The organism is Streptomyces sp. NPDC031225 (assembly GCF_055570355.1).
The window spans coordinates 382961-440631 of the sequence record NZ_JBVIHJ010000002.1 but is presented as its reverse complement, the minus strand read 5'-3'; the positions used below and the strand labels follow the sequence as shown (position 1 = coordinate 440631).

The window sequence follows — 57671 nt, the reverse complement described above, 5'->3', positions numbered from 1 at the left end:
CGTCGACAACTCCGGGCGCCGCTCAAGGACGCTGCGCCGGATCGGCCTTCTCCTCGGCGTCCTGTCCCTCGGTTACGCCGTCGTGCTGGGCCTGGCCTTCATGGGCATCGGCGTGTCCACCACGACGCTGGTGCCCTTCGGCAACGGCGGGCCCGGCGGGCCCCGCGGGTCCTCGAACTCCGGCCCCGGCGGCATCGGGCCGCAGGGCGGGATCGGCACCCCGCCGGCCCGGCCCACCGGTACTCCGCCCACCGGCGCCGCTCCGACCGCGACCGCTTCCCCGACCGCCTCCGCGGCCTCCAACTGACCGAAGGCCACCTCATGTCCACGACGACGTCCTCACGCGGCCGCCGGCGCGCCCCCACTCGCATGGAGCGGGCCGCGGGCAAGGCCGCCGCGCTGCAGAAACCGCGGGTCATCCTCGCCCTGCTGCTCCTGCTCGGGCTGACCAGCGTCATGCTGCTCGACGGCTATCTGCGTGCCGAGGTCGGCGGCGACCAGCGCGTGCGCGACGGGGCCAGCGGCAGCAAGGTCCCCGACACGATCCTCAACGGCGGGCCGATCATCAGCTTCCGGAACGGCCGGGCGACCACGACCTCCGTCCCGGCCAAGACGATCGCGCTCACCTTCGACGACGGCCCCAACCCGACGTACACCCCCCAGGTCCTGAAGATCCTGGAGAAGTACGACGTCCCGGCCACCTTCTTCGTGGTGGGCTCGATGGTCTCCCGCTACCCGTCGATCGTCGCGGACATGGTCGACCAGGGAAACGAGGTGGGCATCCACACCTTCACCCACGTCGACCTCTCCTACCAGAGCGACGCCCGCATCCGGCGGGAGATGACCCAGACGCAGCTCGCCCTCGCGGGCGCGGCCGGCATCACCACCACGCTGTTCCGGGCGCCGTACTCCTCAAAGACGGACGCCATCGACAACTACAGCTGGCCCGTCTACGAGAAGCTCGGCGAGGAGGGCTACACCAGCGTCTTCGTCGACACCGACAGCGACGACTGGAAGAAGCCGGGCGTCTCGAAGATCGTCAAGTGGGCCACACCGTCCGGGACTTCGGGTGCCGCCGTGCTGATGCACGACGCCGGCGGAAACCGCGACCAGACGATGAAGGCGCTGCCCGAGTACATCGAGAAGATGAAGGCGAAGGGCTACACCTTCACCACCGTCAGCGGCGTCCTGGAGGCGCAGAACGCCGGTGGCCCCGGCACCCGGCTCCCGAGGACGGGGACCGGGACGGGAACAGGGCCGGGGAACGGCCGGGACAGCGCCGCCGCCGAGCGCCTCCAGGCCGCGCACCAGGAGGCCACCGGCACGACCCTCTACGAGGGCAAGGCACTCGTCACCGCCGTCGCCGTGGCCGAGTACACCGTGCCCGCGCTTTCGGTCGGGCTCATCATCGTGGGCGTGGCCGTCATGGGGCGGTTCGGGATGATGCTGATCCTCGCCCGCCGCCACTACAGCCAGCGCAACAAACGCCGCTTCAGCTGGGGGCCCACGGTCACCCGGCCGGTGACGGTGATCGTCCCGGCGTACAACGAGAAGGAGTGCATCGCCAACACCCTGGAGTCGCTGGCGAAGAGCACCCACCCGATCGAGATCATCGTTGTCGACGACGGCTCCTCGGACGGCACCTCCGAGATCTCCCGCGAGGCGGCCCGGGCCCTCGGCATGACCAACGTGCGGGTCATCCGGCAGGAGAACGCGGGCAAGCCGGCCGCCCTCAACAACGGTGTGCGCAGCGCGAGTTACGACATCGTCGTGATGATGGACGGCGACACCGTCTTCGAGCCGGACACCGTACGCCAGCTGGTGCAGCCCTTCGCCGACCCCGAGGTGGGCGCCGTCGCGGGCAACGCCAAGGTCGGCAACCGCGACACGGTCATCGGTGCCTGGCAGCACATCGAGTACGTGATGGGCTTCAACCTCGACCGCCGGATGTACGACCTGCTGCGCTGCATGCCCACCATCCCGGGCGCGATCGGCGCGTTCCGCCGTGAGGCGGTCCTCCAGGTCGGCGGCATGAGCGAGGACACCCTCGCCGAGGACACCGACATCACCATCGCGATGCACCGCCAGGGCTGGCGGGTCGTCTACCAGGAGCACGCACGCGCGTGGACCGAGGCGCCGGGCTCCCTCAAGCAGCTGTGGTCGCAGCGCTACCGGTGGTCGTACGGCACCATGCAGGCGCTGTGGAAGCACCGCAAGTCCCTCACCGACAAGGGACCTTCGGGCCGCTTCGGCCGGGTCGGCATGCCCCTGGTGGTGATCTTCCAGATCGTCACACCGGTCTTCGCCCCGCTGATCGACGTGTTCACCGCCTACTCGATGATCTTCGTCGACTTCCGGGCGGCGCTGTACGCGTGGCTCGCGGTCCTCGGTATCCAACTCGTGTGCGCCGCGTACGCCTTCAAGCTGGACAAGGAGAAGTACCGCTATCTGCTGATGATGCCGCTCCAGCAGCTGGCCTACCGCCAGATGATGTACCTCGTCCTCATCCACTCCTGCATCACCGCCCTCACCGGCGGCCGACTGCGCTGGCAGAAACTTAAGCGGACCGGCGAGGTCGGCACCCCGGCGGGGGTGGGCCGATGAGCTGGGACCAGCAGGGGTACGGCCAGGAGTACGGGTACTCGGGGTACGCAGAGCAGCCGTATCCGCAGCAGCGGTATCCGCAGACGTACATCGACCCGACGTCCCCCTTGCCGGTGGTGGAGCCGGAGCCGGAGCCACCGGTTCTCGTTGCCCCCGCTGACGCCGGGACGGAGGAGGAGAAGCCTCCGTCCCGGCCCCCGGGACGTGACCGCTACTTCGACACCCTCAGGGCCGTCGCCCTGATCCGGGTCGTCATCTATCACACCTTCGGGTGGGCCTGGGCCGGCATGGTGTTCCCCTCCATGGGGATCATGTTCGGCCTGGCCGGCTCGCTGATGGCGAAGTCCCTGGAGCGGCCGGCGCTCACGGTGGTCAGGAGCCGGATGCGCAGGCTGCTGCCGCCGTTCTGGTTCTGGGGCGTCTTCGTGGTCCTCGCGATGCTGGTCCACGACTGGATGCCGGGCTGGCAGATCGTCTTCTGGGTCGTGCCGCTCGGCGACCCGCCGGGCAACCAGTGGGGCATGCAGGCCTGGGAGATCCTCTGGTACCTGCGCACCTACCTCTGGTTCGTGCTGCTTTCCCCGCTCCTGCTGAAGGTGTTCCGGTCGGCCCCGGTGCCGGTCCTGCTGCTGTCCCTGGCCCCGATCGTGGTCCTCCAGTTCCTGTGGGAGCCGCCGGAGGGCCGCCTCGGCAGCGCGCTGACCGACCTCGCCACCTTCCTGTTCTGCTGGCTCCTCGGCTTCGCCCACCGCGACGGGGTCCTGGAGCGGCTGAAGCCGGCGGCGGTCGTCGTGCTCTCGCTCGCCGCGATCGGGTACGGCGGCTGGTACGCCTTCACCCACCAGGCCGAGACCGGGTCGTACGACCTCGACGACATCCCCCTCGCGCAGGCCTTCTGGTCGGCCGGGTACGTGATGCTCCTGATGTGGGCCAAGTCGTACTTCGCGATCGACTTCGCGTGGCTGACCCGCTTCCGGCGGACCGACCGTCTCGTCACGGTCTTCAACTCCCGCGCGGTGACGATCTACCTGTGGCACGAGATCGCGCTGATCCTCGCCGTGCCGCTGATCGACCAGTTCTGGAACGTGCCCGCGTTCGAGAAGTGGCTGCCGCTGGAGAGCCAGTGGTTCATGTTCGGCATCGGCTGGATCCTGATCGCCGGGTTCGTACTGGCGTGCGGGTGGGTGGAGGACGTGGCCGGGAAGAAGAAGCCGCAGCTGCTGCCGGGAGGGCGTCGGGCCTCTTCGTGAGGGCGGCTGCAAGAATGGGCCCGTGACCCGCGCCTCCCTGAACAAGCAGCCGCACGAAGTCGCCTCGATGTTCGACGACGTGGCGGAACGGTACGACCTGACGAACGACGTGCTCTCGCTCGGCCAGGACCGGGTGTGGCGCAAGGAGGTCGCCCGGGCCGTCGACGCCCGCCCCGCGCAGAAGATCCTGGACCTGGCGGCGGGCACGGCCACCTCGTCGCTGCCCTTCGCCCGCACCGGCGCCTACGTCGTGCCCTGCGACTTCTCCCTCGGCATGCTCCAGGTCGGCAAGCGGAAGCACACCTGGCTGCCGTTCACCGCGGGCGACGCGACACGGCTGCCCTTCCAGGACGACGTCTTCGACGCGGTCACGATCTCCTTCGGGCTGCGCAACGTCCAGGACACCGACGCCGCGCTGCGCGAGATGTACCGGGTGACCAAGCCCGGCGGCCGGGTCGTGATCTGCGAGTTCTCACACCCGACCTGGGCGCCCTTCAGGACCGTCTACACCGAGTACCTGATGCGCGCCCTGCCGCCGGTCGCCCGGAGCCTGTCCTCCAACCCCGACGCGTACGTCTACCTCGCCGAGTCCATCCGCGCCTGGCCGAACCAGCCGGCCCTGGCGGAGCGCCTGCAGAAGGCGGGCTGGTCGAAGGTGGCGTGGCGGAACCTGACCGGCGGGATCGTGGCGCTGCACCGGGGCGTCAAGGAGAGCTGAGCCCCCGCCGCGGTCCGGTCGGCGTCAGCCGCCCACGTCAGCCGTCCGCGTCAGCCGAAGCCCGTCGTGCAGCGGACCGCGTACGGGTCGCCCGGCTCGTCCAGTTCGCGCTGGAAGCCGCCGCTCGGGGGCCTCGGAACGCGCGGCTCGCGGATACCTCCGCCGCCCTCACCGGGACCGAGCTCGAACCAGACGTACACCACCGAGTCCCGCGGCACCTCCGCACCGGCCTGCGGGTACTGGCGTACGACATAGTCGACGACGGCCAGATGGAAGTCCTTGCGATCCGGCGCGCTGACGAACAGACCCTGCGCCTGGGCCGACTCGCGCGCGTCCATGGCCATCAGACCGACCAGACGAGGTACGCGCACCTCGGGCTTCTTGGGTGTTATGCGCACAGATGTCACCCCCAGCGGTACTGGCAGGGTAACTCCGGCTCCGCACCGGCCGGAAGCGCCGGGTGCTCTTCTGTAGCAGTTGGCTACCGTGCGTGACGTTCCCGGAGATCGAGTCGGTAGCAGTGGCCGTCCGTGCCGCCGGGCGTCGTGAACACCTCCGCGAGCCGCATCCCCAGCCGCTCGGTCACCGCGATCGACCGCGCGTTGCCGGCCAGGACCATCGCCACCACGTCCGGCACCCCGGCCGACCTCACCCGTTCCAGCGTCATCTGCGCGGCCGCGGTGGCGTACCCCTTGCCCCAGTACTCCCGCCCGAGCCGCCAGCCGATCTCGATCTCACCCGTGGGCCCCCAGTCCCGCGGCCACGGCTGGGCACCGGTGAAACCGATGACCCGTCCCTGTTCGTCGACCATGCTCCACAGGCAGAAGCCCCGCTCGGCGTCGTGCCGGCGCTGCCGGGCGGTGAGCTCTTCGTAGACGGACAGCTCCGCGGACCGGCCGCCGTGGAACTCCATGACGTCCGGGTCGTCGAAGAGCCGGTGCCAGGCGACGGCGTCCTCGTCGGTGGGGACGCGCAGCCGTACCACGGGCAGAGCTCGGTTCACTGGGGCAGCCCTTCAGCCGGGTGATCAATTCTGCTGAATAGACTGCCTGTGTCCAGTGCCGGTCGGCACGCGGATTCCGGACTTGATTCCGGTCTTGATTCCGAACTTGATTCCGAGCTTGGGGAGATCCCGTCGTGACCGAGCCCCTGTCCGAGAACACCGCCGATGTCATCGTCGTCGGCGCGGGGCCGGCCGGCTCCACGACCGCCTACTACCTCGCCAAGGCCGGACTCGACGTACTCCTGCTGGAGAAGACCGAGTTCCCGCGCGAGAAGGTCTGCGGCGACGGCCTCACCCCCCGCGCCACCAAACAGCTCGTGGCCATGGGCATCGACATCTCGGAAGAGGCCGGCTGGCTCCGGAACAAGGGCCTGCGCATCATCGGCGGAGGGGTGCGCCTCCAGCTCGACTGGCCGGATCTCGCCTCCTTCCCCGACTACGGCCTCGTCCGCAAGCGCGACGACTTCGACGAGCAGCTCGCCCGCCAGGCCCAGAAGGCGGGAGCCCGGCTGTTCGAGCGCTGCAACGTCGGCGCCCCGATCATCGACGACCGCACCGGCCGCATCACGGGGGTCCACGCGAAACTGGGCGAGGACAAGCGTGAAGTCACCTTCACCGCGCCCCTCGTGGTCGCCGCCGACGGCAACTCGACCCGGCTCTCCCTCGCGATGGGCCTGCACCGGCGTGAGGACCGCCCGATGGGGGTGGCCGTACGGACGTACTTCGAGAGCCCCCGCCACGAGGACGACTACCTGGAGTCCTGGCTGGAGCTGTGGGACCGCCGCGGCCCGGGCGAGGACCGCCTCCTGCCCGGCTACGGCTGGATCTTCGGCATGGGCGACGGTACGTCCAACGTCGGCCTCGGCGTGCTGAACACCTCCGACTCCTTCAAGGAGCTCGACTGGCGCGAGGTGCTGAAGGCCTGGTGCGCGTCCATGCCGGAGGACTGGGGCTACACCCCCGAGAACATGACAGGACCGATCCGCGGTGCCGCCCTGCCGATGGCCTTCAACCGCCAGCCGCACTACACGAAGGGGTTGTTGTTGGTCGGTGACGCCGGCGGCCTGGTGAACCCCTTCAACGGCGAGGGCATCGCCTACGCCATGGAGTCCGGGCAGATCGCCGCCGACGTCATCGTCCAGGCCCACGCGCGGTCCACTCCCGCGGGGCGTGAGCTGGCCCTCCAGCGCTACCCGCGCGTGCTGAAGGACACCTACGGCGGTTATTACACGCTGGGCCGCGCCTTCGTGAAGCTCATCGGCAACCCGAAGGTCATGAAGATCGCGGCCCAGCGCGGTCTGACCCACCCGCTGCTCATGAAGTTCACCCTGAAGATGCTCGCCAACCTCACCGACCCCACGGGCGGCGACGCGATGGACCGGATCATCAACGGGCTGAGCAAGGTGGCGCCGAAGGCGTGACGGGAGCCCCTGCGCGGGGGCACCCTGGAGAGATGGACGCAGGGGTCGCGTTACCCGTCTTCGTCATCCTCATCGCGGTGTCGGTGTGGGCACTGGTCCGCTCCCTCAGGCGCTGACGGTGCCCTGAGAGTCCTGACTGCCGTTCAGCGCCTCGACGTTGGCCGCCCGGCGGGCGAACACCTCGTCCCGCCGGTCCGCCACCTGCCGCAGCGCCTCCTTGCGCTCGCGCTTGGACAGCCGGTCCAGATACACGTGCCCGTTCACATGGTCGGTCTCGTGCGCCAGGCAGCGCGCGAAGTACCCGGTCCCCTCGATCACGAGCGGCTCGCCGTCCCTGTCGACCCCGCGCACCACGGCCCGGTCCGGACGCGGTACGTCCATCACGGCGCCCGGCACCGACAGGCACCCCTCGCTCTCGTCGAGCAGCCTGCGCCCGGCCGGAGCGAGTTGCTCCAGTACCGGGTTCACGACATGCCCGACATGCCGGATCCCGTCGTCGTCCGGGCAGTCGTAGACGAACAGCCGCAGCCCGACGTCGACCTGGTTGGCCGCGAGGCCCGCTCCTTCCGCGATGTACATCGTCAGGAACATGTCGTCGATCAGCGCGGCGAGATCGGGCCCGAACTCGGTCACGTCCCGGCACGGCTTGTGCAGGATCTCCTCGCCGACCTCGGTGATACGCCGGACCCGCCCGTGCCGGGCCTCGGGAGCGAGCCGCGGATACGAGTCGGTGGGCCTGCCCTGGACGAACACGCTGGGCATGGTGACTTCTCCTGTCTGCCGGGGAACGTGAGGATGCCGTGGGCGCGGGAAGCGGGGCGCCGGGCCCGTGACGCTTCCGGCCACCGGGCCTCCTCCCCGCTCTCCGTCGCCCATGGCAACAGAACACATCAAACAACCCCGGCAGCGGACCGGCCACACCCGCGGAGGGCGCGGGCCGGCGGGCCGAGGGCGCGTCGTACAGGGGCAGTTCCGAAAGGCGCGGGGGACTTCACGCGCGACCACGGCGACGGGCACGCCCGGCGCTGCCTCTCCGTGGCCCTCTCCGATGGGGGCAAGTCCGGCATTCGGTACGGCGAGAGGCCTCTGCCGGACGGGAAACCGCCCCGGCCGTCTCGTGGTCCCGGCGACGACGGGCCTGGACGGCCCCGCCCCGCGCGTCCGGGGCCTCCTGCCTCATCCACCCCACGCGTCGCTCCACAGCCGCTCCACAGCGCGCACAGCGATTCCGGCGTGACACGGGCCGGCTCCGCTCAACACGGCCGACCCGGGGTGGGTTTCGGCCCGGTATATGCCGGAAGGGCCGCTGCCCCCGAGCGGCTGCGGCCCTTACCAAGCTGGAGTACCGGTGTCAGAGCACCCGCACCGCGCCGGTCGGCGGGTCGTAGGACAGCGGCTTCTCGGCGACGCCCGTCGAGGGGTTCTGCGCGCCGACGAACATGCCGTCACCCACGTACACCGCCACGTGGTACGCGCTGCCCGCGCCACCCCAGTACAGGATGTCGCCCGGCTGCAGGTTGCTCAGCGAGACCTGGGTGCCCGCGGTCGACTGGTCCTGCGAGACGCGCGGCAGGTCGACGCCGATCTGGGCGAACGCGGCCTGGACGAGCCCGGAGCAGTCCCACGAGTTGGGGCCCGTGCCGCCGGAGACGTAGGCGTCACCGACCTGTGCCTTCACGAAGGCGATGACGGCCGCGGCCGAACCGGTGGCCGTGGACGAGCTGGTGGAGACACCGGTGCTCGCCGAGGCGGACAGGGTGGTCCGGGCGGAGCTGCGCGAGGCGGCTTCCTCGGCGGCGGCCCTGCGCGCAGCCTCGGCCTTCTTCTTGGCCTCAGCCTTCTTCTTGGCCTGAGCGAGGTCCGCCTTGGCCTGCTTCGCGGCATTCGCAGCAGCCGTGTCGCGCTCGGCCTGCAGCTGGTAGTTGGCGGCTGCCTGCTGCATCGCGTCGGCGGACTCGGCGACCTGGCTGCCCAGGTCGGCCGACAGGGCGGGCAGTTCGAGGGTCTGCGTCGTCGACTCGGCGGCGAACGCCGAAGCCGACGCGCCCGCCGCTGCCATGCTGAGTACGCCACCGGCGACGCCGGCGCGCACGGCGATGGAAGTCGTCGCGCTGCGGCGGGGTTTCCGGTGGCTGCGTATGTGAGCGGTGTGGGACATGAGAACAAGCGGTATCAGGGGCTCCTCCATACCTTCAAGAAACGTGTGCTGCGCCACAATTGTTCAACGGGTGGCTCCAATCCCCGGTGTGTGTCTCTTTATTGACGCCGTAACGGACATTGCGGACGCGGGTGATCAAGCCCGTGATCATGCTCTTTCGCTGTTACGCCCGAATTGCCCCGCACCTACCATCGGTTGAGGCGGATGGCCAAGCCCCGCTCTTAGGGGGCCCTCACGCATGTGGCGGAGGTCACGCAACGGTTACGGCGGCGGCTGCGTCCGGCGCGACCGGAGCTCGTGAATGTGTGCACGCGTCCACATCCGTCCTCGCATCTCGCCCTGATGTGTGAACGCGGTCCACTACCAAGCACCCGCGTCCAGCACCAATTTGCATGCAGAGGAAGCCTCTTGATATTGAGACGCCTCTCTTACCTGCGCCGACTGGCGAAAATGTCACCTCTGGTGATCACTCGGACGCTTCTCGTATGAAGATCACGGCTGTTCCGGCTTCATGATCCTTCGTCGGGTGGTGGAGATCACAAAGCTTGTGCAATACCCCGTGTCGCAGATCACAGACCGGCAGGCATAGGATGCGGGTCAGTTGGGCTTGTGACCTGCTTCACATGTTCGCGATCTTCGTCAGGACGGACGGAGGTCAGAAGGGCGTGAGAGTCAGGTGAGAGTCCGATGCCATCGCCAGCAGTCAGTGCCGACTGAGAGGAGCGAGGAGCGGTGAACGCCTATGCGCCCATCCTCGTACTGGGAGCCCTCGGGGCAGGCTTTGCGATCTTCTCCGTGGTCATGGCCACGCTGATCGGTCCGAAGCGCTACAACCGGGCCAAGCTCGAGGCCTACGAGTGCGGGATCGAGCCGACCCCCACGCCGGCCGGCGGCGGACGATTCCCCATCAAGTACTACCTGACGGCGATGCTCTTCATCGTCTTCGACATCGAGATCGTCTTCCTCTACCCCTGGGCCGTCACCTTCGACGCCCTGGGTGTTTTCGGGCTCGTGGAGATGCTGCTCTTCGTGCTCACCGTCTTCGTCGCCTACGCGTACGTATGGCGGCGGGGCGGCCTGGAATGGGACTGAGGGGCCTTTAACTCATGGGACTCGAAGAAAAGCTGCCGAGCGGTTTCCTGCTGACCACCGTCGAGCAGGCCGCGGGGTGGGTGCGCAAGGCGTCCGTCTTCCCGGCCACCTTCGGCCTTGCCTGCTGTGCCATCGAGATGATGACCACGGGTGCCGGACGCTACGACCTGGCCCGCTTCGGCATGGAGGTCTTCCGCGGCTCACCCCGCCAGGCGGACCTCATGATCGTCGCCGGCCGGGTCAGCCAGAAGATGGCGCCGGTGCTCAGGCAGGTCTACGACCAGATGCCGAACCCCAAGTGGGTCATCTCCATGGGGGTCTGCGCCTCCTCGGGCGGCATGTTCAACAACTACGCGATCGTGCAGGGCGTCGACCACATCGTGCCGGTCGACATCTATCTGCCCGGCTGCCCGCCGCGGCCCGAGATGCTGATCGACGCCATTCTCAAGCTCCACCAGAAGATCCAGACCTCCAAGCTCGGCGTGAACGCCGAGGAAGCGGCCCGTGAGGCGGAGGAAGCGGCGCTCAAGGCCCTGCCCACGATCGAGATGAAGGGGCTGCTGCGGTGAGCGACGCGAACGGCACGAGCAACGGCGCGGGCGGGGCGTCGAACGGGGTGAACCCCGAGAAGGACCTCGGCACCTCCAACCTCCCCGGCCAGCGCGGCGAGGGCGGCGAGGAGATCCGCGTCCAGCGCGGCATGTTCGGCGCCGACAACGGCGGCGACACCTCCGGCTACGGCGGCCTGGTCCGCTCGATCCGGCTCCCTGGACCAATGGGCCGCCCCTACGGCGGCTGGTTCGACGAGGTCGCCGACGAACTCGAAGGCGCCCTGGAGGAACAGGGTCTCCTGCCCGACAACGCGATCGAGAAGACGGTCGTCGACCGCGGCGAGATCACCTTCCACATCGAGCGCGAGCACCTGCTGCGCGTCGCACAGACCCTGCGCGACGACCCGGCCCTGCGCTTCGAGCTCTGCACCGGCGTCAGCGGAGTCCACTACCTCCACGACAAGGGCCGCGAGCTGCACGCCGTCTACCACCTGCGCTCGATCACCCACAACCGGCTGATCCGCCTGGAGGTCAGCGCCCCCGACGCCGACCCGCACATCCCGTCCCTGGTCTCCGTCTATCCGACCAACGACTGGCACGAGCGCGAGACCTACGACTTCTTCGGGATCGTCTTCGACGGTCACCCGGCCCTGACGCGGATCATGATGCCGGACGACTGGCAGGGCCACCCGCAGCGCAAGGACTACTCCCTCGGCGGCATCCCCGTCGAGTACAAGGGCGCCCAGATCCCGGCTCCGGACCAGCGGAGGTCGTACTCGTGAGCACTTCGCATGCCTCCCCTCGGGAGACCACAGAGGGCACCGTCTACACGGTCACCGGCGGCGACTGGGACGAGATCGTCCAGGCCGCGGCCCGCGCCGACGACGAGCGCATCGTCCTCAACATGGGCCCGCAGCACCCCTCCACCCACGGAGTGCTCCGCCTGATCCTGGAGATCGACGGCGAGACGGTCACCGAGGCCCGCTGCGGCATCGGCTACCTGCACACCGGCATCGAGAAGAACCTCGAGTTCCGCACGTGGACACAGGGCACCACGTTCGTGACGCGCATGGACTACCTGACGTCCTTCTTCAACGAGACCGCCTACTGCCTCGCTGTCGAGAAACTCCTCGGCATCGAGGACCAGATCCCCGACCGGGCCGAGATCATCCGGGTGCTCCTGATGGAGCTGAACCGGCTCTCCTCGCACCTGGTGTGCATCGCCACCGGCGGCATGGAACTCGGCGCCACCACGATCATGATCTACGGATTCCGTGATCGTGAAATGATTCTCGACATCTACGAGCTCATCACGGGCCTGCGGATGAACCACGCGTACATCCGCCCCGGCGGACTCGCGCAGGACCTGCCGCCCGGCGCGGTGGACCACATCCGCGAGTTCGTGAAGAAGATGAAGAAGAACCTCCCGGAGTACGACAAGCTCGCCACCGGGAACCCCATCTTCAAGGCCCGTATGCAGGACGTCGGCTACCTCGACCTGGCCGGCTGCATGGCGCTCGGCGCCACCGGCCCGATCCTGCGCTCCACCGGCCTGCCGCACGACCTGCGCAAGTCGCAGCCCTACAGCGGCTACGAGACGTACGACTTCGACGTCCCGACCGCCGACACCTGCGACTCCTACGGCCGCTTCCTGATCCGCCTGGAGGAGATGCGCCAGTCGCTCAGGATCGTCGAGCAGTGCCTGGACCGGCTCCAGCCCGGCCCGGTCATGGTCACCGACAAGAAGATCGCCTGGCCCGCCCAGCTCGCCCTGGGACCCGACGGGCTCGGCAACTCCCTCGACCACATCAAGAAGATCATGGGCACCTCCATGGAGGCCCTGATCCACCACTTCAAGCTGGTCACCGAGGGCTTCCGCGTCCCGCCGGGACAGGCCTACGCGGCCGTCGAGTCGCCCAAGGGCGAGCTCGGGGTGCACGCCGTGTCCGACGGCGGCACCCGCCCCTTCCGGGTCCACTTCCGCGACCCGTCCTTCACCAACCTTCAGGCCATGGCGGCGATGTGCGAGGGCGGCCAGGTCGCCGACGTCATCGTCGCCGTCGCGTCCATCGACCCCGTGATGGGAGGCGTCGACCGGTGACCACCAGTTCTTCCGAGCGGGGCGTCAGCCTGGGCATGCCCGAACTGCCCGCACCCGCTTACCCGGACGACGTACGGGCCCGGCTGGAGACGGACGCGCGCGAGATCATCGCCCGCTACCCGGACTCCCGCTCGGCGCTCCTGCCGCTGCTGCACCTCGTGCAGTCGGAGGAGGGCCATGTCACGCGCACCGGGATGCGGTTCTGCGCCGACGTCCTGGGCCTGACCACGGCCGAGGTCACCGCGGTGGCCACCTTCTACACCATGTACCGGCGCCGGCCGTCCGGCGACTACCAGGTGGGTGTCTGCACGAACACCCTCTGCGCGGTGATGGGCGGCGACGCGATCTTCGAGTCCCTCCAGGAGCACCTGGGCGTCGGCAACGGCGAGACCACCGACGACGGCAAGGTCACCCTGGAGCACATCGAGTGCAACGCGGCCTGCGACTTCGCACCGGTCGTGATGGTCAACTGGGAGTTCTTCGACAACCAGACCCCGGCCAGCGCTAAGCGCCTCGTCGACGACCTGCGCGCCGGCCGCGAGGTCGAGCCCACGCGCGGGGCGCCGATGTGCACCTTCAAGGAGACCGCGCGGATCCTCGCCGGCTTCCCCGACGAGCGGCCCGGGGCCGTCGAGGCGAGCGGCGGAGCGGGACCCGCCTCGCTGGTGGGCCTCCGCCTGGCCAGAGGAGAGACCGCACCCGCGCGCGTGGTCCACCCGCGCGACGGCGCACCGCAGAACAGGGACGTGCACGAGCCGTCCCCGTCGGAGCACCTCAGCTCACACGACGCGCCACAGGACACGTCGGCCTCCGACCCGGCCCACCCGGCCGGGCCCGCCGCCGAGGAGGGGGAGTGATGACCTTGGCACCCGAACTGAAGGACACCAGCCCCGAGAAGCTGCTCGCACCCGTGCTGTCGGCCTTCTGGGACGAGGACAAGTCCTGGACGCTGGACGTCTACAAGAGGCACGAGGGATACGAGGGGCTCCGCAAGGCGCTCGCCATGTCGCCGGACGACCTGATCGCGTACGTCAAGGACTCCGGTCTGCGCGGCCGCGGAGGCGCCGGATTCCCCACCGGAATGAAATGGCAGTTCATTCCCCAGGGAGACGGAAAACCGCACTATCTAGTTGTCAACGCCGACGAGTCGGAACCGGGAACCTGCAAGGACATCCCGCTCCTCTTCGCGAACCCGCACAGCCTCATCGAGGGCATGATCATCGCGTGTTACGCCATCAGGTCTTCGCATGCCTTCATCTATCTGCGCGGTGAAGTCGTCCCAGTACTGCGGCGGTTGCACTCGGCTGTGAGCGAGGCCTACGCGGCCGGCTACCTCGGACAGAACATCCAGGGCAGCGGCCTCGATCTCGACATCACCGTGCACGCGGGCGCCGGCGCGTACATCTGCGGTGAGGAGACCGCACTGCTCGACTCGCTCGAAGGCCGCCGTGGCCAACCGCGGCTCCGTCCCCCTTTCCCTGCGGTCGCGGGCCTCTACGCGTGCCCGACTGTTGTGAATAACGTGGAGTCGATCGCGTCGGTTCCCGCGATTCTGACCCGTGGCAAGGAATGGTTCCGGTCGATGGGCAGCGAGAAGTCCCCGGGCTTCACGCTCTACTCGCTCAGCGGCCACGTCGCCAGCCCCGGCCAGTACGAGGCCCCGCTCGGCATCACGCTCCGCCAGCTGCTGGAGATGAGCGGCGGCATGCGGCCCGGGCACCGGCTCAAGTTCTGGACGCCGGGCGGCTCCTCGACGCCGATGTTCACCGACGAGCACCTCGACGTCCCCCTCGACTACGAGGGAGTGGGCGCCGCAGGTTCCATGCTCGGCACCAAGGCCCTGCAGTGCTTCGACGAGACCACCTGCGTCGTGCGCGCCGTGACCCGCTGGACCGAGTTCTACGCCCACGAGTCCTGCGGCAAGTGCACTCCGTGCCGCGAAGGGACGTACTGGCTCGTGCAGTTGCTGCGCGACATCGAGGCCGGCAAGGGCGTCCTGTCCGACCTCGACAAGCTGAACGACATCGCCGACAACATCAACGGCAAGTCCTTCTGCGCTCTCGGCGACGGTGCCGCCTCGCCGATCTTCTCCTCACTCAAGTACTTCCGCGAGGAGTACGAGGAGCACATCACGGGCCGCGGCTGCCCCTTCGACCCCGCCAAGTCGACGGTGTGGGCGGACAAGCACACGGAGGTGAACGCATGACGGTGACCACCAGCGCTCCCTCCGGAGGGGGCGAGGCGGCGGTCCCGCCGGAGGATCTCGTCTCGCTGACGATCGACGGCGCCGAGATCAGCGTGCCCAAGGGCACCCTGGTCATCCGGGCCGCCGAGCAGCTCGGCATCGAGATCCCCCGGTTCTGCGACCACCCCCTCCTCGACCCGGCCGGCGCCTGCCGCCAGTGCATCGTCGACGTCGAGGGCCAGCGCAAGCCGATGGCGTCCTGCACCATCACCTGCACCGACGGCATGGTGGTGAAGACGCACCTCACCTCGCCGGTCGCCGAGAAGGCCCAGCACGGGGTGATGGAGCTCCTCCTCATCAACCACCCGCTGGACTGCCCGGTCTGCGACAAGGGCGGCGAGTGCCCCCTGCAGAACCAGGCGATGTCCCACGGCCAGGCCGAGTCCCGCTTCGAGGGCAAGAAGCGGACGTACGAGAAGCCCGTGCCGATCTCCACCCAGGTGCTGCTCGACCGCGAGCGGTGCGTGCTGTGCGCCCGCTGTACCCGCTTCTCCAACCAGATCGCGGGCGACCCGATGATCGAACTGATCGAGCGGGGCGCGCTCCAGCAGGTCGGCACCGGTGAGGGCGACCCCTTCGAGTCGTACTTCTCCGGCAACACCATCCAGATCTGCCCGGTCGGCGCGCTCACCTCGGCGGCGTACCGGTTCCGCTCCCGCCCCTTCGACCTGGTGTCCTCCCCGAGCGTGTGCGAGCACTGCTCCGGCGGCTGTGCCACCCGCACCGACCACCGGCGCGGCAAGGTCATGCGCAAGCTCGCGGCGAACGACCCCGAGGTCAACGAGGAGTGGATCTGCGACAAGGGACGGTTCGGCTTCCGGTACGCGCAGCAGCGTGACCGGCTCCAGACCCCCCTGGTGCGCAACCCCGAGGGCGAGCTGGTGCCGGCTTCATGGCCGGAGGCACTCCAGATCGCGGCCCAGGGGCTGCTCGCCTCGCGCAGCCGGGCCGGGGTCCTCACCGGCGGCCGTCTCACCATCGAGGACGCCTACGCGTACAGCAAGTTCGCGCGCGTGGCGCTCGACACCAACGACATCGACTTCCGCGCGCGCGTGCACAGCAGCGAGGAGACCGACTTCCTGGCCGCGCGGGTCGCGGGCCGCGGCCGTGACATCGACGGCACGGGCGTCACCTACTCCGCTCTGGAGAACGCGCCCGCCGTCCTGCTGGTCGGGTTCGAGGCCGAAGAGGAGGCGCCCGGCGTCTTCCTGAGGCTGCGCAAGGCCTGGCGGGGGCACGGCCAGCAGGTCTTCTCGCTCGCCACCCACGCGACGCGCGGCCTGGAGAAGGCCGGCGGCACCCTGCTGCCCGCCGCTCCCGGCACCGAGACCGAGTGGCTGAACGCCCTCGCCGACGGAACCGGCCTGGAGGACGACGGCAGCAGGGCCGCCGAGGCGCTGCGCACCGCGGGCGCCGTCATCGTCGTCGGCGAACGGCTGGCCGCCGTGGCGGGCGGACTGACCGCCGCCGTACGGGCCGCCTCCGCGACCGGCGCACAACTGGTGTGGATCCCGCGGCGGGCCGGAGAACGCGGTGCCGTCGAGGCGGGCGCGCTGCCCGCGCTCCTGCCGGGCGGGCGCCCCGCCACCGACCCGCGCGCGCGTGAGGAGGTCGCCTCGGTCTGGGGCGTGGCCGAACTCCCGCACCGCTACGGGCGGGACACCGGCCAGATCGTCGAGGCGGCGACCTCCGGAGAGCTCCAGGCCCTGCTGGTCGCGGGCGTCGAGATCGCCGACCTGCCCGATCCGGCACGCGCGCGTGCCGCGCTGCGGGAGGTCGGGTTCGTGGTGTCGCTGGAACTGCGGCCGGGCGAGGTCACCGAACACGCGGACGTCGTCCTGCCGGTGGCCGCGGTCGCCGAGAAGGCCGGCACCTTCCTCAACTGGGAAGGCCGGGTGCGGTCCTTCGAGACCGCGCTCAAGCCCGAGCAGATGACCCGCCGCCTCGCACCCAGCGACGCGCGCGTGCTCCAGATGCTGGCCGACGCCATGGACGTCCACCTGGGCCTGCCCGATCTGCGCACCACGCGCGCGGAGATCGACCGGCTCGGCCCCTGGGACGGCCGCAGGGCCGGCGAACCCATGGAGAGTGCGGCCCAGTTGCCGCGACCGGCCGCCGGAGAGGCCGTACTGGCCGGGCACCGGCTGCTGCTCGACCAGGGTCTGCTCCAGCAGGGCGACGAGGCGCTCGCCGGGACGCGGCACGCGGCACACGCACGCGTGTCGGCCGCGACGGCCGCAGAGGTGGGCGTCAAGAACGGCGACCTCCTCGCCGTGACCGGCCCCTCGGGAGTCACCGAACTGCCGCTTCAGATCACCGAGATGCCCGACCGCGTGGTCTGGCTCCCGCTGAACTCCACCGGCGGGGGCGTCGCCTCCGACGCCGGAGCACTGCCGGGCTCCCTCGTCCGCATCGGCCCGGCCACGCCCGCCGCCGAAGCCCCCAAGGAGGTGGAGGCATGAGCCCGTACCTCGCCGCAGAAGACCTCTCGGTGTTCGGCAACGACCCCTGGTGGCTCGTCGTCATCAAGGCCGTCTTCTGCTTCGCCTTCCTGATGGTGACCGTGCTGTTCTCCATCGTGTGGGAGCGCAAGGTCGTCGCCTGGATGCAGCTGCGCGTCGGCCCCAACCGGCACGGCCCCTGGGGCATGCTCCAGTCGCTCGCCGACGGCATCAAGCTGATGCTCAAGGAAGACGTCATCGTCAAGCGCGCGGACAAGGTCGTCTACGTCCTCGCGCCGATCATCGCGGCCATCCCGGCCTTCATGGCGATCGCCGTGATCCCCTTCGGGCCGTCCGGCAACGAGGTCTCGATCTTCGGCCACCGCACCGCGATGCAGCTCACCGACCTCCCGATCGCGATGCTCTACATCCTCGCGGTCGCCTCGGTCGGCATCTACGGCATCGTCCTCGCGGGCTGGAGTTCCGGCTCCACCTATCCGCTGCTCGGCGGCCTGCGCTCGTGCGCGCAGATGATCTCGTACGAGATCGCCATGGGCGCCGCCTTCGCCTCGGTGTTCCTCTACTCCGGGTCGATGTCGACCTCGGCGATCGTCGAGGCGCAGCAGGACCGCTGGTACATCGTCCTGCTGCCGGTCTCCTTCATCATCTACGTCATCACCATGGTCGGTGAGACCAACCGCGCCCCCTTCGACATGCCGGAGTCCGAGGGCGACCTGGTCGGCGGCTTCAACACCGAGTACTCGTCGATCAAGTTCGCGCTGTTCATGCTCGCCGAGTACGTGAACATGGTGACGGTCTCGGCCGTGACGACCACGCTCTTCCTCGGCGGCTGGCGCGCCCCCTGGCCCATCAGCACCTTCTGGGAGGGCGCCAACCACGGCTGGTGGCCGCTCCTCTGGTTCGTGATCAAGGTGCAGTTGCTGCTGTTCTTCTTCATCTGGCTGCGCGGCACGCTTCCCCGTGTGCGGTACGACCAGCTGATGAAGCTCGGCTGGAAGGTCCTCATCCCGGTCTCCGTGGTGTGGCTGATGCTCGTCGCGACCATGCGGACCCTGCGCAACGAGGGCTACGACTTCGCCGACATCGCCCTCTACGTGGGCGGCGGCGTTCTGGCCCTGCTGCTGCTCTCGTTCGTCGCCGACATGTTCCGGGAGAAGTCGAAGACGGCCGCCCAGAGCACCGAACAGCCGGTCGGATTCGACCCGATGGCGGGCGGGTTCCCCGTACCACCACTGCCCGGACAGGAGTTGTCGCCGGTGCCACGACGCCGCTCGCGCCAGGAGCGGGAGCTCATTGTCAGTGGCGGACCCGATACTCGGAGTGACGCATCTTCGGGTTCCACGGATGGAAAGGAGGCGTCCGATGGCTGAGGAGCCCAAGGAGACCAAACCCGGTTTCATGAACCCCGTCGCCGGCTTCGGCGTGACCTTCAAGGCCATGTTCAAGAAGCGGCTGACCGAGCAGTACCCGGAGCAGGAGAAGACCACCGCTCCCCGGTTCCACGGACGGCACCAGCTCAACCGCCATCCGGACGGCCTGGAGAAGTGCGTCGGCTGCGAGCTGTGCGCCTGGGCCTGCCCCGCCGACGCCATCTATGTGGAGGGCGCCGACAACACCGACGAGGAGCGCTATTCGCCGGGCGAGCGGTACGGCCGCGTTTACCAGATCAACTACGCCCGCTGCATCCTGTGCGGCCTGTGCATCGAGGCGTGCCCCACGCGCGCGTTGACGATGACCAACGAGTTCGAGCTGGCCGACACCAGCCGTGCCAACCTCATCTTCACCAAGGAACAGCTGCTCGCCGGTCTTGAGGAAGGCATGGTCGACTCGCCGCACTCCATCTACCCCGGCACCGACGAGCAGGACTACTACCGGGGCCTGGTGACGGAGGCCGCTCCCGGCACGGTGCCCCAGGTCGCGGTCTCCAAGGGCGAGGTCGTCCAGGAGGCCGCCACCACCTTCGGCGAGGACGAACCGGCGTCGGAGAAGGTGATCCGGCGATGACCGCGTCCCTGGAGCTCGCCGCCACCCTGGCTGCAGGCACCCCCACCTCCACCGGCGAGGCCTTCCAGTTCTGGGTCCTCGGCACCGTCGCCGTGATCGGCGCCCTGTGCACCGTGTTCATGAGGAAGGCCGTGCACAGCGCGCTCTGTCTCGCCGGCACCATGATCATCCTGGCGGTGTTCTACCTCGCCAACGGCGCCTACTTCCTCGGCGTCGTCCAGATCGTCGTCTACACCGGCGCGATCATGATGCTGTTCCTGTTCGTGGTGATGCTCGTCGGCGTGACCGCGGCGGACTCCCTGCAGGAGACCATCAGGGGCCAGCGCTGGCTCGCCCTCGCCTGCGGACTCGGCTTCGGCATCCTGCTGTTCGCGGGCATCGGCAACGCCTCACTCTCCCAGTTCAACGGCCTCACCCAGGCGAACGCAGGCGGCAACGTCGAGGGCCTGGCGACCCTCATCTTCACCAAGTACGTCTTCGCCTTCGAGATCACCGGCGCCCTGCTGATCACGGCCGCCGTCGGCGCCATGGTGCTCACGCACCGCGAGCGCACCGAGCGCGCCAAGACACAGCGCGAGCTGGCCGAGGAGCGGGTGCGCGAGGGCAAGCACATCCCGCCGCTGCCTGCCCCGGGCGTGTACGCCCGGCACAACGCGGTGGACATCGCGGGCCTGCTGCCCGACGGAACCACCTCCGAGCTCACCGTCAGCAAGACGCTGCGCGACCGAGGCCAGATGCGTGACGTGTCCACCGAGGCGATGAACGACCTCAAGGCACTGGAGCAGCGCTCCGAGGAGCGCCTGGAGAGGGACGCGATCGACCCGCCCCACCTCAAGCGCAACGCCCTGCGGACCGAGGAGGCGTCGAAGTGAACCCCGTCAACTACCTCTATCTCGCCGCCCTGTTGTTCACGATCGGCGCCACCGGCGTACTGATCAGGCGCAACGCGATCGTCGTGTTCATGTGCATCGAGCTCATGCTCAACGCCTGCAACCTCGCGTTCGTCGCCTTCTCCCGGATGCACGGCAACCTCGACGGCCAGATCATCGCCTTCTTCACGATGGTCGTCGCCGCCGCGGAGGTCGTGGTCGGGCTCGCGATCATCGTGTCGCTGTTCCGTTCCCGCCACTCGGCCTCGGTCGACGACGCCAGCCTGATGAAGCTGTAAGGGGTCGCTGAATCGTGGAGAACCTGATTGCGCTGCTCATCGCGGCGCCTCTGCTCGGAGCGGCGGTCCTGCTGACCGGCGGCCGGAGACTGGACGCCGTCGGCCACTGGATCGGCACCGTCCTCGCCGGCGCCTCCTTCGTGTTCGGCGCCGTCCTCTTCGCCGACCTGCTCGGCAAGGACGCAGAACACCGCACGCTCACCCAGCACCTGTTCAGCTGGGTCCCGGTCGAGGGCTTCCAGGCGGACGCCGCCTTCCGCCTCGACCAGCTGTCGATGACGTTCGTGCTGCTGATCACCGGCGTCGGCTCGCTGATCCACCTGTACTCGATCGGGTACATGGAGCACGACGAGCGCCGCCGCCGCTTCTTCGGCTATCTGAACCTGTTCCTCGCGGCCATGCTGCTGCTCGTCCTCGCCGACAACTACCTTCTGCTGTACGTCGGCTGGGAGGGCGTCGGTCTCGCCTCCTACCTGCTGATCGGCTTCTGGCAGCACAAGCCCAGCGCGGCCACCGCGGCGAAGAAGGCCTTCCTGGTCAACCGCGTCGGCGACGTGGGCCTGTCGATCGCGATCATGCTGATGTTCACGACGTTCGGCACCTTCGCCTTCGGCCCGGTGCTCGGCACCCACGACAAGCCCGGACTCGTCGACGGCACGTCCGAGGCCACGCTGACGGGCATCGCCCTGATGCTGCTGCTCGCCGCCTGCGGCAAGTCCGCCCAGGTGCCGCTGCAGTCCTGGCTCGGGGACGCCATGGAGGGCCCGACCCCGGTCTCGGCCCTCATCCACGCGGCGACGATGGTGACCGCGGGCGTCTACCTGATCGTCCGCTCCGGAGCCATCTTCAACGCGGCGCCCGACGCACAGCTCGTCGTCACCATCGTCGGCGCGGTCACGCTCCTGTTCGGTGCGATCGTCGGTTGCGCGAAGGACGACATCAAGAAGGCGCTGGCCGGCTCGACCATGTCTCAGATCGGCTACATGGTCCTCGCCGCGGGCCTCGGCCCCATCGGCTACGTCTTCGCGATCATGCACCTGGTGACGCACGGCTTCTTCAAGGCCGGGCTGTTCCTCGGCGCCGGTTCGGTCATGCACGGCATGAACGACGAGGTCGACATGCGCAAGTACGGCGGCCTCCGCAAGTACATGCCGGTCACCTTCGTCACCTTCGGCCTCGGCTACCTCGCCATCATCGGCTTCCCGGGCCTGTCCGGCTTCTTCTCCAAGGACAAGATCATCGAGGCCGCCTTCGCCAAGGGCGGCACCGAGGGCTGGATCCTCGGCGCCTGCGCCCTGCTGGGCGCGGCCATCACCGCCTTCTACATGACGCGCGTGATGCTGATGACGTTCTTCGGGGAGGAGCGCTGGAAGAACCAGCCCACCCGCTCCCCGGAGGCTCCGAGCGCCGAGCCCGCCGCCGAGCACCACGGGGAACATGCCGAGCCCCACCCGCACGAGTCCCCCAAGTCCATGACGATTCCGATGATCGTGCTGGCCTTCGGATCGGTCTTCGCGGGCGGACTGTTCAGCATCGGCGACCGTTTCCTGCACTGGCTGGAGCCCATCACCGGGCACAGTCACGGAGATTCGCCGATCAGCGCGACGACGGTCACGGCGGCCACGGTGACCGTCATGGTCATCGGCGTCGCGCTCGCCTACCTCCAGTACGGCAGGCGCCCGGTCCCGGTCGTCGCCCCGCGCGGGTCGCTCCTCACCCGGGCTGCCCGGCGCGACCTGCTCCAGGACGACTTCAACCACGTGGTCCTGGTCCGTGGCGGAGAGCACCTCACCCGCTCCCTGGTCTACGTCGACCACACCCTGGTCGACGGCGTGGTCAACGGCTCGGCGGCCTCGGTCGGCGGTCTCTCCGGCCGGCTGCGCAAGCTCCAGAACGGCTACGCGCGGTCGTACGCGGTCTCGATGTTCGGCGGCGCGGCGATCCTCGTGGCCGCGACCCTGCTGATGAGGGCGGTCTGATACCGATGTCCTTTCCTCTGCTGACAGCGACGGCGGCGCTCCCGGCGATCGGGGCGATCGCCACGGCCGCCGTGCCGGCCGCGCGCCGCACCGCCGCGAAATGGCTGGCGCTGCTCGTCTCGCTCGCCACCCTCGCGCTGGCCGCCGTCGTCCTGGTGCGCTTCGACCCGGACGGCGACCGTTACCAGCTCACCGAGTCCCACGCCTGGATCAAGGACTTCGGGGTCCGCTACGAACTGGGCGTGGACGGCATCGGGGTGGCGCTCGTCGCGCTGACCGCGCTGCTGATCCCGTTCATCATCCTCGCGGGCTGGCACGACGCCGACCCGCTGGAGACCGGCAGCAAGCGGTGGCGGCCGACGCAGGGCTTCTTCGCCCTGATCCTGGGCGTCGAGGCGATGGTGATCATCTCCTTCGAGGCCACCGACGTCTTCCTCTTCTACATCTTCTTCGAAGCCATGCTGATCCCGATGTACTTCCTCATCGGCGGCTTCGGGGACCGGGCCCACGCCGGGTCCGACGAGAACGCGGCGACCCAACGCTCTTACGCCGCGGTGAAGTTCCTCCTCTACAACCTGGTCGGCGGCCTGATCATGCTGGCCGCGGTCATCGGCCTCTACGTGGTCGCCGGGAACTTCAGCCTCCAGGAGATCGCCGAAGCGCGGGCCAACGGCACGCTCGACATGGCGACCAACACCGAACGCTGGCTGTTCCTCGGCTTCTTCTTCGCCTTCGCGGTGAAGGCGCCCCTGTGGCCGCTGCACACCTGGCTGCCCAACGCGATGGGCGAGGCCACCACCCCGGTCGCCGTGCTCATCACGGCGGTCGTCGACAAGGTGGGCACCTTCGCGATGCTCCGCTTCTGCCTCCAGCTCTTCCCGGAGGCCAGCAAGTGGGCGACGCCCGCGATCCTCGTCCTGTCGGTGATCAGCATCATCTACGGGGCGCTGCTCGCGGTCGGCCAGCGGGACATCAAGCGGCTGGTGGCGTACGCGTCGATCTCGCACTTCGGCTTCATCATCATGGGCATCTTCGCGATGACCAGCCAGGGCCAGTCCGGGGCGACGCTCTACATGGTCAACCACGGGATCTCGACGGCCGTGCTGATGCTGGTGGCCGGCTTCCTGATCTCGCGGCGTGGCTCGCGGCTCATCGCCGACTACGGCGGGGTGCAGAAGGTCGCCCCGGTACTCGCCGGCACCTTCCTGATCGGCGGCCTGGCCACGCTGTCGCTGCCCGGGCTCGCACCGTTCGTCAGTGAGTTCCTGGTCCTGGTCGGCACGTTCGCGCGCTACCCGGCGATCGGCATCATCGCGACCTTCGGCATCGTGCTCGCCGCGCTCTACACCCTCGTCCTCTACCAGCGGACGATGACGGGCCCGGTGAAACCGGAGGTCTCCGCGATGCCCGACCTCAGGGTGCGGGAACTCCTGGTCGTCGCCCCGCTGATCGTGCTGTTGATCTTCCTGGGCGTCTACCCGAAGCCCGTCACGGACATCGTCAACCCGGCGGTGAAGTCGACCATGTCCGACGTACACAAGAAGGACCCCCAGCCCGAGGCGGAGGCGGCCAAGTGAGCGCAACAGTCGTCCACAGCCTGTGGACAACCGCGGCCGACCCGATCACGAAGATCGACGCGCCGAAGATCGAATACGGGCAGTTGTCGCCCACCCTGATCGTCCTGGGCGCGGCGCTCATCGGGGTGCTGGTCGAGGCGTTCGTCCCGCGCAGAGCCCGCTACCACGTCCAGTGGATCATGTCCGCTCTGGCGCTGGTCGGGGCCTTCGTGGCGGTCGTCGTGCTCGCCGCGAACGGATACGCCACGACCAAGTCCGGCATCGCGGCCATGGGTGCCATCGCCGTCGACGGACCGGCCCTCTTCCTCCAGGGCACGATCCTGCTGGCGGGCCTGGTCGGCCTGTTCACCTTCGCCGAGCGGCGGCTCGACCCCGAGACGCACGGCAACCGCACCGACTCGTTCGCGGCCCAGGGCGCCTCCGTGCCGGGCAGCGACAGCGAGAAGGCCGCGGTGAAGGCCGGGTTCACCACCACCGAGGTGTTCCCGCTGCTGCTCTTCGCGGTCGCGGGCATGCTGATCTTCCCGGCGGCCAACGACCTGCTGACGCTGTTCGTGGCCCTGGAGGTCTTCTCGCTCCCGCTGTACCTGCTGTGCGCACTGGCCCGCCGCAAGCGGATCATGTCGCAGGAGGCCGCGGTCAAGTACTTCCTGCTCGGCGCGTTCGCCTCCGCGTTCACCCTGTTCGGCATCGCCCTGCTGTACGGCTACGCGGGCTCGGTGTCGTACGGCACGATCGCCAAGGTCGTCGACGGCACGATCGCCACGGTCGACCCGGCGCTCGCGGACACCATGGGCAACGACGCGCTGCTGCTGATCGGCGCCGCGATGATCATCATGGGCCTGCTGTTCAAGGTGGGCGCGGTGCCGTTCCACATGTGGACGCCGGACGTCTACCAGGGCGCACCGACCCCGGTCACCGGCTTCATGGCGGCGGCGACCAAGGTGGCCGCGTTCGGCGCGCTGCTGCGGATCCTGTACGTGGTGCTGCCCGGCCTGCGCTGGGACTGGCGGCCGGTCATGTGGGCCGTCGCGATCGTCACCATGCTGGGCGGTGCGATCGTCGCGATCACGCAGACCGACATCAAGCGGCTGCTGGCGTACTCCTCGATCGCGCACGCCGGCTTCATCCTCGCGGGTGTCATCGCGACCACGCCGGACGGGGTGTCGTCCGTCCTCTTCTACCTCGCCGCGTACTCGTTCGTCACGATCGGCGCGTTCGCCGTGGTGACACTGGTCCGTGACGCCGGCGGCGAGGCGACGCACCTGTCCAAGTGGGCGGGGCTGGGCCGTCGTTCGCCCCTGGTGGCCGCCGTGTTCGCGGTGTTCCTGCTGGCCTTCGCGGGCATCCCGCTGACCTCCGGGTTCGCCGGGAAGTTCGCCGTGTTCAAGGCGGCGGCGGAGGGCGGCGCCGCGCCGCTGGTCGTGGTCGGTGTGATCTCGTCGGCGATCGCGGCGTTCTTCTACATCCGGGTGATCGTGCTGATGTTCTTCAGCGAGCCGCAGCCGGACGGACCGACGGTCGCCGTGCCGTCGCCGCTGACGATGACGGCGATCGGAGTCGGCGTGGCCGTCACGCTGGTGCTGGGTGTGGCGCCGCAGTACTTCCTCGACCTGGCGAACCAGGCGGGAGTGTTCGTGCGCTGACCTGCGGTGCGTGTGCGCCGGGCCCCGGTTTTCCCGCGAGGGAGCCGGGGCCCGACGCGTTCGGCCAGGGCCGGGGTCACGGCGGGCCCTCCTGAGACACCACCCCGGCCTGTGGATAACTCCGACGCTGTCAGTCCGGACGCCTATCGTGGAGGCAGTGATCGAGGGACGACATACGGGGGACGGAACAATGGGCGGGATGGGCGGGATCAGCGAGATGCCAGGGGTGACCGACAGCGAGGCACTGGCCACGCTCCACCGGGTCTTCGGATACGAGGCCTTCCGCGGCGAGCAGGAAGAGATCATCGAGCATGTGGTCGCCGGCGGGGACGCCGTCGTCCTCATGCCGACCGGCGGCGGCAAGTCGCTGTGCTACCAGATTCCGTCCCTGGTGAGACCCGGCACGGGCATCGTCGTCTCACCCCTCATCGCGCTGATGCAGGACCAGGTGGACGCGCTCAGGGCACTCGGTGTGAGCGCCGGGTTCATGAACTCCACGCAGGACTTCGACCAGCGCCGCGCGGTGGAGGCCGAGTTCCTGGCCGGAGAGCTGGACCTGCTCTACCTCGCCCCGGAGCGGCTGCGGCTCGACTCCACGCTGGACCTCCTCTCGCGCGGCAAGATCGCGGCCTTCGCCATCGACGAGGCGCACTGCGTCTCGCAGTGGGGCCACGACTTCCGGCCCGACTACCTGGCTCTGTCCCTGCTCGGCGAGCGCTGGCCGGACGTGCCGCGGATCGCGCTGACGGCGACGGCCACGCATGCGACGCATCAGGAGATCACCCAGCGGCTGGGCATGCCGACGGCCCGGCACTTCGTGGCGAGCTTCGACCGGCCCAACATCCAGTACCGGATCGTGCCGAAGTCCGACCCCAAGAAGCAGCTGCTCGCCTTCCTGCGGGAGGAGCACGCGGGCGACGCGGGCATCGTGTACTGCCTCTCGCGCAAGTCCGTGGAGGCCACGGCAGAGTTCCTCTCGCGCAACGGCGTCGAGGCCGTCCCGTACCACGCCGGTCTGGACGCGGGCACCCGCGCCGCCCACCAGTCCCGGTTCCTGCGCGAGGACGGCCTGGTCGTGGTGGCGACCATCGCCTTCGGCATGGGCATCGACAAGCCGGACGTCCGCTTCGTCGCCCACCTCGACCTGCCCAAGTCGGTCGAGGGCTACTACCAGGAGACGGGCCGCGCGGGCCGCGACGGGCTGGCCTCGACGGCATGGATGGCGTACGGCCTCAACGACGTCATACAGCAGCGGAAGATGATCCAGTCCAGCGACGGCGACGAGGCGTTCCAGCGCCGGGCCGCCTCCCACCTGGAGTCGATGCTGGCACTGTGCGAGACGGCTCAGTGCCGGCGCGGGCAGCTGCTGAACTACTTCGGTCAGGAGCCCGGCCAGGCGGGCTGCGGCAACTGCGACACCTGTCTCGTCCCGCCCGAGACCTGGGACGGCACGGTCGCCGCCCAGAAGGTGCTGTCGACGGTGGTGCGGCTGCAGCGGGAGCGGGGGCAGAAGTTCGGGGCGGTGCAGATCGTCGACATCCTGCTCGGCAAGCGCACCGCCAAGGTCATCCAGTTCGACCACGACCAGCTGTCCGTCTTCGGTATCGGCGAGGACCTCTCCGAGGGTGAATGGCGGGGCGTGGTCCGGCAGTTGCTGGCCCAGGGGCTGCTCGCGGTCGAGGGGGAGTACGGCACCCTGGTGCTGACCGAGGCGAGCGGCGAGGTGCTGCGGCGAGAGCGGGAGGTCCCGCTGCGCAAGGAGCCGAAGAAGCAGGCGACCGCCAAGTCGGCCTCCTCGTCCGGGCGGGGCAGGGCCAAGGCCCCGGTGGCCGAGCTGCCCGAGGCACTGGTCCCGGCGTTCGAGGCCCTGCGTGCCTGGCGCGCCGAGCAGGCCCGTGAGCAGGGCGTCCCGGCGTACGTCATCTTCCACGACGCCACGCTCAGGGAGATCGTCACGGCGTGGCCCACGTCGGTGACGCAGCTCGGGAGCATCGGCGGGGTCGGTGAGAAGAAGCTCGCGACGTACGGGGAGGGCGTGATCGGCGTGCTGGCTGCCCTGGACGGGGGTCCGGCACAGGACACCGCACAGGACGCCGCGCCGGCCGGGACCGGCACGGCGACCGGCACGACGGACGACCACTGGCCCGAGATGGACGCCGAGCCCGAGCCGGAGGACTGGATATAGGGCCCCGGGCGCGGACGATGCCGGCGGTCCCGGGGCTCCGGTCGTTGGTGCGGGTGGTTTCTAGGGCCGGTTCTGCAGGCCCTTCGCCGCATACGCCCTGACGTCCGCGTCCGAGTCCGTCGTCGCCGTGGCCAGGGCCGCGCGGGCGTCCTCGGTGCCGGTGAGCCGGGTCAGGGCGAGGACGGCGGCCTTGCGGACGTCGGCGTTCGGGTCGGCGAGGGCCTTGGCGAGGGCGGGGACGGCCACGTCCGGGTCGGCGGCGGACAGCGCCGTCGCCGCACCTGACCGGACCTGCCACGCGGAGGCCGACAGGGCGGTCACGGCACGGGTGGCGAGCGGTGCGGGGCAGCCGGTGGTGGCCAGCGCCCCGTAGGCCGCGCCCTGCACCAGCGCGTCGGGGTCCTCGGTGAGCCGGGTCAGAGCGTCGAGGACGGCATCGAGCGGGCGTTCCGCCGACACCGTCGCCAGCGCCTTGGCGATCGTCACCCGGACCTCGCGGGACGGATCGGTGACCGCCGCGCGGGCCAGCTCGGCTGCGGCGTCCACCGAGACGAGGGCACGGACGGCCTCGATGCGGACGGCGATGTCCGAGTCGGTCAGGGACCCGGCGAACAGCTCGGCGTCCCCGAGGCGCAGGGCACGCAGGACGTCCAGGGCGGCGGCGCGGACGACCGGGTCGGACTCGGCCAGAGCGGCGGCCAGGCCGTCCCGCAGGGTGGGCTCCGGGAGAAGCGTCTCGACGAGTTCCCGCAGGGAAGCGGCCGCGGCGGCCCGGACCTCGGGGGCGGGGTCGCGGAGTGCGTCCGCGAGGGCGGGTCCCGTTCCCGGCGGCACCGTCTCGGTGAGGACGGCGACGGCCTCGCGGCGCACCGCAGCCACCGGGTCGGCCAAGTAGGGCCGCAGGGCGTCGAGTTCGGGCTCCTCCTCGGCGAGGGCGACGAGTTCGAGGATGCGGCCGGAGACCTGCTCGGCCGGTGCCGCCTCCGACGGGCCGGGACCACCGAGCGGTTCGGCTCCGTCCGCCCCGGTGTCGAGGAGTCCGGTCGCGACCGGGGCCAGGTCCCTGGAGCCGGCCGTGGCCACGTCCTCGGCGTGCACCTCGCCGATGTGCCGGGAGGGACCGCCGACCGGCGTGAACTCGTCGATCGGGACCAGATAGGGAGCCACGGGACGAGCCGTGAACTCCATCGCACCGGAGGGGGACTTGTGCAGGTCGAGGTGGTGGAACCAGGAGGCGTCGTCGCGCTGAGGGTGGTCGAGACGGTCGTGGTAGAGGCCCCAGCGGGACTCCGTGCGGGCCAGGGACGCGCGCGCGGCCATCTCCGCGCAGTCGCGGATGAAGGAGACCTCGGCGCAGCGCATCAGCTCGTGCGGGGTCTGCGCGCCCATCGCGGCGATGTCGGTGTGCATGCGCTCGAACGCCTCCAGGGCGAGCGAGAGTCGCGCGCCGGACTTCGGCGGGGCCACGTAGTCGTTCACGAAGCGGCGGAGCTTGTACTCGACCTGGGGCTGCGGCGGGCCGTCCGGGTTGTGCAGCGGGCGGTAGATCAGTTCGTGCGCCTCGCGGAGCTGGTCGAGCGGCAACTCCCCTTCGTACGGGGCGTACTGGGACGCGTCCGCGCCCGCGAGGTCACCGAAGACGAACGCGCCGATCATGTAGTTGTGCGGGACGCAGGCCAGGTCGCCGGCGGCGTAGAGGCGCGGCACGGTCGTACGGGCGTGGTCGTCGACCCGTACGCCGGAGGCCGAGTGGCCGCCGCACAGGCCGATCTCGGAGATGTGCATCTCGATGTCGTGGGTGCGGTAGTCGTGACCGCGGCCCTCGTGGAAGGTGCCCCGGGTGGGCCGTTCCGTGGAGTGCAGGATCGACTCCAGGGACGAGATCGACTCCTCCGGAAGATGGCTCAGCTTCAGGTACACCGGGCCCCGGTCGGAGGCGACCTCCGCCGCGAACTCGGCCATCATCTGACCGGACCAGTAGTCGGAGTCGACGAAGCGTTCGCCGTGCCGGTTGACCTGGTAGCCGCCGAAGGGGTTGGCGACGTAGGCGCAGGCGGGGCCGTTGTAGTCCTTGATCAGCGGGTTGATCTGGAAGCACTCGATGCCCGTGAGTTCGGCGCCCGCGTGGTAGGCCATGGCGTAGCCGTCGCCCGCGTTGGTCGGGTTCTCGTAGGTGCCGTACAGGTAGCCGGAGGCGGGCAGGCCCAGGCGGCCGCAGGCACCGGTCGCCAGGATCACCGCGCCCGCGCGGACCGTGACGAAGGCACCCGTGCGGGTGTTGAGGCCGACCGCGCCCACGGCCTGCCCCTCGGCGGTCAGCACACGCACCGGCATCACCCGGTTCTCGATGCGGATCCTCTCCCGCATCTCGCGCCGCCGCAGCTGCCGGTACAGGACCTTCTTGACGTCCTTGCCCTCCGGCATCGGCAGCACATAGGAGCCGGAGCGGTGGACCTGGCGGACCGCGTAGTCGCCGTGCTCGTCCTTCTCGAACTTCACGCCGTACGACTCCAGGCGCTGCACCATGCCGAAGCCACGGGTGGCGGTCTGGCGGACGGTGGACTGGTCGACGATGCCGTCGTTGGCGCGGGTGATCTCGGCGACGTAGTCGTCGGGCTCGGCGCGGCCGGGGATGACCGCGTTGTTGACGCCGTCCATGCCCATGGCGAGGGCGCCGGAGTGCCGGACGTGGGCCTTCTCCAGCAGGATGACGTTCGCGCCGTGCTCGGCTGCGGTCAGGGCGGCCATCGTGCCGGCGGTGCCGCCGCCGATGACGAGGACGTCGCAGGTGAGCTCCTCGGCCTCGTCGAGGGCCGGAATCTGCAGAGGGGTGTCCACCAGGGTGCCTTTCACGTGCCGAGCGAGGAGAGGACGTCGCGCCGCAGCGCCACACGCGCGGGATCGTCGTGCGCCGTACGGTCGCGGGGGCGCGGGACGTCGCGTACGGCGGTCAGCCGGCCGTTGCCGAGGAGCGCCACGCGGTCGCCGAGGAACAGGGCCTCGTCCACGTCGTGGGTGACGAAGACGACGGTCGCGCCCGTGCCGTGCAGCACCTCGACCAGCAGGTCCTGCATGCCGGCGCGGGTCTGGGCGTCGAGGGCGCCGAAGGGTTCGTCCATCAGGACGGCACGGGGGCGGCCGGCCAGGGCGCGGGCCAGCTGCGCGCGCTGGCGCTGCCCACCGGAGACCCGGTGCGGCAACTGCTGGGCGCGGTCGGCGAGTCCGACCCGGTCGAGCCACGACTCGGCCTGCGTGCGCCGTTCGGCGCGCGGCAACCCCTTGATGGCCAACGGGAGTTCGACGTTGGCGCGCAGGGTGCGCCAGGGCAGGAGGGCGTCCTCCTGGAAGACCAGGGCGCGCTCGGCGCTGGGCCTGGTGAGGGGCCGGCCGTCCTGGGCGACCTCGCCCCCGAGCAGCGGGAGGAGGCCGGCCAGGGTACGCAGCAGTGTCGACTTGCCGCAGCCGGAGGAGCCGACGACGGTGACGATCTCACCGGCGGCGATGTCCAGGTCGACGCCGGTCAGCACGGGCGCGTCGGGGCGGCCCAGGTCGGCGGCGGTGAGGGTGAGGCGGGTACCGCGGACGGAGGTGGCCGCTGCGGGGGCCGCCTGGTTCAGGCGGGTCCTACCGCCGGTACCGGAAGCCTTCGGCGACGTACCGATCGCCTCGGACGTGTCAGACGAGGTGCTCATCGTGTGCCTCCTCGGTCCTGGAAGCGGGTGGGGACGGCTCGGCGTGCGCGGCGGTGGCGGGCACCCGCGTGACGCCGCCGGCCGGGGTGGCAGCGCCGGGCCGGGAGCGGCCGGTGCCGTCGTACGACGTCCGCGGCAGCCAGCGCGTCAGCCGGCGGCCCAGGAGTTCCACGGCCGTGGAGGTGAGCCAGCCGAGGACGCCGATGGTGACCATGCCGACGAAGACGCCCGCGTAGTTGACGACGGTGTAGTCCTGCCAGGTGCGGTAGCCGACGCCGTACTGACCGGAGATCATCTCGGCGGAGATCACACAGATCCACGAGACGCCGATGCCGACGGACAGGCCGCCGAAGATGCCGGGCAGGGCGCCCGGCAGGACGACCGAGGCGAGGATGCGCCACCGGCCGCCACCCATCGTCTGCACGGCCTCCTCCCACACGGGGGTCAGCGCGCGGACCGCGTGCCGGGTGGAGACGAGGACGGGGAAGAAGGCGGCGGTGAAGGTGATGAAGACGATGCCCTGCTCGTTGGAGGGGAACAGCAGGATCGCGACCGGGACCAGGGCGATCGCCGGGATCGGGCGGATCACCTCCAGCACCGGTCCGAGCAGGTCCTCGGCGAGACGCGAGCGCGCCACGAGCACGCCCGTCGCCACGCCGAGCACCGCGGCGAGGAGGAAGCCGGTGAGGATGCGGGTGAGGCTGTCGGTGAGGTCCGTCCAGTAGTCGGCGCCGGACAGCCGGTCGGCGAAGGTGCTCGCCACGTCGGTGACCGTCGGGAACTGCGAGAAGCGCAGCCACAGATCGATGTCCAGGCTGGTCAGCAGCTGCCACAGACCCAGGGCGGCGGCGAGCGCGGCCAGCCGGATCACGAACCGGCCCGCCCGCCGCGGATACCGGGGCCGGAACCCTCCGGCCCCTGGTGCCCGCCCGCTCACGACGCCTGCTCCAGGGCGTCTGCGTACGAGACGATCCGGGCGCCACCGTGCGCGGAGACGTAGGCGTTCGCGGTCTCCGGGGCGACGAAGGGGAGGAGCTGGTCGCCGTCGGACACCCAGACCGCCTTGTCGGCGAACCACAGGGTGCCGGTGGTGGCGTCGGGGACGTAGGCGGCGCGGATGCCGGCCCGGTGCGCGGAGACGTACGCCAGGAGTTCGGCGGGCGTCTTGAAGCTCCGGGTCTCGGCGGCGCCCTTGGGCCAGACCTCGCTCGCCGCGGCTGCGGGCGCGGCGGACAGGCGCTTGGTGTAGTCCGCGCCGAGGGCCTTCTTGACGTACTGGTCGTCGACGAAGGAGTCCACGTCCACGTCGCCGGTCAGCTTGGCCGCCTTCAGGACCGAGACGTCCTCCTTCAGGGCGGCGACCAGCTGGGGCTTGACCGCCGGGTCGAAGGTGGCGATGCCGTGGGCGCCGTTGTAGAGGTAGACCACCTCGGCGGGCAGGGAGGTGGCCTTCGCGACCTTCTCGGCGGCGGCGACGGGGTGGTCGTTCAGATAGTCCGTGGCCTCGGCCTGGGCCTTGAGGAAGGCCTCCAGGACGGCGGGGCGGTCCTTGGCGAAGTCCTCGCGGGCGGTGACGCCGTGGAAGGTGGGGAGGTTCAGTTCGGCACCGTCGTACAGGGCCTTCGCCTTGCCCTGGTAGGCGAGCAGACCCGGCCAGGCGACGAACTGCGACAGCGCGTCCGTGCTGCCCGCCGACAGGGCCGAAGCGCCCACCGCGGGCTGCTGGTTGAGCTTCTCGATGCCCTTGTCGGGATCGATTCCGGCCCGCTGGAGGGCCCGGACGAGGGTGCCGTCGGCTGCGGAGCCGATGCTGGTGGAGACCTTCGTGCCGCGCAGGTCCTTCAGCGAGGCGAGCTTCGAGTCGGGGGAGGTGACGATCGTGTTGAGACCGCCGCGGAGGTTGTAGCCGGTGACCGAGACCAGGCGGGTGGGCTTGCCGAGCTGCTTGCCGCGGGCCGCGTTGATGAGGAGCGGGAAGTCGCCCATCGAGCCGATGTCGATCTTCCCGGCGGTCATCTGGGCGGTGATCGGGGCGCCGGTGGCGTAGTCCTGCCAGTCGACCTTGTAGGTCTTGCCGTCGTGCAGCGAGTTCAGCTCCTTCTCGAAGTAGCCGAGGGAGCGCAGCAGGGTGCCGGCGGTGACCGTGTTGATGGTCTTGGACTGGTAGCCGACGGTGACGGTGACCGTGGATCCGTCGCCCGCCTGCGCGCTGCCACCGCAACCCGCCAGGGGGAACAGAAGGAGGGCGGCAAGGGCGGCAACTGATGTGTTTCTCATGGGAGTTCGCCTCTCACCGGAGCAGATAGGGCATGTTGACCGTGACGGCTCCGGTGGGACAGCGGGCCGCGCACGGTCCGCAGTACCAGCACTCGTCGACGTGCATATAGGCCTTGCCGCTGCTGTTGTCGATGGCCAGGGAGTCCAGCGGGCACATGTCCACACAGAGCGTGCAGCCGTCGATGCACTTCGACTCGTCGATGGTCACGGGCACGTCGGCCCGCTGGGGCACCAAGGGCATGGCTGTCTCCAGGAATGTGCGAGCAGGGGGTTCTACAGGGAGCGGTGCAGCAGGCCGCTCATCGTGATGCGGTCGCCGCGGAAGCGGATGAACTCCAGATCCACCGGGCGGCCGTCGGCGAGGTGCGTGAGGCGTTCCAGCATCAGGACGGCCGCGCCGCGCGGGGCCTCCAGTACGGCGGCGGAGTGGGCGTCCGCGTTCACCGCCTCCAGGGTGATCTCGGCGTGGCCGAGACCCTGGCCGGTGATCGTCTCCAGGAGCCGGAAGACGTCGGTGTTCTCCAGGTCGGCGCCGAGCAGGGCGGTGCCGATGTCGAGGGGGACGTAGGTGAGGTCGAGGGAGAGCGGAAGGCCGTTCAGGCGGCGCAGGCGCTCTATGTAGAGGACGTCGGTCCCGGGGGCGACCTGGAGGCGCCGGGCCACCGGGTGCGGTGCGGGGGCGGGGCCCATGGTGCGGACCTCGTTGGTGACCGTGCCGTGTTCGCGGAGGGTTTCCGCGAGGCCCATCAGACGGTCCAGGCCGTGGGGGTACTTGTGGCCCACGACCACGGTGCCGACGCCGGGGAGGCGTTCGACCAGGCCTTCGGCGCGGAGCAGGTCCAGGGCTTGGCGGACCGTGTTGCGGGAGGCGCGGTAGTCGACGGCGAGGGTCGTCTCGTGGGGCAGCGTGCCGTCCGGGAAACCGTCGGTGAGGAGCTGGTGACGGAGGAGATCGGCGAGCTGCCGTGCCTGGTCCGCGCGCAGCCGGCGCCGGGCGCGGGCGGCGACGGTGGTCGCGCCCTGGCCGGCGTGGTCCCGGATACGGTCGGTGGATGGCATGGCTGGAACCATACCTAGACGGTAGGAAAGGCAGTGTTGCGGAATTGTTGCGCCACCTGACGCCATGACAGATAAGTGGCTGACCTGCGGTTTCCGGTGCCATGGGGTGACATGTGCCACCTGGTGAAGGAACCAGCCACGACCGCACCCACGTGGGGGCGCGGGGAACTGCGCGGCCCGCCCCCACCGGCCCGCAGCCGAAATCCGACCGTCTGCGCCGGGGACCGTCCCGTCGGCCTACGCCAGCGCCGACAACCCCGGCCCGAACACGATCAGCAGCGGCAGCAACGGCACCAGCGCAGCCGTCGCCGTGGTCAGCGCCCGCTGCCGCCGCAGCAACCGCGGCGGAGGCTCCAGCAGCCGGTCGACCCGCTCGCCCAGCAGCCGATGGCTGGACGCACACGACAGCACCCCCCGGTGCTGGTTCAGCTCGATCAAGGCCAGCGCGGTGGTCAGATGACCGCACCGGCGGGACGCCGTGTCGTCCGCCGCCAGCTCCACCAGGCGGTGCGTCTGGTCGCAGAAGTGGGCGAAGAGCGGCACCCGCGGGAACCCCGTGGCCAACGCGGTGGAGAGGTGCAGCAGCCAGTCGTGGCGGGCGCGCGCATGCCCCCGCTCGTGGGCGAGGACCGCGTTCAGCTGGTGGTCGGTGAGGCGGTGGAGCGCACCGGTCGTCACGATCAGCTGCGGCGGGTTGCCCGGCATCCACCAGGCGTCCGGATACTCGTCCTCCAGGACGAGAAGCGGACCGCGGGACCCCGCGTCCAGCCCGGCGGGCAGGTCCGGCGCGCGTTCCCGCAGATGCGCACGGGCGACATCGTGCCGCCGGCGGGCCTCGGCCAGTTCACGGCCCAGCATGGCCGTGGTCCACGCGGCCCCGCTCGCCAGCAGCAGGGTCAGCGCGGCGGCCCAGACCGGCGCGGCCGAGAGGTCGTACGCCGCGGTCACGGCCGGCGGCGCCGGGGCGAACACATGGTCGCGGACCGTGTGGAAGACCGCTGCCGCCCCGAGCACCAGCGCCGTGAGGCAGCACAGCAGAACCGTGGCGACCAGGCACTGCCACACCCACAGGCCGACCACCGGTTCGCGTTCGGGCCACGAGGCCCGTGTGAGCGCACGCGGAACCGGCACGGCGGCCGCTGCAGCGACGGTGCTGAGCAGGAGCAGGCAGAGGATCATGCCACGGGCTCCGGATCCTGGTCGGAGGAAGGGGAGGAGGCGCAGAGACGGAGTGGTGCGGGTGAGGCGGGTTCGAAGCGGCGGCCGTGCGTCGTCCCACGCGTGCCGCCCGCCGCCAGTATGCCGGGAGCGGACGGCTTACGGCAGGAATCGGGCAAGCCCGGGCCTCTCACGCACCCCCGGCGCACTCACGCATCCCGGGAAACCACCCGCCCCGCCACCTCTCCCAGCCCCACCCGGACCCCGTCCGGCCCGGGAGCCCACGCCGACATCGTCACCACGTCCCCGTCCTCCAGGAACGTCCGCTTCCCGTCGGGGAGTTCCAGCGCGTCCCGTCCGTTCCAGGTCAGCTCCAGCAACGACCCCCGCTCTCCCGCGGAGGGGCCGCTCACCGTCCCCGACCCGTACAGGTCACCGGTCCTGAGCGACGCGCCGTTCACCGTCATGTGCGCCAGTTGCTGGGCCGCCGTCCAGTACATGGTGGAGAAGGGCGGCTCCGACACCACGTGGCCGTTGATCGCGACGGAGATCCGCAGGTCGTACCCTCCGGGCTCCGCGTCGGACACGGTGTCGTCCAGATACGGCAGCAGTTCGTGCGTCCGCTCGGGAGGTGCCACCCGGGCCTCCTCCAGGGCGTCGAGCGGGGTGATCCACGCCGACACCGACGTGGCGAAGGACTTGCCGAGGAACGGGCCGAGGGGGACGTACTCCCAGGCCTGGACGTCCCGCGCCGACCAGTCGTTGAGCAGGCACAGCCCGAAGACGTGCTCCCGGAAGTCCGCGAGCCCGACGGGCCGCCCGAGCTCCGACGGCACGCCGACCACGAAGCCGACCTCCGCCTCGATGTCGAGCCGCACGGACGGGCCGAAGACGGGAACGGCGTCGGAGGGGGCCTTGCGCTGCCCCGACGGTCGTACGACATCCGTCCCCGACACCACCACCGTCCCCGCGCGGCCGTGGTAACCGATCGGCAGGTGCTTCCAGTTGGGGGTCAGGGAGTCGGCGGCGTCGGGCCGGAAGATCCGGCCGACGTTCCGCGCGTGATTCTCGGAGGCGTAGAAGTCGACGTAGTCCGCGACCTCGAAGGGGAGGTGGAGGGCGACGGACGACAGCGGGTGGAAGAGGCCCGCGATCGTCTCCTGGTGCGCCGGCACCGTCACCCACGCGGTCAGTGCGCGCCGGACGTCAGACCAGGCCGTGCGGCCCGCGGCCAGCAGCGGACCCAGCGAGGGCTGGGCGAGCAGGGAGACATAAGGGGAGCCGAGGGCGGCGGCCGCCGCGCCCGCGTCGAGGACGCGGTCGCCGAGACGGACGCCGACGGTCCGCTGGGAGGACGCGGTCGAGAAGACTCCGTACGGAAGGTTGTGCGGACCGAAGGGATCGCCCTCGGGCACGTCGAAGGGGACATCGAAGGGGGGCATGGGTGCTGCCTCGCTCTCGCGCATGCCGTGCGGTGCAGGTGGTCGCGCCACACGTTACGTCTGAGCCGTCCGTCGCGGGAGTGCCTAAAGGGTTAGCAATACGGCTAAAGAGTTCGCAATGTCCTGTTACGGGATAGTCGGAGGCTTCCATTCCGGCTTAGCGTCCTTTGCGAGACACGGACGGGATGGGTGGGATCGCGTCCGTCGGGGGACGCGTGGGGGGACCGTGGCCAGGAGTGCGAGCAGTGTGCCATTCAGGGCTGACCAGGACGTACCGGCCTTGATCGTCAAGTTCGGCGACTACCCGCTGCACCACGGCGGCGTCGGCGCGATCCGCAGCCTGGGCCGCCTCGGTGTGCCCATGTACGCCATCACGGAGGACCGTTTCACACCCGCGGCCGCCTCCCGATACCTCACACGCGCGTTCGTCTGGCCCACGACCGGCACCGAGGACCCGGGCCGGCTGATCGAGGGACTGATCCGGATCGGGCGCCGCATCGGCCGCCCCGCCGTCCTCGTACCGACCGACGAGGAGGCCGCGGTCCTGATCGCCGAACACCAGAGCGACCTCCTCGGCCGTTTCCTCTTCCCGCGCGTGGAGCCCGCCCTGCCACGGCGCCTGGCCAGCAAACAGGGCCTGCACGAACTGTGCGTGGAACACGGCATCGCGAGCCCGGAGGCCGCCTTCCCGCAGTCGTACGACGACATCGTGGCCTTCGCCGAGAAGGCCCGCTTCCCGGTGGTGGCCAAGAACCGCGAGGCGTTCGTACGCCGCACGCGGCCCGCGGTCAACGGCACGACACGCATCGCCACCCGTGAAGGGCTGCTCGCCCTCGCCCGTGACTGGGGCGAGCGGCCCGGGGTGATCCTCCAGGAGTACCTGCCCCGGGAGGAGGCCGAGGACTGGATCGTGCACGCCTACTTCGACGCCAACTCCACACCGCTCGCCCTGTTCACCGGCGTCAAGGTGCGTTCCTGGCCGCCGCACGCGGGCATGACGGCGAACGCCTACGTCGTCGACAACCCGGAACTCGCGGACCTCGCCGCACGTTTCATCAAACAGATCGGCTACACCGGCATCATCGACCTCGACCTGCGCTTCGACCGGCGCGACGGTCAGTACAAACTGCTCGACTTCAACCCACGCATGGGCGCCCAGTTCCGGCTCTTCGAGAGCGAGTCGGGGGTGGACGTCGTCCGCGCCATGCACCTGGACCTCACCGGGCGGGCCGTACCGGAGGGGGAACAGCGGGCCGGCCACCGCTATGTGGTGGAGAACATCGACCTGCCCGCCCTGCTCGCCTACCGCCGCAGCGGCTATACGACCCCGCACGCGCCGAAGCGGCCCAGCGGGACCGAGCTGGCCTGGCTCGCGGGTGACGACCCGCTGCCGTTCCTCACGATGCTCGGGCGCTTCGTGCGGCCCGGCGCCAAGCATCTCTACCAGCTGTGGCGGGCCCACCATCGCAGCGCCAAGAAGTGACGACCAGCAACTCGCAAGCAACGCGTACGGCCACGAAGTGACGATGTGACGTCCTGGGGAGGGACTTCGTGATCCATCCGGTAGCAGTCATCGGTGCCGGGCCCTACGGCCTGTCGACCGCGGCTCATCTGCGGGCGCGCGGCATACCCGTGCGCGTCTTCGGCGACCCCATGGTCAGCTGGCGCGACCACATGCCCGTGGGCATGCTGCTCAAGTCGACCCCGGCCGCCTCCAGCCTCGACGCGCCACAGCGCGGGCACACCCTCGCCGACTACTGCGACACGGCGGGCATCCCCCGGCTGGTGACCGACGAGGACATCATCCCCGTGGAGACCTTCATCGCCTACGGACAGTGGTTCCAGCAGAAGCTGGTGCCCGATCTGGAGCAGGTTCGGGTGGTGTCCGTGGACCGCAGCGAGCAGGGCGGCTTCCAGCTCAAGCTCGACTCCGGCGAGGCGTTCACCGCGCGGGCGGTCGTGGTCGCCACCGGACTGTCCGGGCTTTCCCACCTGCCCCCGGAACTGGCCGCCGCCGCACCGGACGGGCCCGCCCCCGCCGGCGCGCTCTCCCACAGCTCCCAGCACCACGACCTCTCCCGCTACTCCGGCAAGGAACTGATCGTCGTCGGCGCCGGCCAGTCCGCGCTGGAGACGGCCGCCCTCGCGGCGGAGGCGGGCGCGCAGGTCCGGGTGGTCGCGCGCGGACGCGGCAGCGTGGACTTCGGCGCGCCGCCGTGGAAGCAGCCGAGGCTGCGCCCCGAGTCGCCCTTCGGCCGCGCCTGGTCGCTGTGGGCGCTGAGCTACTACCCGCACCCCTACCGCCGTCTCCCGGCCGGCGCCCGCCACTACCTGGTCCGCCGGGTCCTCGGCCCGCTCGGCGCGTGGTGGCTGCGCGACCGCTTCGAGGGCAAGGTGCAGGTCAGCGAGGTGGAGCGGATCCTCGGCGCGGACACCCCGGACGGCCACCCGGCGCTCACGGTCCGCACGCACACAGGAGGCACGGACCGCCTGCCGGCCGACCACGTCATCGCGGCCACCGGCTACCGCGTCGACCTCGCCGCGATGGACTTCCTCGGCCATGAACTGCGCACCGAGCTCGCGGTCAGCCGCGGCACGCCCAGGCTCGGTGCCGGTTACGTCTCCTCCGTACCGGGCCTGTACTTCACGGGCCTCCCGGCGGCGGCGTCCTACGGTCCGGTGATGCGCTTCGTGTGCGGCACGGAGTTCGCCTCCCCGCGACTGGCCCGCCACCTCGCGGCGGCGCACGGCTAGGTGTACCGACCCGTGCGGTCGGGGACGCAGGCGCCGACGGGTGGGTGCCCGCATCCCCGGCCTCACGAGCTGCAGACGTCCTTCAGCCGGTCGGCCGCCGCGTCGATCCGGCTGGAGTCCGGGCTGGTGTCGCCGTTGAGGATGGACTCGTTGTAGTCCTTGATCGCCTTGTCGAGGTCGTCGACGGCCTTGTCGACCCTGCTGTCGCTCGAGTCGTCCTGGATCTTGTTGATCTTGTCGACGTTCTTGTCGATCGTGTCGATGGACTCATCGGTCTTGGACGGGTCCTTCACTGCGTCCCAGCCTGCCTCGTGGATGGACTTGAGGCTGTCGGCGATGGTGTCGGCGTTGGACACGCAGTCCAGGGAGTTGTCCACGTCCCTGGGGTCGCAGCCAGTGGCGAGGACGGCGGTGAGGGCGACAGCGGTCAGAGCGGTGGCGACGGTGAGACTACGGCGACGGCGCATAGCAGTGGCCAACCCTTTCTCGGGGCGGATTTCGGTACGGCCCACGATCCCGCCCCCGCCCCACAGCCACGAGTGACCTGCCTGCCGTATACGGGGTGTAGCCGGCTACACCCATCAAGGGGCGCGGGGAACTGCGCGACCAGCCACGACGCACCCGCACCCGGTGAGCTACGACCGATAACCCCCCAACGTCCGCAACCCCGGCAGTGCCCTGTCCTCGAAGTCGAACAGTGCGAGGTTCTCCCACGCATTGCCCGAGGCGGCGTCCGCCGGATCCCAGCCGCTGCCCGCGCGGTAGGTCCACAGGCCTTCCCAGTAGCAGTAGCAGTAGCCCAGCCCCTGCCCGCCAGGGACGCCGGCGGCGAGGTCGGCCACCGTGCGCAGCCAGGCGGCCTGGCCCGCGGGCGTGGCGGGGAAGCCGTCGGTCAGCTGTGAAGGGCTGTTCATGATGTCGTTGACGTCGTCCTCGCTCTCCAGCGTGAACGGGTACGCCGTCTCGGCGATCACGCACGGCTTGCCGTAACGCGCCGTGATGTCCGCCATGTTGGCGGCGGCGTTCGCGATCGGCCCGTGCCAGAACGGGTAGTAGGACAGCCCGATGATGTCGAAGTCGACGCCGTACGACACGACGTTGTCGAACCACCAGCGGTACAGCCCGTTGTCGCCGCCGTTAGCCAGGTGCAGGATCGTGCGGACGCGCGGGGTGGTGTCACGTGCCGCGCTCAGACCGGCCTTGAGGAAGGCGGTCATGGTGTCGAAGTGCTCCCAGTTGCCCTCGGGCCAGATCAGCCCGCCGTTCAACTCATTGCCGATCTGCACGAGTTGAGCCGGGGTGCCCTGCCGCTTCAGTGCTCCGAGGACGTCGGCCGTGTGGTCGTACACCGCGCGTGTCAGGCCCGCCACGTCCAGCTCCGCCCAGGCGTCCGGCTTGGTCTGGTGGGCGGGGTCGGCCCAGCTGTCGGAGTAGTGGAAGTCGATCCAGATGCCGATCCCGGCCCGCTTCAGGCGCCGGGCGAGCGGCAGGACGTGCGCCTTGGTGTTGTAGCCGTCGGCCGGGTTCACCCACACCTTGAGGCGGGCGTGGGTGACGCCGGCCTGCGCGATCAGGCGGACCGGGTCGGCACGCCGGCCGTCGGCGGTGCGGTACACGGCGCCGTGGTCCTCGTTCTTCGGCAGCGAGGAGATGTCCACGCCACGGATCTCCAGCCGACTCCGGCCGCTCGCCGAAGAGGCACCCGCCGAAGCAGCGGCCGGCGAAGCAGCGGCCGGCGCCGCCCCCAGTACGGGAACGGCCAGCGCGGCGGCTCCGGCAGCGGTGAGAACACTGCGTCTGCGCATCTCAAAGGGTCCTTTCGCGGACGGTCACGGGGATACCGGCTCTGCGGTGACTTCGGTGGCCGGGCAGTGGCCCCAAGGGGGCCCGAGGGAGGGCCGGAGAACGGGGTGAGGGGAGCCGGCGAAACGCCGGACGATCGAGAAAACCCTTATTTTCTGTGATCGTGCACAGCGCCCCTCACCCCTGTCATCGGCGGGCAACAAGTAGATAACCGCACGCTCTCGCCATTGACAAGGGGCTGAAACAATTCTCTACTGTGCACGATCACAGAGCCGCGCGGCCCTCGCGCACAGCCTCTCGGTCACGTCCGCAGAACCTCCCCCCACGGCGGTTGCCGCGAACGCGGGACGTTCCGAGACCGGCTGGTTCCAAGTCAGGGGAGATGTAGATGTCGATCAACCGCCGCCAGATCAGCAGGCGAAGCATCCTTGCCGGGGCCGCAGCCCTCGGCCTCACCGGCACCCTCGCCGCCTGCGGCGGTTCCGACGACGACTCCGGCGACAGCGACAGCGGGCCGGTCAAGCTGACCTACTGGTCGTGGGCGCCGAACATGGAGAAGGTCGCCGCGATCTGGAACAAGAAGAACCCGGACATCACGGTGACCGTGTCCAAGCAGGCCAGCGGCGGCGAGATCGTCTCCAAGCTGATCACCGCGAAGAAGGCCGGCAACGCCCCCGACCTCATCCAGGTCGAGTACCAGTCCCTGCCGACCCTGGTCTCCAACGACGTGCTGGCCGACATCACCAAGTACGCGGGCAGCACCAAGTCCGAGTTCGCCGAGGGTCTGTGGGGCATGGTCACCCTCGGCACGGACGCCCTCTACGCGATCCCGCAGGACGCCGGGCCGCTGATGTTCTACTACCGCGAGGACCTCTTCAAGAAGCACGGGCTCAGCGTCCCGAAGACCTGGACGGAGTTCGCCGAGACCGCCCGCGCCGCCAAGAAGGCCGTCCCGGACGCCTACCTGACCACGTTCTCCTCCAACGACCCCGGGCTGTTCGCGGGCCTCGCCCAGCAGGCCGGCGGCAAGTGGTGGACCGTCGACTCGGCCGGCAAGTGGACCGTCGGCATCGACGACGCGGCCACCGAGCAGGTCGCCGAGTTCTGGGGCGGCCTGGTGCAGGAGGGCGTCATCGACAACCAGCCGATGTACACCCCGGCCTGGAACAACGCCCTCAACAAGGGCACCCACCTCGCCTGGGTCTCCGCCGTGTGGGCGCCCGGTGTGCTGGTCTCCTCCGCGCCCGACACCAAGGGCAAGTGGCGGATGGCCCCGCTGCCGCAGTGGAAGTCCGGCGAGAACGTCACCGGCAGCTGGGGCGGTTCCTCCACCGGCGTCTCCACCGACTCCAAGCACGCCGAGGCCGCCGCCAAGTTCGCGACCTGGCTGAACACCGACCCGGAGGCGCTGGCCGCCCTGGTCAAGGAGGTCGCGATCTACCCGGCCGCGACGAAGGGCCAGTCCGGCGGCGTCCTGACCACGCCCGAGTTCTTCTCGAACCAGGCGGACTTCTACACCACGGCCGGCGAGATCGCCGCCACCACGGCCACCGCGGCCTGGGGCCCCAACGTCAACACGGCGTACACGACCTTCCAGGACGCGTTCGGCAAGGCCAGCAAGGCGAAGAAGGAGTCCCAGTTCGACTCCGCCCTCGCCACCGTGCAGTCGAAGACCTTCGGCGACATGAAGAAGCAGGGCTTCGAGGTGACCGAGGCATGACCAGCGCTCCGCTCAAGGGCTCCGACCTCATCGAGGCCAGGCCCTTGGCGGACGGCACCGGCACCGCCCAGTCCGTCCGCCCCAGCCGCCCCCGCCGCCGTGGTCGCGGCCGCAGCGCACCGTACTGGTTCCTGGTGCCCACCCTCACCCTCTTCGCCGCCTTCACCGTCGTGCCCATCGGGTACGCGATCTGGCTGAGCCTGCACAGGGTCCAGGTCAAGGGCATCGGCCTCGGCAAGGGCGCCCGCGCACAGGTCTGGAACGGCATCGGCAACTACACCGACGTTCTCAAGGACTCCGAGTTCGGCCACAGCGTGCTGCGCGCCTTCGGCTACGGCCTCATCGTCATCCCGACCATGCTGGGCCTCGCCCTGCTGTTCGCGCTGATGCTGGACACCCCGAAGGCCCGCAGCGCGCCCTTCGCGCGGCTGATGATCTTCCTGCCGTACGCGGTGCCGGGCATCATCGCCGCCCTCATGTGGGGCTTCCTGTACCTGCCGGACGTCAGCCCCTTCCACTACCTGCTCGACAAGTTCGGCCTCCCGCAGCCCGACCTGTTCGACGGCGGCAACCTCTACCTCTCCTTCGCGAACATCGCGGTCTGGGGCGGCACCGGCTTCAACATGATCGTCATCTACACCGCCCTGCGGGCGATCCCGCCGGACATCTACGAGGCGGCCAGGATCGACGGCGCGAGCGACCTGCACATCGCCCTGAAGATCAAGATCCCGATCGTGCTGCCCTCTCTGGTGCTCACCTTCTTCTTCTCGGTGATCGCCACCCTCCAGGTCTTCACCGAGCCGATGGCCCTCAAGCCGCTCACCAACGGCCTGCCCAGCTCGTGGAGCCCCCTGATGGCCATCTACGACAAGGCCTTCCTGCAGTCCGACATCTACGGCGCCTCCGCCACCGCGGTCGTCCTGGCCCTGGCCACGTTCGTCCTCTCCTTCACCCTGCTGCGCATCTCCGACCGCTACACCCGGGAGGACCGGGCATGACCCCCCTCACCCTCACCGCCGACACCACCGGCAGGGCCGACAAGACACGGCGTACCGCCTGGGTGCCGACGATCGTGCTGCTCCTCGGCGCCCTGTACTGCCTGATCCCCATCGCCTGGGTGGTCATCGCGGCGACCAAGGACCGGTCGGAGCTCTTCTCCACCTTCACCTTCGCGCCCGGCTCCGGTTTCTTCGACAACATCAGGGACCTGACCGACTACCGGGACGGCATCTTCTGGCGCTGGATGGCCAACTCCGCCTTCTACGCCGGTTTCGGCGCCCTGCTGTCCGCCGCGGTCTCCGCCGCCGGCGGCTACGCGCTCGGCCGGTTCGCCTTCCGCGGCCGTGAGGCCGTCTTCAAGATGATCCTGGCCGGCGTCCTGGTGCCGTCCATCGTGCTCGCCGTACCGCAGTACCTGCTGCTGTCGAAGCTGGGCCTGGCCGACTCGTACTGGTCGATGCTGCTGCCGTCGATCCTCTCGCCGTACGGCGTCTACCTGGTCCGCATCTACGCGGCCGCCTCGGTGCCCACCGAGCTGATGGAGGCGGCCCGCATGGACGGCGCGAGCGAGTGGAGGATCTTCTCGCGGATCGCCGTACCGATGATGATGCCGGGCCTGATCACGGTGTTCCTCTTCCAGTTCGTCGGCATCTGGAACAACTTCCTGCTGCCGTACGTGATGCTGGCCGACGACGAGAAGTTCCCGATCACTCTCGGCCTCTACACGCTGCTCGCCCAGGGCGCCTCGCAGCCCGCCCTGTACACCCTGGTCATCACCGGGTGCCTGCTGGCGATCCTGCCGCTGATCGGGCTCTTCCTGGTGATCCAGCGGTTCTGGTCCCTGGACCTGCTGAGCGGCTCGGTCAAGGCCTGAACAACCCTTCTCTTGCTAACGAGGACCATGACCACCAGTGCGAACGGCCGCCGCAGGCCTCCCACCATCCACGACGTGGCCCGGGAGGCCGGCGTGTCGCGGGGCACCGTCTCCCGCTTCCTGAACGGCGGCCACTACGTCTCGCCGGCCGCCCGGCGGGCCGTGGAGGCCGCCATCAGGAAGACCGGGTACGTGGTCAACCGGCATGCGCGCAGCCTGAGTACGGGCCGGTCGGACTCGGTGGCGTTCCTGCTGACGGAACCGCAGGAGAAGTTCTTCGAGGACCCCAACTTCAACGTCCTGCTGCGCGGTTGCACCGAACGGCTCGCCCAGTTCGACATCCCGCTGCTGCTGATGCTGGCCGAGAGCGACGACGACCGGCGCCGGCTGACCCGGTACATCACGTCGGGCCACGTCGACGGCGTCCTGCTGCTCTCCAACCACAGCGGTGACCCGGTCGCCGCCGAACTGCACCAGGCCGGGATCCCGTTGGTGGTCTGCGGCAAGCCGATAGGGCTCGGCTCCAAGGTGAGTTACGTGGCCGCCGCCGACCGCGACGGCGCGCAGGAGATGGTCCGCCATCTGATCGAGGGCGGCCGGCGCCGCGTCGGCATGGTCACCGGGCCCCTGGACATGCCGGGCGGGCCCGACCGGCTGGCCGGCTACCGGGACGTGCTCGCCGAGGCTGGCCTGCCCTACGACCCGGCGCTCGTCGTCGAGGGCGACTTCCGGCGCAGCGGCGGCGAGCGGGCGGCCCGGCGCCTGCTGGCCCAAGCACCCGACATGGACGCCGTGTTCGTCGCGTCCGACCTCATGGCCCTGGGGGTCGTGGGCGTCCTTCAGCAGTCCGGGCGCTCGGTCCCCGGTGACATCGCTGTCGGCGGCTTCGACGACTCCCCGGCGGCCACCGCCATCGCCCCCGCCCTCACCACCATGCGCCAGCCCTTCGACCGCATCAGCGCCGAGATGGTCCGCATGCTCCTCGCCCAGATCGCCGGCGAGGACACGGCCGGGGTGATCCTCCCGACGGAACTCGTGATCCGGGACTCGGCGTAACCGGAACCGGAACACACGTCAACGGATGTGAAAGCAGCAGCCGTCCGGTTCGCGTCGAGTCGCAGGGGCCAACCATCCGTATTCTCTGATCATGGCCGCCTCCCCCGCATATTCACTCGTCGCCACCGACCTGGACGGCACGCTGCTCCGCGCCGACGACACCCTCTCGGACCGGTCGTTGGCCGCGCTCGCGCGGGTGGCGGCGGGCGGGGCCCGGCATCTCGTCGTGACGGGACGGCCGGCGCCCAGAGTGCGGCCGCTCCTCGACGACCTGGGCAGTACGGGGCTCGCGGTGTGCGGGCAGGGCGCGCAGGTGTACGACGCCGGCGCGGACCGTCTGCTGTGGTCGGTGACCCTGGAGCGGGAGCTGGCCGAGACCGCCCTCGGGAAGATCGAGGCCGAGGTCGGGCAGGTGTACGCGGCCGTGGACCAGGACGGCGTGGACGGGCTGACGCTCATCGAGCCCGGGTATCTGATGCCCCACCCCACGCTGCCCGCGGTGCGGGTCGATCGGCGCGACGACCTGTGGTGCGAGCCGATCAGCAAGGTGCTGCTGCGCCACCCCTACCTGTCCGACGACGAGTTGGCGGTGACGGCGCGCTCGGTGGTGGGCTCGCTGGCCACGGTCACCATGTCGGGGCCCGGGACCGTCGAACTCCAGCCATGCGGCATCACCAAGGCGACCGGTCTCGCGCTGGCCGCCGAACACCTGGGCCTGGGGCCCGAGGTGACGATCGCCTTCGGGGACATGCCCAACGACATCCCCATGTTCGACTGGGCGGCCCACGGCGTCGCGATGGCCAACGCCCACCCCGAACTCAAGGCCGTGGCCGACGAGGTGACCTCGTCGAACGAGGACGACGGCGTCGCCGTCGTCCTCGAAAGACTGTTCAGTGAGGCGTAGTTCCTAGTACGCGCCCCACACGTTGTCGATCGACCCGTACCGCTGGGCCGCGTAGTTGCAGGCCGCGGTGATGTTCGCGACCGGGTCGTACGGGTCCCACAGCGTGTTGGACACGTGGTACGCGTTGAAGGTCGGGTCGATCACCTGGAGCAGGCCCTTGGACGGGGTGCCGGCGGCCGCGTTGGAGTCCCAGTTGTTGATGGCCCAGGGGTTGCCGGAGGACTCGCGGATGACGTTGCGGTAGATGCCGTTGTAGGAGCCGGGGATCCCGTGCTCCGCCATGACGGCGAGGGAGGCCCGGATCCAGCCGTCGAGGTTGTTGGCGTACCCGAGTGTGGTCGCGGTCTGCACGGTCGGGGTGGCCGCGGACGCGCTGGTCGCGCCGACGAGGGGGAGTGCCAGTACGGCGGCTCCCGTGCCGAGTACGGCGAGCTTGCGGACGAGACGGCTCTTGCGGGGGGTGCGGTGCTGAGCGGCAGCAGGCATGGTGAAGTCCTCTCCTTCGCCTGCGAGGTGAGCTGTCGGGTTCGGGCGGGGAGTTGCCCGGCCACGCCCGCAAAAGGCATGACTTCACCCCGAGCCGTGCCGGTATGTCCGAAGACATCCCGATCCGGCGACTTACCTGGGTCCCCCGCTCCTGCCGCGGTTCTCGGTGGATGTACGGGCGGTGGCAGGATTCGGCGTCCGCCCGACAGGCCGGGAACGTATGCGAGAGCACATGTCCGGAACAAGTGGCGAATTCACATGGCGTGCCTATTGACCTTGGTACGGGGCATTTGAGGTGCTTGATCCTTTGCGACAGCAAGCCTCAACTGGTGCACTGGAAAAGGCGGATCGGTGCATTCCGGATACCTGACGGTCCGCCGGATCGAGTGAGCCAAGTCACGCCCGTGCGCAAGAGGGGTGAAACGGTCAAGTGGGCTCAACTCGTAGTCAACCGCCCGCTCCTGAGGTCCACCTCCGTGACGTCCGGTGGACCCGGGGCGGTGTCGCAGGAAGCTCGCGCGCTCACGCGTGGGTGGAGTCGCGCAGGGCACGTGTTGAACGAGGAGCGCTCACGGACCTGCGGGCAGTGGTCGGCGGACGGCAGGGGGCTGGCGGGTCGGATCGGGACACCAACGATTAATTCCCTACAAATCGATAGATATCTATTCTTTTCGCATGATCAAAAACATACCGGCCGTGATCCGATACCGCCCGGCATGGACAGGGCGGGCGCTATCGGTGATCCAAAGGTGACCGGATACGCTGACTTGAGTGATGGCAGCGACCTATCGACATTCCGTGTAACCGCCAATCGACACCAGCAGACAGGAGACCCCTCGTGACCGTCGTCGGGCCGTTCGGGCTGAGCGTGCGGGACCAGGCTCTGGAAGCCGATGTCCAGGCCGGCATGACGGCTGTCGAGGAGGGACTGCTCGAGGCCACCAAGAGCGAGGTCCCCTTCATCACGGAGGCCGCCCAGCATCTGGTGCGCGCCGGTGGAAAGCGCTTCCGCCCGCTCCTCGTGATGCTCGCCGCCCAGTTCGGGGATCCCTATGCGCCGGGCGTCGTGCCGTCGGCCGTCGTGGTGGAACTGACCCACCTCGCGACGCTCTACCACGACGACGTCATGGACGAGGCCGCCGTACGCCGCGGTGTCGAAAGCGCCAACACCCGCTGGGGCAACTCGGTGGCCGTACTGACCGGCGACTTCCTGTTCGCCCGGGCCTCGCACATCCTGGCCGACCTCGGGCCCGATGCGGTCCGGGTGCAGGCGGAGGCGTTCGAGCGCCTGGTCACCGGCCAGATCCTGGAGACGGCCGGGCCGCAGGACGGGCGGGACCCGGTCGAGCACTACCTCGACGTGCTCGGCGGCAAGACCGGCTCGCTGGTCGCGGTGGCGTGCCGCTTCGGCGCGATGATGTCCGGCGCCGACGAGACGGTCGTGGACGTCCTGACCCAGTACGGCGAGCGCCTCGGCGTCGCCTTCCAGCTCGCGGACGACGTCCTGGACATCGCCTCCGACTCCCACGAGTCCGGCAAGACCCCGGGCACCGACCTGCGTGAGGGCATCCCCACGATGCCGGTGCTGCGGCTGCGCGAGCGGGCCGCCCGGCTCGGCCTGGCCGACGACATCGCCCTGTGCGAGCTGCTCGACTCCGACCTCACGGACGACGCCCGGCACGCCGAGGCGCTGGCCGCGCTGCGTGCCCACCCCGCGCTGGAACAGGCCCGCCGCGACACCGTGCGCTACGCGAAGGACGCGCGCGCGGCGCTGGCCCCGCTGCGGGAGTGCGACGCGAGGGCGGCACTGATGGAGCTGTGCGACGCGGTGGTCCACCGCGCGGGCTGACCGCACCCGTCCGGCGTGACGCAGGGCACGTGTGGGATCTGCGGGTGCGGACCCGGCCCGGGGGCTGCGGGTACGCCCGCTCCCGGCCGACGTCGCGGCCGTGGCCGGTACACCCGCGGCGTCCCGGCTGCCGTCGACGGCGTCATCTTGGTCGGCTCCGGCGACCCGGCACGATCGTCGGCTGCCGTGCCGTGCCGTGCCGTGGCACGCCGTCCGGTGAGCGCCGTACCGACTGCCTGGTCCCGCGCGGCTGACGGTCTCGACGGTCTCCTGGAGCGGCATCCCCTACGGGTCGTAGGGGGCGCAGCCGTGTCGTGTCATCCCCCAGGTGTACGCGGAGTTGGCCCCGAGGGTTGACGCATGGGCATGGCCGATTTGGTCAGATGGACACCACGGAAAACACCACTCCTCACCGATTCGGGTGAGAATGGCGGCTACGGGGTGGACGCAGGGGGAGTTGACAGCCGCCGCCGACGACGGAGGTAAGGCACACATGGCACCGTACGAATCCGACGACAGCGCGACCGACGCCGACGCCGAGGAACTGCGCGCGGCACGCCGCCGCAAGGCCGCGAGGTACGTCGTGCCGGCCACGGTGGTGGGAATCGCGGCGGCGACCATCGGGCTTGTCCCGGCGCTCGCCGACTCCGGCGACCCCGACCTGCCGAAGATCAGCGCTCAGCAACTCGTCGAGAAGATCGCCGCGTCGGACGTGGAGCAGCTGTCCGGCACGGTGAAGATCACCACGGACCTGGGGCTGCCGGACCTCGGGGGTCTGGAGAGCTCGCTGGGCTCCGCCGCCGGTTCCTCCGGCTCGGGCGACGGCTCGTCCGCCGACCCGACCACCAAGCTCACCGAGCTCGCCTCCGGCACGCACACACTGCGCGTCGCGGCCGACGGCGAGAACAAGCAGAAGGTCTCCCTTCTGGAGGACGCCGCCGAGTACAGCCTCATCCACGACGGCAAGGACGTCTGGGGCTACGACAGCAAGTCCAACTCGGTCTTCCACAGCACGGCTTCCGAGAGCGGCGGAAAGCAGAAGGAAGAGCTCCCGGCCACACCCAAGGACCTCGCCGAGGAGGCCCTCAAGGCCGCCGACAAGACCACGTCGGTGACGGTCGAGGGCACCGCGCAGGTCGCGGGGCGCGACGCGTACCGGCTCGTCATCAAGCCCAAGGACGAGGGATCCACGGTCGGCCAGATCACCGTGGCCGTGGACTCGAAGACCGGGCTGCCGCTGAAGTTCACGCTGACGCCCGCGAGCGGCGGTGCCGCCGTCGTGGACGCCGGATTCACCCAGGTCACCTTCGCCAGGCCGGCCGCCTCGACCTTCGACTTCACCCCGCCGAAGGGCGCGAAGGTCACGGAGAAGGACGCCGCCGAGGCACCCGAGCACTCCAAGTCCGGGGACTTCGGCAAGGGCTCCGCCCACGAGCGCGGCACGGAAGGCCCCGGCGGCCCCGGCGGCCTCGACGGACTGAACGTCATCGGGGACGGCTGGGACTCCATCGCCACCTTCGACACCGGCGGCCAGGGCGTCCCGTCCGGCTCCGAGGCCGGCGGTGACATCGGCGGCTTCCTGGACTCGCTCGGCGACAAGGTCTCCGGCAAGTTCGGCGAGGGCACCGTCTTCAAGACCCGCCTGATCAACGCCCTGATCACCGACGACGGCAAGGTCTACGTCGGCGCGGTCACCAAGGACGCGCTGGTGAAGGCGGCGAACGCGGGCTGACCGGGAACCTTGCGCGGCGGCCGTACGTAGTCACTGTACGTAGTCGTCGCGTGAGCGTGAATTGAGGGAGCCGATGGACGAAGGGTCCGCCGAGGAGCCGGAGCCGAGCGGGGCGGGTGACAGTGTCATCCACACCCGCGCCCTCACCAAGCGGTACCGCGGCGGACAGCTCGCCGTGGACGGTCTCGACCTGACCGTCCCGGCGGGCAGCGTCTTCGGCTTCCTCGGGCCGAACGGCTCGGGCAAGACCACCACCATCCGCATGCTGATGGGCCTCATCGAGCCGACCTCCGGGTCGGCCCGGGTGCTCGGCCACTCGATGCCGCGCGCCGCCCGGACCGTACTCCCGCAGGTCGGCGCGCTCATCGAGGGGCCCGCCCTCTACGGCTTCCTCTCCGGCCGCGACAACCTCGTCCGCTACGACGCGGCGGACCCGACCGCCGACCCACGCACCCGGCGCGCCCGGGTGGCGGCGGCACTGGACCGGGTCGGTCTGGCGGCCGCCGCGGGCAAGAAGGCGAAGGCGTACTCGCTGGGCATGAAACAGCGGCTGGGCCTGGCGGCGGCCCTGCTCCAGCCCCGTGAACTCCTGGTCCTGGACGAACCGACCAACGGCCTCGACCCTCAGGGCATGCGGGAAATCCGTTCTCTGGTGCGGGAGTTGGCCTCGGAGGGCACCACCGTCTTCCTCTCCTCCCACCTCCTGGACGAGATCGAACAGGTCTGCACCCACGCCGCGGTCATGACCCAGGGCCGTCTGATCACCCAGGGCGCGGTGGCGGACCTGCGGGCGGGCGCGAGGGGGCGGCTGGTCGTGACGACACCGGACACGGCGGACGCGGCCCGCATGCTGAAGGAACAGGGCCTCGCGGACGTGGTGGTGTCGGAGGACCGAGTGACCGCCGAGCCCCCGGACCGCGAACTGGCCGACATCAACACGGCATTGGTGAAGGCAGGAGTGCGCGTCAGGGGCTTCGCAGTGGAACGCCCGTCCTTGGAGGACGCTTTCGTGGCCCTGACGGGGGAGGGCTTCGATGTCGCAGGCTGAGCCGAACGCGTCCAAGGGGCGCGGGGCCGTATCGGAGGTGCGGCCACCGTCAGCTGGGCGCGACCGGTCACCGACGGCCCGCCCTCGCCGTGCGACCTTCCGAGCCACCCTCCTGCGCAACGAACTGCTCACCACGTTCCGCCGCTGGCGCACCCTGGCTCTGCTCGGCGTGCTGGCGGCCGTCCCGATCCTCGTGGGCATCGCGGTCAAGATCGAGACCGACGACGGCTCCTCGACCGCCGGAGGCGGTGGCGGCCCCGCCTTCATCTCCCAGATCACCAACAACGGCCTGTTCCTGGTCTTCACCGCCCTCGCCGCGACCCTCCCCTTCTTCCTCCCGATGTCCATCGGTGTCATCGCGGGCGACGCGATCGCGGGCGAGGCCAACGCCGGCACCCTCCGCTACCTCCTGGTCGCCCCGGCCGGCCGCACCCGGCTCCTGCTCACCAAGTACGCCACGGTGATGGCCTTCTGCCTGGTCGCCACCCTCGTGGTCGCGCTCTCGGCACTGGCCGTCGGAGCAGTCCTGTTCCCGCTCGGCGACCTGACGACGATCTCCGGCACCCAGATCTCCTTCGGGGAGGGCCTGGGGAGAGCGCTGCTGATCGCGCTGGTCGTGGCGGCGTCACTGACCGGAGTGGCGGCTCTCGGCCTGTTCGTCTCGACGCTCACCAACAGCGGCATCGCGGCCATGGCCACGACGGTGGGCCTGCTGATCACCGTCCAGATCCTCGACCAGATACCCCAGCTCCACGCCCTCCAGCCGTACTTCTTCTCCCACTACTGGCTGTCCTTCGCCGACCTCATGCGCGAACCGGTCTACTGGGACGACCTGGTGCGGAACCTGGGCCTCCAGGCCCTGTACGCGGCGGTGTTCGGCTCGGCGGCGTGGGCGCGGTTCATGGCGAAGGACGTCACGGTGTGACGACCTCGTCCGGGTAGCGCGCGAGCGGCGGCTCCTGCGCGAAGAACGTCTTCGCACGGGTCAGCGCGGCCTCGTCCGCCAGCACGTCACCGCGGTTGCTGCCGTTGCCGAGCAGCACCCCGCCGAACCGCATCTTCATGTACGCGGCCGAGTTGTTGAGCGTGCCGACGAACGGGTCGGCGACCACGGGACGCTCGTCCGCGAGCACGGACACGCCCCACAGGGTCCGCCCGGCCAGCTGGGCCCTGAAGTCGAGACCGGGGGTGCGCAGCCAGCCCGACCAGTAGTCCAGGTAGCGCTTGGTGAGCGCGGAGACCGAGTACCAGTAGACCGGCGAGGCGATCACGATGTCCGTCGCCGCGAGCGTGGCGTCGAGCAGCCGCTGCGGGGTGCCCCCGGTGGGGGCGTCCAGGTACTCACTGTCGTGCCGCAGGTCCAGGAAGTCGGGCAACGGGTGCTCGGCGAGGCTGATCCACTGCTGCTCGACGTCGGCGGGCAACTGCTCGGCGGCCCGTCTGGCCAGCAGTTCGGTGTTGCCCTCGCTGCGGCTGCTGCCGAGCACGAACAGGAAACGGCGCGTCATGGGAATCCCTCAGGTGGTCGGCGTACAACAAATACTCGCACCTGCATTATATGCGCGCGCATCAATATGTCCATGGTGGAGGAACGAGCGGAGGCGAGCCGCCGAGGGAGCGGGAGCGGAGCCGGCTTCGCCCGCCGCAGACCGATCAGCCGGTGGCCCGGGTGAGGCGGGTCAGTGCCTCCGTTCCGCGTGGCGGCGACCCGTTCAGGTCGCCGAGGCGCCATGCGGACACCCAGGGCACGCGGTACACGTCGACCGTCGACTCGATCTCCTTGACCTGCCGGGACAGCGGCCGGGGGAGGCGTCCCGGGGCGTCCGCGACGAGGACGACGGCGTCGAGGTCGAGGCCCGGGGGGTGCTCACCGCGTCGGAAGAGTTCCAGGGCGCGGCGGGCGGCCAGCAGCCCCGCGGCGTGGGTGCGGGCGACGAGGAGGACGGAGGCCGGGGCGCCGGGGCCGGGCCAGTCGCGTCCGCTGTCGTGGCCGCCGTAGACGGCGGCCAGGGTGGAGACGCCGGCGCCACCATGGGTGCCGACCCACGCGTACTGTCGTCTCCCGGCGGGGGCCACCGGCCCGCGGATCCAGATCTCCGGCCCCTGCTGCACGCTCTCCACCTCTCGTCGCACGTCGGTCCGCATCTCCGCGCTGCCGACCCTGCCATCCCACCCGCCCCGCACCCCCTGGAACAGGCCTGTGACATCACGGTGACGTGAGGACCGGGGGTGAGCGGAGAGACTCGACAGTACGTGCACGACCGTGAGGGATGAGATGTCTCGACTCAGCCGCGACAAGAAGCTGGACCACCAGCGGGGGGCGACCCCGATCGACGTCCGCGTCCCCGTGACCGGTGAGGCCGCCATGGTGGCCGGAACGCCGGTCGCCGCGCCCCCCGGCGAGGACCTCCACCAGACCGTCCTGACCCACCTCCACCGCCTCGCCGTCACCGCGGGAGGCCCCGTCCTCGCCACGGTCCACGATGCCCGCATCGGCTGGGTCGTCCCCCTGGAGGTCACCACGGACGGCTCCAGCCGCTTCACCGCGGAGCCGGTGCGGATGGCTCCGCCGGAGGGCGCCGGGAACGAGCCGAGGACGACAGGACCGGCCGCCGACGAGCGGAACGAGCCGGGTCCGACCGCCGGGTCCGGTGTCCCCGGGCCCACGGGGCATGCGTCGCAGACGTCCTGGCCACCCGCGCACGGCCAGCACGCCCCTCCCATCCCGCCGCCGGAGGAGTCCGCGCAGGACCCGGCCCCCACGTTCCGGATGCGGAAGCTGCCCGCGGTACAGCAGGCGGACGCCGGAGCGACCCCGACCCATGTCCTGCGACGGCTGCCGGACCCCCAGGCTCCCGGGACGGCCGTGGCACCGACAGGTGAGTTCGGCCCGCCGCCCGTGATGGACGCGAGCCCGGCCTCCGCCGCGGAGCCGCTCCCGCCGACCGACGCAGTCCCCGAGCCCGGCCCGCTGCCGTCGGCCGGTCCTGCTCCGAAGGCCGGCCCGGCCTGGTCCGTCGCCGACCCGACACCGTTGCCCCTGCCGACCGAGCCGCCCCCCGCTCCCGCCTTCAGGCCCCTGCCGCCGGCCGGCCTCGCCGACGTGCCGCTGCCGTCGGCTCAGCCCACGCCTCGCCCCGGCCTCTTCCTGGACCCCGGCCCCCTTCTGGACGACCCCGATCCCAAGCCGAAGCCCGTACGGGGGTTCGACGCGGTGGCCGAGGCCGTGCTGGGGGAGGGGCTGGTGGTGGACGACGCCGTTCTCGCGGAGTCCGTCGCGCGGATCAGCGAGGCCGTGCAGGAAGGGCGGACCGAGGCCGCGGCGGAGTTGGCCGAGCGGACCGTCGCCCAGGCGTCCGACACCTTGGGCGGCGAGCATCCCGACGTGCTGCGCGTGCGTGAACTCGCCGCGTACATCGCCTACTTGGGCGGCGAGACGGTCCGCGCCGCGGAGATCTCCCTCGACCTCGCGGCGATTCAGCACCGCCTCGGGGACGCCGAGGCGGCGTACGGGAACGTGCAGAGCGCGGCCAGTGCGTGGAAGGCCGTACGGGATCCCCTGCGAGGGCTGGCCCTGGGCCGCGAACTGCTCACCCTGTGGACGGACATGGCCGCCGGGGAGGGCCCGGCGGCCGACGACACGGACAAGCTGGAGTCGGCCCGCTCCCGCATGCTCCGCCTCGCGGAACGGGCACGGACCGCCGACCAGTAGCCCGACAGCCGCTGCTACTGCGACAGCCCCCACACCGCGTACGCCACCGCGTCACTGTTGCGGTCCAGCGCCGTGTCGTTGATGTTGGCCGATGTGTCGCACGACGAGTGGTAGCAGCGGTCGAAGGCCAGCCCCGAGGTGCCGCCCCACTTGGCCGCCTGCGCCGCCGTCTTGACGTAGTCCGCCCCGCTGAACAGCCCGCCCACGGGCACGCCCGCGTTCTTGAACGGCGCGTGGTCGGAGCGGCCGTCGCCCTCGGTCTCGATCTCGGTCGGGACGCCGACGCCGGCGTAGTACTCCTTGAAGGTCTTCTCGATGGCCGGGTCGTCGTCGTAGACGAAGTACCCGGGGTTCGGCGAGCCGATCATGTCGAAGTTGAGGTAGCCGCTGATCCGTGAACGGTTCGCGGTGGAAAGGCCGTTGACGTAGGTGCGGGAGCCCACCATGCCCAGCTCCTCCGCGCCCCACCAGGCGAATCTCAGGTGCTTGGTGGGGTGGTAGCCGGCCCGGGACACCGCGAGCGCGGTCTCCAGGACGGCTGCCGAACCGGACCCGTTGTCGTTGATACCCGGCCCCGCCGTCACGCTGTCGAGGTGTGAGCCGGACATGATCACCTGGTTGGTGTCGCCGCCAGGCCAGTCCGCGATCAGGTTGTACCCGGTGCGGCCGGAGGACGTGAACTGCTGGACCGCCGTGGTGAATCCGGCGGCGTCCAGCTTGGCCTTGACGTAGTCGAGCGAGGCCTTGTAGCCGGCGCGGCCGTGCGCGCGGTTGCCGCCGTTGGCGGTGGCGATGGACTGGAGCTGGGTCAGATGCGCCTTCACGTTGGCCACCGGGATGTCGGGGGCCGGGGGGGGGGGGGGGGGGGGGGGGGGGGGGGGGGGGGGAGGGTGGGGGGGGGGTGGGGGGGGGGGGGGGGGGGGGGAGGGGGGGGGGGGGGGG

Annotated in this window: 50 protein-coding genes and 1 riboswitch (2 of these 51 running past the window's edge); of the genes, 32 read left to right on the top strand and 18 right to left on the bottom strand. The window is 70.1% G+C overall.

Annotation, left to right across the window (positions count from 1 at the left end):
• The 4 genes in view from ACZ48Z_RS04880 to ACZ48Z_RS04865 are tightly spaced (at most 22 nt apart) and all read left to right on the top strand, a layout consistent with a single transcriptional unit that may run on beyond the window.
• On the top strand, window positions 1-307 hold the 3' portion of the coding sequence (locus ACZ48Z_RS04880; RefSeq protein ID WP_468734338.1) for a hypothetical protein. 89 nt of this gene lie to the left of the window's left edge; the window shows 307 of its 396 coding nt (coding positions 90-396); its start codon lies beyond the left edge, outside the window; it ends in the stop codon at window positions 305-307.
• A 14-nt stretch (window positions 308-321) separates the two neighbouring features.
• Window positions 322-2604 carry a bifunctional polysaccharide deacetylase/glycosyltransferase family 2 protein gene (locus tag ACZ48Z_RS04875; protein ID WP_468734337.1) on the top strand — a complete coding sequence of 761 codons (2283 nt, stop codon included), beginning with the start codon at window positions 322-324 and terminating at the stop codon, window positions 2602-2604.
• The gene (locus ACZ48Z_RS04870; protein ID WP_468734336.1) at window positions 2601-3854 is read left to right on the top strand and encodes an acyltransferase family protein; all 1254 of its coding nucleotides are present in this window, start codon (window positions 2601-2603) and stop codon (window positions 3852-3854) included. The genes ACZ48Z_RS04875 and ACZ48Z_RS04870 overlap by 4 nt, the downstream gene beginning before the upstream one ends.
• A 22-nt stretch (window positions 3855-3876) precedes the next feature.
• Window positions 3877-4572 carry a demethylmenaquinone methyltransferase gene (locus tag ACZ48Z_RS04865; protein ID WP_468734335.1) on the top strand — a complete coding sequence of 232 codons (696 nt, stop codon included), beginning with the start codon at window positions 3877-3879 and terminating at the stop codon, window positions 4570-4572.
• 50 nt (window positions 4573-4622) lie between these two features.
• Here the strand turns inward: ACZ48Z_RS04865 and ACZ48Z_RS04860 are convergent, their stop codons facing one another.
• Window positions 4623-4943, bottom strand: coding sequence for a PASTA domain-containing protein (locus ACZ48Z_RS04860; RefSeq protein WP_468734334.1), 321 nt, complete (start codon window positions 4941-4943; stop codon window positions 4623-4625).
• 110 nt (window positions 4944-5053) lie between these two features.
• Complete coding sequence (locus tag ACZ48Z_RS04855) at window positions 5054-5575, bottom strand: GNAT family N-acetyltransferase (RefSeq protein WP_468734333.1); 522 nt, start codon at window positions 5573-5575, stop codon at window positions 5054-5056.
• A 134-nt stretch (window positions 5576-5709) separates the two neighbouring features.
• On the opposite strand from ACZ48Z_RS04855, the gene ACZ48Z_RS04850 reads away from it, so the two are divergent.
• Window positions 5710-6996, top strand: coding sequence for a geranylgeranyl reductase family protein (locus tag ACZ48Z_RS04850; protein ID WP_468734332.1), 1287 nt, complete (start codon window positions 5710-5712; stop codon window positions 6994-6996).
• 105 nt (window positions 6997-7101) lie between these two features.
• On the opposite strand, the gene def is transcribed toward ACZ48Z_RS04850, so the two are convergent.
• The gene (gene def, locus ACZ48Z_RS04845) at window positions 7102-7758 is read right to left on the bottom strand and encodes a peptide deformylase (RefSeq protein WP_468734331.1); all 657 of its coding nucleotides are present in this window, start codon (window positions 7756-7758) and stop codon (window positions 7102-7104) included.
• A gap of 589 nt (window positions 7759-8347) precedes the next feature.
• Window positions 8348-9154, bottom strand: a complete 807-nt coding sequence (locus ACZ48Z_RS04840; protein WP_468734330.1) for a C40 family peptidase — start codon at window positions 9152-9154, stop codon at window positions 8348-8350.
• Between the two features lie 732 nt (window positions 9155-9886).
• Between ACZ48Z_RS04840 and ACZ48Z_RS04835 the strand changes: the two genes are divergently transcribed.
• The 15 genes from ACZ48Z_RS04835 to recQ all read left to right on the top strand — a co-directional run bounded on the left by ACZ48Z_RS04835 (window position 9887) and on the right by recQ (window position 28164).
• Window positions 9887-10246, top strand: coding sequence for an NADH-quinone oxidoreductase subunit A (locus tag ACZ48Z_RS04835; RefSeq protein WP_007383963.1), 360 nt, complete (start codon window positions 9887-9889; stop codon window positions 10244-10246).
• A 14-nt stretch (window positions 10247-10260) separates the two neighbouring features.
• Window positions 10261-10815 carry a NuoB/complex I 20 kDa subunit family protein gene (locus tag ACZ48Z_RS04830; protein ID WP_053743379.1) on the top strand — a complete coding sequence of 185 codons (555 nt, stop codon included), beginning with the start codon at window positions 10261-10263 and terminating at the stop codon, window positions 10813-10815.
• Window positions 10812-11579, top strand: coding sequence for an NADH-quinone oxidoreductase subunit C (locus ACZ48Z_RS04825; RefSeq protein WP_468734329.1), 768 nt, complete (start codon window positions 10812-10814; stop codon window positions 11577-11579). The genes ACZ48Z_RS04830 and ACZ48Z_RS04825 overlap by 4 nt, the downstream gene beginning before the upstream one ends.
• Entirely contained in the window at window positions 11576-12898 is a 1323-nt protein-coding gene (locus ACZ48Z_RS04820) for an NADH-quinone oxidoreductase subunit D (protein ID WP_468734328.1), read from the top strand. The genes ACZ48Z_RS04825 and ACZ48Z_RS04820 overlap by 4 nt, the downstream gene beginning before the upstream one ends.
• Window positions 12895-13755, top strand: coding sequence for an NADH-quinone oxidoreductase subunit NuoE (gene nuoE, locus ACZ48Z_RS04815; protein WP_468734327.1), 861 nt, complete (start codon window positions 12895-12897; stop codon window positions 13753-13755). Before ACZ48Z_RS04820 ends, nuoE begins: the two co-directional genes overlap by 4 nt.
• Entirely contained in the window at window positions 13755-15104 is a 1350-nt protein-coding gene (nuoF, locus tag ACZ48Z_RS04810) for an NADH-quinone oxidoreductase subunit NuoF (protein WP_468734326.1), read from the top strand. Before nuoE ends, nuoF begins: the two co-directional genes overlap by 1 nt.
• Window positions 15101-17605 carry an NADH-quinone oxidoreductase subunit G gene (locus ACZ48Z_RS04805; protein ID WP_468734325.1) on the top strand — a complete coding sequence of 835 codons (2505 nt, stop codon included), beginning with the start codon at window positions 15101-15103 and terminating at the stop codon, window positions 17603-17605. The genes nuoF and ACZ48Z_RS04805 overlap by 4 nt, the downstream gene beginning before the upstream one ends.
• Window positions 17602-18975: an NADH-quinone oxidoreductase subunit NuoH gene (nuoH, locus tag ACZ48Z_RS04800; protein WP_468734324.1), complete on the top strand. Its 1374-nt coding sequence runs from the start codon at window positions 17602-17604 to the stop codon at window positions 18973-18975. Before ACZ48Z_RS04805 ends, nuoH begins: the two co-directional genes overlap by 4 nt.
• On the top strand, window positions 18968-19609 hold the full coding sequence (gene nuoI, locus ACZ48Z_RS04795) for an NADH-quinone oxidoreductase subunit NuoI (RefSeq protein WP_468734323.1): 642 nt from the start codon (window positions 18968-18970) through the stop codon (window positions 19607-19609). The genes nuoH and nuoI overlap by 8 nt, the downstream gene beginning before the upstream one ends.
• Entirely contained in the window at window positions 19606-20481 is an 876-nt protein-coding gene (locus ACZ48Z_RS04790; protein WP_468734322.1) for an NADH-quinone oxidoreductase subunit J, read from the top strand. Before nuoI ends, ACZ48Z_RS04790 begins: the two co-directional genes overlap by 4 nt.
• Window positions 20478-20777, top strand: a complete 300-nt coding sequence (gene nuoK, locus ACZ48Z_RS04785) for an NADH-quinone oxidoreductase subunit NuoK (RefSeq protein ID WP_003974374.1) — start codon at window positions 20478-20480, stop codon at window positions 20775-20777. The genes ACZ48Z_RS04790 and nuoK overlap by 4 nt, the downstream gene beginning before the upstream one ends.
• A 14-nt stretch (window positions 20778-20791) precedes the next feature.
• Window positions 20792-22756, top strand: a complete 1965-nt coding sequence (nuoL, locus tag ACZ48Z_RS04780; protein ID WP_468734321.1) for an NADH-quinone oxidoreductase subunit L — start codon at window positions 20792-20794, stop codon at window positions 22754-22756.
• A 5-nt stretch (window positions 22757-22761) separates the two neighbouring features.
• Window positions 22762-24333, top strand: coding sequence for an NADH-quinone oxidoreductase subunit M (locus tag ACZ48Z_RS04775; protein WP_468734320.1), 1572 nt, complete (start codon window positions 22762-22764; stop codon window positions 24331-24333).
• Window positions 24330-25979 (top strand): NADH-quinone oxidoreductase subunit NuoN, encoded by a 1650-nt coding sequence (gene nuoN, locus ACZ48Z_RS04770; protein ID WP_468734319.1) that lies wholly within the window; start codon window positions 24330-24332, stop codon window positions 25977-25979. The genes ACZ48Z_RS04775 and nuoN overlap by 4 nt, the downstream gene beginning before the upstream one ends.
• Before the next feature lie 190 nt (window positions 25980-26169).
• Window positions 26170-28164 (top strand): DNA helicase RecQ, encoded by a 1995-nt coding sequence (recQ, locus tag ACZ48Z_RS04765; RefSeq protein WP_468734470.1) that lies wholly within the window; start codon window positions 26170-26172, stop codon window positions 28162-28164.
• Window positions 28165-28224: 60 nt separating this feature from the next.
• Here recQ and ACZ48Z_RS04760 read toward each other — a convergent pair whose 3' ends face one another.
• The 8 genes from ACZ48Z_RS04760 to fahA form a co-directional block, all read right to left on the bottom strand.
• A complete protein-coding gene (locus ACZ48Z_RS04760; protein WP_468734318.1) occupies window positions 28225-31017 on the bottom strand; it encodes a fumarate reductase/succinate dehydrogenase flavoprotein subunit in 2793 nt (930 codons plus the stop codon).
• Window positions 31014-31856 carry an ABC transporter ATP-binding protein gene (locus ACZ48Z_RS04755; protein ID WP_468734317.1) on the bottom strand — a complete coding sequence of 281 codons (843 nt, stop codon included), beginning with the start codon at window positions 31854-31856 and terminating at the stop codon, window positions 31014-31016. Before ACZ48Z_RS04755 ends, ACZ48Z_RS04760 begins: the two co-directional genes overlap by 4 nt.
• Window positions 31840-32793, bottom strand: coding sequence for an ABC transporter permease (locus ACZ48Z_RS04750; RefSeq protein WP_468734316.1), 954 nt, complete (start codon window positions 32791-32793; stop codon window positions 31840-31842). The genes ACZ48Z_RS04755 and ACZ48Z_RS04750 overlap by 17 nt, the downstream gene beginning before the upstream one ends.
• Window positions 32790-34133 carry an ABC transporter substrate-binding protein gene (locus tag ACZ48Z_RS04745; RefSeq protein WP_468734315.1) on the bottom strand — a complete coding sequence of 448 codons (1344 nt, stop codon included), beginning with the start codon at window positions 34131-34133 and terminating at the stop codon, window positions 32790-32792. The genes ACZ48Z_RS04750 and ACZ48Z_RS04745 overlap by 4 nt, the downstream gene beginning before the upstream one ends.
• Before the next feature lie 13 nt (window positions 34134-34146).
• Entirely contained in the window at window positions 34147-34374 is a 228-nt protein-coding gene (locus tag ACZ48Z_RS04740; protein ID WP_007383981.1) for a 4Fe-4S dicluster domain-containing protein, read from the bottom strand.
• Between the two features lie 32 nt (window positions 34375-34406).
• Window positions 34407-35192, bottom strand: coding sequence for a GntR family transcriptional regulator (locus tag ACZ48Z_RS04735; RefSeq protein WP_468734314.1), 786 nt, complete (start codon window positions 35190-35192; stop codon window positions 34407-34409).
• Between the two features lie 237 nt (window positions 35193-35429).
• Window positions 35430-36371 (bottom strand): M56 family metallopeptidase, encoded by a 942-nt coding sequence (locus ACZ48Z_RS04730; RefSeq protein ID WP_468734313.1) that lies wholly within the window; start codon window positions 36369-36371, stop codon window positions 35430-35432.
• A 188-nt stretch (window positions 36372-36559) separates the two neighbouring features.
• A complete protein-coding gene (fahA, locus tag ACZ48Z_RS04725; RefSeq protein ID WP_468734312.1) occupies window positions 36560-37792 on the bottom strand; it encodes a fumarylacetoacetase in 1233 nt (410 codons plus the stop codon).
• A 247-nt stretch (window positions 37793-38039) separates the two neighbouring features.
• Between fahA and ACZ48Z_RS04720 the strand changes: the two genes are divergently transcribed.
• Window positions 38040-39275: a carboxylate--amine ligase gene (locus ACZ48Z_RS04720; protein ID WP_468734311.1), complete on the top strand. Its 1236-nt coding sequence runs from the start codon at window positions 38040-38042 to the stop codon at window positions 39273-39275.
• Between the two features lie 68 nt (window positions 39276-39343).
• Complete coding sequence (locus tag ACZ48Z_RS04715; protein WP_468734310.1) at window positions 39344-40546, top strand: FAD-dependent oxidoreductase; 1203 nt, start codon at window positions 39344-39346, stop codon at window positions 40544-40546.
• A 62-nt stretch (window positions 40547-40608) separates the two neighbouring features.
• On the opposite strand, the gene ACZ48Z_RS04710 is transcribed toward ACZ48Z_RS04715, so the two are convergent.
• Window positions 40609-41013, bottom strand: a complete 405-nt coding sequence (locus tag ACZ48Z_RS04710) for a hypothetical protein (protein ID WP_468734309.1) — start codon at window positions 41011-41013, stop codon at window positions 40609-40611.
• Between the two features lie 168 nt (window positions 41014-41181).
• Window positions 41182-42351: a glycoside hydrolase family 53 protein gene (locus tag ACZ48Z_RS04705; RefSeq protein WP_468734308.1), complete on the bottom strand. Its 1170-nt coding sequence runs from the start codon at window positions 42349-42351 to the stop codon at window positions 41182-41184.
• Window positions 42352-42737: 386 nt separating this feature from the next.
• Between ACZ48Z_RS04705 and ACZ48Z_RS04700 the strand changes: the two genes are divergently transcribed.
• The 5 genes from ACZ48Z_RS04700 to ACZ48Z_RS04680 all read left to right on the top strand — a co-directional run bounded on the left by ACZ48Z_RS04700 (window position 42738) and on the right by ACZ48Z_RS04680 (window position 47902).
• Window positions 42738-44069, top strand: coding sequence for an ABC transporter substrate-binding protein (locus ACZ48Z_RS04700; protein ID WP_468734307.1), 1332 nt, complete (start codon window positions 42738-42740; stop codon window positions 44067-44069).
• Window positions 44066-45067 carry a carbohydrate ABC transporter permease gene (locus ACZ48Z_RS04695; protein ID WP_468734306.1) on the top strand — a complete coding sequence of 334 codons (1002 nt, stop codon included), beginning with the start codon at window positions 44066-44068 and terminating at the stop codon, window positions 45065-45067. The genes ACZ48Z_RS04700 and ACZ48Z_RS04695 overlap by 4 nt, the downstream gene beginning before the upstream one ends.
• On the top strand, window positions 45064-45942 hold the full coding sequence (locus ACZ48Z_RS04690; RefSeq protein ID WP_468734305.1) for a carbohydrate ABC transporter permease: 879 nt from the start codon (window positions 45064-45066) through the stop codon (window positions 45940-45942). The genes ACZ48Z_RS04695 and ACZ48Z_RS04690 overlap by 4 nt, the downstream gene beginning before the upstream one ends.
• A 27-nt stretch (window positions 45943-45969) precedes the next feature.
• On the top strand, window positions 45970-46998 hold the full coding sequence (locus ACZ48Z_RS04685; protein ID WP_468734304.1) for a LacI family DNA-binding transcriptional regulator: 1029 nt from the start codon (window positions 45970-45972) through the stop codon (window positions 46996-46998).
• Between the two features lie 91 nt (window positions 46999-47089).
• A complete protein-coding gene (locus ACZ48Z_RS04680) occupies window positions 47090-47902 on the top strand; it encodes an HAD family hydrolase (RefSeq protein WP_468734303.1) in 813 nt (270 codons plus the stop codon).
• 3 nt (window positions 47903-47905) lie between these two features.
• Here the strand turns inward: ACZ48Z_RS04680 and ACZ48Z_RS04675 are convergent, their stop codons facing one another.
• Window positions 47906-48388: a transglycosylase SLT domain-containing protein gene (locus ACZ48Z_RS04675; RefSeq protein ID WP_468734302.1), complete on the bottom strand. Its 483-nt coding sequence runs from the start codon at window positions 48386-48388 to the stop codon at window positions 47906-47908.
• A 2-nt stretch (window positions 48389-48390) separates the two neighbouring features.
• A riboswitch (cyclic di-AMP (ydaO/yuaA leader) is annotated at window positions 48391-48567 on the bottom strand.
• A 659-nt stretch (window positions 48568-49226) separates the two neighbouring features.
• On the opposite strand from ACZ48Z_RS04675, the gene ACZ48Z_RS04670 reads away from it, so the two are divergent.
• The 4 genes from ACZ48Z_RS04670 to ACZ48Z_RS04655 all read left to right on the top strand — a co-directional run bounded on the left by ACZ48Z_RS04670 (window position 49227) and on the right by ACZ48Z_RS04655 (window position 53942).
• Window positions 49227-50237, top strand: coding sequence for a polyprenyl synthetase family protein (locus ACZ48Z_RS04670; protein ID WP_468734301.1), 1011 nt, complete (start codon window positions 49227-49229; stop codon window positions 50235-50237).
• A 493-nt stretch (window positions 50238-50730) separates the two neighbouring features.
• Complete coding sequence (locus tag ACZ48Z_RS04665; protein WP_468734300.1) at window positions 50731-51969, top strand: LolA family protein; 1239 nt, start codon at window positions 50731-50733, stop codon at window positions 51967-51969.
• 73 nt (window positions 51970-52042) lie between these two features.
• Complete coding sequence (locus tag ACZ48Z_RS04660; protein WP_468734299.1) at window positions 52043-53017, top strand: ABC transporter ATP-binding protein; 975 nt, start codon at window positions 52043-52045, stop codon at window positions 53015-53017.
• Entirely contained in the window at window positions 53004-53942 is a 939-nt protein-coding gene (locus ACZ48Z_RS04655; protein ID WP_468734298.1) for an ABC transporter permease, read from the top strand. Before ACZ48Z_RS04660 ends, ACZ48Z_RS04655 begins: the two co-directional genes overlap by 14 nt.
• On the opposite strand, the gene ACZ48Z_RS04650 is transcribed toward ACZ48Z_RS04655, so the two are convergent.
• Together ACZ48Z_RS04650 and ACZ48Z_RS04645 are read right to left on the bottom strand one after the other, a co-directional pair.
• Window positions 53932-54525, bottom strand: coding sequence for a flavodoxin family protein (locus tag ACZ48Z_RS04650; RefSeq protein WP_468734297.1), 594 nt, complete (start codon window positions 54523-54525; stop codon window positions 53932-53934). The two genes, ACZ48Z_RS04655 and ACZ48Z_RS04650, sit on opposite strands and share 11 nt — an antisense overlap.
• Before the next feature lie 145 nt (window positions 54526-54670).
• A complete protein-coding gene (locus ACZ48Z_RS04645; protein WP_468734296.1) occupies window positions 54671-55162 on the bottom strand; it encodes a DUF6668 family protein in 492 nt (163 codons plus the stop codon).
• Window positions 55163-55292: 130 nt separating this feature from the next.
• Between ACZ48Z_RS04645 and ACZ48Z_RS04640 the strand changes: the two genes are divergently transcribed.
• Window positions 55293-56729, top strand: coding sequence for a hypothetical protein (locus ACZ48Z_RS04640; protein WP_468734295.1), 1437 nt, complete (start codon window positions 55293-55295; stop codon window positions 56727-56729).
• Window positions 56730-56743: 14 nt separating this feature from the next.
• On the opposite strand, the gene ACZ48Z_RS04635 is transcribed toward ACZ48Z_RS04640, so the two are convergent.
• A protein-coding gene (locus ACZ48Z_RS04635) for a M28 family metallopeptidase (RefSeq protein WP_468734294.1) crosses the window boundary here: on the bottom strand, window positions 56744-57671 show its 3' portion. Its footprint extends 212 nt past the window's final position; only the last 928 of its 1140 coding nucleotides appear in the window; the start codon falls outside the window, past its right edge; it ends in the stop codon at window positions 56744-56746.

Bases quoted from the DNA above. Each gene is read 5' to 3' on its own strand.
- ACZ48Z_RS04875 (WP_468734337.1), top strand. From the start codon at position 322: ATGTCCACGACGACGTCCTCACGCGGCCGCCGGCGCGCCCCCACTCGC.
- ACZ48Z_RS04870 (WP_468734336.1), top strand. From the start codon at position 2,601: ATGAGCTGGGACCAGCAGGGGTACGGCCAGGAGTACGGGTACTCGGGG.
- def (WP_468734331.1), bottom strand. From the start codon at position 7,758: ATGCCCAGCGTGTTCGTCCAGGGCAGGCCCACCGACTCGTATCCGCGG.
- ACZ48Z_RS04840 (WP_468734330.1), bottom strand. From the start codon at position 9,154: ATGTCCCACACCGCTCACATACGCAGCCACCGGAAACCCCGCCGCAGC.
- ACZ48Z_RS04830 (WP_053743379.1), top strand. From the start codon at position 10,261: ATGGGACTCGAAGAAAAGCTGCCGAGCGGTTTCCTGCTGACCACCGTC.
- nuoF (WP_468734326.1), top strand. From the start codon at position 13,755: ATGACCTTGGCACCCGAACTGAAGGACACCAGCCCCGAGAAGCTGCTC.
- ACZ48Z_RS04805 (WP_468734325.1), top strand. From the start codon at position 15,101: ATGACGGTGACCACCAGCGCTCCCTCCGGAGGGGGCGAGGCGGCGGTC.
- nuoH (WP_468734324.1), top strand. From the start codon at position 17,602: ATGAGCCCGTACCTCGCCGCAGAAGACCTCTCGGTGTTCGGCAACGAC.
- nuoI (WP_468734323.1), top strand. From the start codon at position 18,968: ATGGCTGAGGAGCCCAAGGAGACCAAACCCGGTTTCATGAACCCCGTC.
- ACZ48Z_RS04790 (WP_468734322.1), top strand. From the start codon at position 19,606: ATGACCGCGTCCCTGGAGCTCGCCGCCACCCTGGCTGCAGGCACCCCC.
- ACZ48Z_RS04775 (WP_468734320.1), top strand. From the start codon at position 22,762: ATGTCCTTTCCTCTGCTGACAGCGACGGCGGCGCTCCCGGCGATCGGG.
- recQ (WP_468734470.1), top strand. From the start codon at position 26,170: ATGGGCGGGATGGGCGGGATCAGCGAGATGCCAGGGGTGACCGACAGC.
- ACZ48Z_RS04755 (WP_468734317.1), bottom strand. From the start codon at position 31,856: ATGAGCACCTCGTCTGACACGTCCGAGGCGATCGGTACGTCGCCGAAG.
- ACZ48Z_RS04745 (WP_468734315.1), bottom strand. From the start codon at position 34,133: ATGAGAAACACATCAGTTGCCGCCCTTGCCGCCCTCCTTCTGTTCCCC.
- ACZ48Z_RS04740 (WP_007383981.1), bottom strand. From the start codon at position 34,374: ATGCCCTTGGTGCCCCAGCGGGCCGACGTGCCCGTGACCATCGACGAG.
- ACZ48Z_RS04735 (WP_468734314.1), bottom strand. From the start codon at position 35,192: ATGCCATCCACCGACCGTATCCGGGACCACGCCGGCCAGGGCGCGACC.
- ACZ48Z_RS04730 (WP_468734313.1), bottom strand. From the start codon at position 36,371: ATGATCCTCTGCCTGCTCCTGCTCAGCACCGTCGCTGCAGCGGCCGCC.
- fahA (WP_468734312.1), bottom strand. From the start codon at position 37,792: ATGCCCCCCTTCGATGTCCCCTTCGACGTGCCCGAGGGCGATCCCTTC.
- ACZ48Z_RS04710 (WP_468734309.1), bottom strand. From the start codon at position 41,013: ATGCGCCGTCGCCGTAGTCTCACCGTCGCCACCGCTCTGACCGCTGTC.
- ACZ48Z_RS04705 (WP_468734308.1), bottom strand. From the start codon at position 42,351: ATGCGCAGACGCAGTGTTCTCACCGCTGCCGGAGCCGCCGCGCTGGCC.
- ACZ48Z_RS04700 (WP_468734307.1), top strand. From the start codon at position 42,738: ATGTCGATCAACCGCCGCCAGATCAGCAGGCGAAGCATCCTTGCCGGG.
- ACZ48Z_RS04695 (WP_468734306.1), top strand. From the start codon at position 44,066: ATGACCAGCGCTCCGCTCAAGGGCTCCGACCTCATCGAGGCCAGGCCC.
- ACZ48Z_RS04690 (WP_468734305.1), top strand. From the start codon at position 45,064: ATGACCCCCCTCACCCTCACCGCCGACACCACCGGCAGGGCCGACAAG.
- ACZ48Z_RS04685 (WP_468734304.1), top strand. From the start codon at position 45,970: ATGACCACCAGTGCGAACGGCCGCCGCAGGCCTCCCACCATCCACGAC.
- ACZ48Z_RS04680 (WP_468734303.1), top strand. From the start codon at position 47,090: ATGGCCGCCTCCCCCGCATATTCACTCGTCGCCACCGACCTGGACGGC.
- ACZ48Z_RS04675 (WP_468734302.1), bottom strand. From the start codon at position 48,388: ATGCCTGCTGCCGCTCAGCACCGCACCCCCCGCAAGAGCCGTCTCGTC.
- ACZ48Z_RS04665 (WP_468734300.1), top strand. From the start codon at position 50,731: ATGGCACCGTACGAATCCGACGACAGCGCGACCGACGCCGACGCCGAG.
- ACZ48Z_RS04660 (WP_468734299.1), top strand. From the start codon at position 52,043: ATGGACGAAGGGTCCGCCGAGGAGCCGGAGCCGAGCGGGGCGGGTGAC.
- ACZ48Z_RS04655 (WP_468734298.1), top strand. From the start codon at position 53,004: ATGTCGCAGGCTGAGCCGAACGCGTCCAAGGGGCGCGGGGCCGTATCG.
- ACZ48Z_RS04650 (WP_468734297.1), bottom strand. From the start codon at position 54,525: ATGACGCGCCGTTTCCTGTTCGTGCTCGGCAGCAGCCGCAGCGAGGGC.
- ACZ48Z_RS04645 (WP_468734296.1), bottom strand. From the start codon at position 55,162: ATGCGGACCGACGTGCGACGAGAGGTGGAGAGCGTGCAGCAGGGGCCG.
- ACZ48Z_RS04640 (WP_468734295.1), top strand. From the start codon at position 55,293: ATGTCTCGACTCAGCCGCGACAAGAAGCTGGACCACCAGCGGGGGGCG.